A 56767-nucleotide genomic window follows, 5' to 3' on the forward strand; every position below is an offset into this window, starting at 1 on the left:
CGAAGAACGCGATCGTCATGAACGCGATCACCCAGCCGGTGGAGCTCACGTAGTTCGCGCCGACGATGCAGGTCGAGATCAGCAGCCCCGAGATGATCGGCAGCTTGCGCGCGAAGCCTTGCGAGGCGCCGCGCCGCATCAGCCAGTCCGACAGCACGCCCGAGCTGAGTACGCCGACGAACGCGGCGAGGAACGGCAGCGACGCGAGGAAGCCCGACTTGATGAAGTCCATCCCGCGATACTTGACGAGGTAGGTCGGGAACCACGTGAGGAAGAACCACAGCGTCGAGTTCAGCGCGAACTGGCCGAGGTAGATGCCCCACAGCTTGCGCCGGCCGAGCACGACGCCGAGGTCGCGCCACGTCGACGGTGCGCGTTCGGTGCGCGCCGCGATGCGGTCCTCGAGATCGACGAGGCCGCCGCCGTCGCGGATCAGCGCGATTTCGGCCGCATTGACGCCGCGCAATGCACGCGGCTCGCGATACACCGCATACCAGATCGCGGCCCATGCGATGCCGGCGAGGCCGGTCGCGACGAACACCATCTGCCAGCCGAGATGCGCCTGCAGCCACGCGAGCACCGGCGTGAGGAACGCGAGGCCGACGAACTGGCCCGACGTATAGCCGCCGATCGCGCTCGCGCGTTCGCGGGTCGGAAACCACGTCGTCACCACGCGGTTGTTGATCGGGTAGGCCGGCGCTTCCAGCGCGCCGACCGCGAGACGCAGCACGATCAGCCCGACGAACGAACCGGCGAAACCGAGCAGCAGCGTCGCGGCCGACCACAGCGCGAGCGCCCCCGCATACAGCACGCGCGGCGACACCTTGTCGACGAGCCAGCCGCCCGGAATCTGCATCAGCGCATAGGTCCAGCCGAACGCGGAGAACACGAGGCCCGCGCGGACCGGATCGATGTGCAGTTCCTTGAACAGCTCGGGCGCCGCGATCGACAGATTGCTGCGGTCGAGATAGTTGATCACGACCGTGACGAACAGCAGCGCGAGGATCAGCAGCCGTTTGCGGCTCGGCGGCGTGGCCGGAGCTGTGGCCGCGGCTGCAGTCGCGCGGGCGGCGGATAGGGATTCGGACGAGGCGCCGACATGCGCGGATGGCCGCTCCGGCGGGTGGGCATGGGTGCGTGACGTGGATTGGGCCACGGTCGTCTCCTGTGTTCTATGCGCCGGCCGGCGCTCGCGAACGAGGCAGCCGGATCGAATGGCGTTGGGGCGAACGTTAGAGCCGTGGCGCGGCGTGCGTCAACATCTGGACAGGCATCCCTATTAATGGGAAGTTGGGCGTTCAGTATGTGGGAATGAGTGCAGGCGGGCCGGGGGTAGCGTCGTGGCGAAGGACAACGAGCGGACGGCCGGTCAGCCGTGCGTGCTGGCGTCACGATAGCCGTTCTTGCCGACGAAGATCTCCTTCAGCGCGGCGCGCAGCGTGACCGGATCGTATAGACCGGGCGCGAGATGGATCACGTAACGCGTCTGGCCGTCGAGACGCGCGGCGACGCCGGGCTCGATCTCGACGTCGATCGTATCGTCGGTCAGCCGCACCGACAGATCCTTGACGCGTACGTTGAGCTGGTCGCGCACCATCACTTCGATCAGCGTGTCGTCCGGAAAGCGCGACAGCGCGAAGCAATAGTCCTGTTCCGCATCGTGACAGTAGATGTTGGCGAAGCTTTCGTCGTCGTCGAGGTCGGACGTGGCCGCGCCGACGGTAGCGTGAAGTTCCATGAACGTGGTTCCTGCTGAAGGGTTATTTGTGAGCGTGCATCGTCGTTTCGGGTGCAGCCGCGGTGTCGGGTATCGCGTCGGCCAGCACATCGCGCGCCTTCAGCCACAGCCCGAATTCGCGCATCACGTCGACCACCGGCCGCAGCCGGTCGCCGTCGGCGGTGAGATCGTACTCGACGCGCACCGGCACTTCCGGATAGACGGTGCGCCGCACGAGCCCCGCGTCTTCCAGCGCGCGCAGGTCGAGCGTCAGCATGCGCTGCGAGATGCCCGGCATGTCGCGCCGCAGGTCGCTGAAGCGGCGCGGCCCGTCGAGCAGATACGACACCAGCAGCAGCCGCCAGCGGCCGCCGAGCAGGCGCATCGCTTCTTCAACGGAACATCCTGTCGCACTCGTTTTCATCGAGCTGGTTCCTGGTCGGTAAATTTTTTGTGACTACGGCACAAACGACTGCCGTCTTCTCAGCACCGCGCCGATGCGAGATATTAGCGCCCGCGTCGCGGCGAATCGATACCTGGACAACCCACGAAGGACACGCATGAAGCTCTATCACGCTCCCGGCAGCTGTTCGCAGGCGATCTGCATCGTACTGCGCGAAGGCGGATTCGACGCGGAGATCGTCAAGGTCGACGCGCGCAAGCATGTCGTCGATGGCGGCCGCGATTACTACGACGTGACCGAACTCGGCTACGTGCCGCTGCTCGAACTCGACGACGGCACGATGCTGCGCGAAGGGCCGGTGATCGCCCAGTATCTCGCGGACCAGCGCCCGGAAGCCGCGCTTGCGCCCGCTTACGGCACACTCGCGCGCTACCGGCTGATGGAATGGCTGAACTTTCTCGGCACCGAGATCCACAAGGGCTTCATCCCGCTGTTGTATGCGGTGCAGGCGGGGAAGTACGTCGAGCCCGTGCGGCAGAAGCTCGACGGCCGCTTCGCGTGGATCGACCGCCAGCTCGACGGCAGGACGTTCGTCACCGGCGACACGTTCACCGTCGCCGATGCGTACCTGTTCGCGCTGACCGGCTGGGGCAAGGCCGACTGGATGCGCTCGGCGTACAACGCGGAAATCGACCTGAGCCGGCATGCGCATCTGCGTGCGTGGTACGAGCGGGTGCGCGCGCGGCCGGCGGTGCAGGCCGTGCTGGCGGCGGACAACCTGCTGCGATGACGCGCGACGGCCGTGGCGGCCGCGGCGCGGAACGCGCGTCGTTTCGCCGTCGCGACGCAGCGCCATGCCGCAACAGCCCGCGCTATAATCGCCGCCATGAAACTGCTTCGGACCTTCATCCTGCTGCTGCTGTGCGCGGTGCTGCCCATCACTGGGCTGGCAGCCAGCGGCCTGACCGGCGAATGTCCGATGCAGCACACGATGTCGATGGAGGCGGACACCGGCATGAAGATGGCCATGTCCGCCGACATGCGCGGCTGCGATTCGATGCAGCCGTCATCCGCCGATCACGCGAAGGCCAAAGCCAAGGGCACGGCGTGCAAGGTGACGGCCCAATGCCAGTTCGGCAGTCTCTACTACCCGGCAGCCCGCGCCGACGTCAGCCGTCCCGCCGCATTCTCCAGCACGATCGTCTTCCACTACACGCAGTCCGTCCCGGCTCGCGACCCGAACGGGTTGTGGCGCCCGCCACGCTTCAGCTGATCCCGATTTGACCGGTTCACCGCGCACGCGGTGAGGTTCGTCCTGCGCGCAGGACGGGGAATCCCTTTGGGTTCCGATTTGGGGTTACACCATGTCATTCGCTTTCCGCACGCCGCGCATGCCGCGTGCATGTCGGCGCGCGCCCGTACCGTGGGCCGCGCTGCTGATGGCGGGCGCCGTTCACGCGCAGCAGTCGCCGCTGACGCTGGACGCCGCGCTGCAGTCCGCCACCGATCGTTCCGCGTCGATGCAGGCCGCGCAGGCTTCCGTGCTCGCGCGTTCCGAAGCGGCCGTCAAGGCCGGCCAGTTGCCGGACCCGATGCTCAAGGCCGGCATCGACAACCTGCCAATCAACGGCGGGCAGCGCTTCACCGTCGGCCAGGATTTCATGACGATGCGCCGCATCGGCATCGAGCAGGAATGGGTGTCCGGCGACAAGCGGCGGCTGCGTACCGCGCTCGCCGGCGAACAGGTCGGCCGCGAGCGCGCCGGCTATCTCGTGCAACTGGCGGCCGTACGCCGGCAGACCGCGACGGCGTGGCTCGATGCCGTCTATGCGAAGCAGGCGCTCGCGCTTCAGCAGGCGCTGCTCGGTCACATGAACCATGAACTCGACGCGACGCAGGCGTCGTATCGCGGCGCGAAGGCGAGCGCGGGCGACGTCGTCCAGGCGCGGGCCATGCTCGCGCAGACGCAGGATCAACTGCTGAAGGCGCAGCAGGTCTACCAGACCGCGCTCATTGCGTTGTCGCGCTGGACCGCCGTGCCCGTCGACGATGTCGCGGGCACGCCGCCCGCACCGGTGTCGTTCGTGTCGTCGTTGCCGCCCGATGAATTGCGGCTGTCGCAGCCGGCGCTCATCACGGCCGCGGACGATATCGCCGTCGCCGAGGCCGATACGGCCGTCGCGAACAGCGAGCGCAGCCCGAACTGGACGTGGGAAGTCGCGTACCAGCAGCGCGGCGGCGCGTATTCGAACATGGTGTCCATCGGCGTGACGATCCCGCTGCCGCTCAATCGCAAGAATCGCCAGAACCGCGACGTGGCCGAGAAAGCCGAGCTCGCGACGAAGGCGCGCCTGACGTACGAGGACACGCTGCGCCAGGTGCAGGCCGATATCCGCACGCAGTCCGCGACGCTCGCGAGCGGTCGCGCGCGCATCGCGCATCTCGGCGACGCGTTGCTACCGGCCGCCGATCAGCGCGTGCAGCTCGCGGCGGCGGCATACCGCGCCGGCACGGGGTCGCTCGCCGACACGTTCGCCGCGCGGCGTGCGCAACTCGACGCGCAGTTGCAGGTGCTCGATCTCAGGCGCGAGGTCTCGCAGACCTGGGCGCAACTCGAATATCAGGTCGTGCCGTCGGCGACGGCCGCCGCGCAGTGAAGGAGACGCTCATGACAAGGCAATCACTGATGCGTGCGGCGCTGATCGCGTTCGCCGGTGCGGCGCTCGCCGGCGCCGGCTATTTCGCGGGCGTTCGCCATGCGACGCGCGGCGCGGCGACGGCCGCCATGCCCGCCGCCGCGCCGTCGGGCGTGCCGGCTCAGCAGGCCTCGCGCAAGGTGCTGTACTGGCATGACCCGATGGTGCCGAACCAGCACTTCGACAAACCGGGCAAATCGCCGTTCATGGACATGCAGTTGCAGCCCGTCTACGCGGACGAAGGCGGTGCCGCATCCGGCATCCGGATCGATCCGGGCCTGCAGCAGAACCTCGGCATTCGCTATGCGACCGTGCGCCGGCAGCAGACGGCGGCCGGCTTCGACGCGGTGGGCACCACGCAGTTCGACGAAGCGCGCGCGGCGGTCGTGCAGTCGCGCGTGACGGGCTACATCGATCGTCTGTATGCGCGTGCGCCGATGCAGCGCATTGCGAAGGGCGCGCCGGTCGCATTGCTGTTCGTGCCCGACTGGCTCGCGCCGCAGGAGGAGTATCTCGCGCTGAAGCGCGGCGGGATGGACGGCAGCCTGCTCGATGCGGCGCGCGCACGGATGCGGGCGCTGTCGATCCCGGACGCGATGATCGCGGCCCTCGATCGCACCGGCCGCGCGCAGACGCACGTCGTGCTGAGCGCGCCGGAGAGCGGCGTCGTCAGCGAGCTGAACGTGCGCGACGGCGCGATGGTCGCGCCCGGCCAGACACTCGCGAAGATCGCCGGGCTGTCGACGCTGTGGCTGATCGTCGAGGTGCCGGAAGCGCTCGCCTTGAACGTGCAGCCGGGGATGTCGGTCGACGCGACGTTCGCCGTCGATCCGGCCCGGCATTTCAGCGGCCGCATCCGCGAAGTGCTGCCCGGCATCAGCACGGGCAGCCGTACGTTGCAGGCGCGCGTGGAGATCGACAACGCGTCGCTGAAGCTCACGCCCGGCATGCTGATGCGCGTGAAGGTCGCCGCGCAGGAGAAGGCGTCGCGCCTGCTCGTGCCGTCCGAGGCGGTGATCGAGACCGGCCGGCGCACGATCGTCATCGCGAAACTTGGCGACGGCCGGCTTCAGCCGGTCGCGGTGACGGTCGGCAACGACGTCGGCGGCGACACGGAAGTGCTCGGCGGGCTGAACGAAGGCGACACGGTCGTCGCGTCGGGGCAGTTCCTGATCGATTCGGAAGCCAGCCTGAAAAGCGTGCTGCCGCGGCTGGAGGGGGCGGCAGGCACAAGCGCGGCCGCCTCATCCGCGACGGCAACCGCGCCGGTCTACGAAACCACCGGCAAGGTGGAGAACGTCACGGCCGACGACATCACGTTCTCGCATCAACCGGTGCCGGCGCTTGGCTGGGGCGCGATGACGATGGCGTTCGGCAAGCCGTCGGCGCACGCGTTTCCGGACGTGAAGCCGGGCCAGACCGTGCGCTTCGCGTTCACGCAGACCGACGACGGCTATCGGCTGACGAAGGTCGAGCCGCAGGGAGGCGAGCGATGATCGCGCGCATCATTCACTGGTCCGTCCATCACCGGTTTCTGGTGCTGCTGGCCACCGTGCTGCTCGCGGCATGGGGCGTGCATTCGCTGCGGCAGACGCCGCTCGACGCGTTGCCCGACCTGTCGGACACGCAGGTGATCGTGAAGGCGTCGTATCCGGGTAAGGCGCCGCAGGTCGTCGAGGATCAGGTGACCTATCCGCTGACGACGACGCTGCTCGGCGTGCCGGGCGCGAAAACCGTGCGCGCGTACTCGTCGTTCGGCGACGCGTTCGTCTACGTGCTGTTCGACGACCGCACCGATCCGTACTGGGCGCGTTCGCGCGTGCTCGAATACCTGAGCCAGGTGCAGAGCCGCCTGCCGGCGGGCGCGACCGTGTCGCTCGGGCCGGATGCGACCGGCGTCGGCTGGGTATACGAATACGCGCTCGTCGATCGCACCGGCCGTCACGATCCCGGCCAACTGCGCGCACTCAACGACTGGTTCCTGAAGTTCGAGCTGAAGGCCGTGCCGGACGTATCGGAAGTGGCGAGCATCGGCGGCATGGTGCGCCAGTACCAGGTCGTGCTCGATCCGGACAAGCTGCGCGCGTACGGCATCACGCAGGCGGCGGTTGCGGAGGCGCTGGGCAAGGCCAACCAGGCCTCCGGCGGCTCGGTCGTCGAGCTGGCCGAGTCGGAGTACATGGTGCGCTCGTCCGGCTACCTGCGCACGCTCGACGATTTCCGTCACGTCGTGCTGCGCACCGACGACACCGGCACGCCGGTCCTGCTCGGCGACGTCGCGCGCATCCAGGTCGGCCCGGCGACGCGGCGCGGCATCGCGGAGCTGAACGGGCACGGCGAGGTGACGGGCGGTGTCGTCGTGATGCGTTCGGGCAAGAACGCGCTGACGACGATCGACGCGGTGAAGGCGAAGCTCGCCGACCTGAAGCGTTCGCTGCCGCCGGGCGTCGAGATCGTCACGACCTACGACCGTTCGCAACTGATCGCGCGCGCGGTCGACAACCTGACGGACAAGCTGATCGAGGAATTCGTCATCGTCGGCATCGTCTGCGCGGTGTTCCTGTTTCATCTGCGCAGCGCGCTGGTCGCGATCCTGTCGCTGCCGCTCGGCGTGCTGGCCGCGTTCATCGTGATGCGCTACCAGGGCGTGAATGCGAACCTGATGTCGCTCGGCGGGATCGCGATCGCGATCGGCGCGATGATCGACGCGGCGATCGTGATGATCGAGAACGCGCACAAGCATCTGGAAGCATACGACCGCGCGCATCCCGGCGAGCCGATCACCACTGCGCGCCGTTGGGAAATCGTCGCGGCGTCGGCCGCGGAGGTCGGGCCGGCACTGTTCTTCTCGCTGCTGATCATCACGCTGTCGTTCGTTCCGGTGTTTTCGCTGGAAGGGCAGGAGGGCAAGCTGTTCGCGCCGCTCGCGTTCACGAAGACCTATACGATCGCGGCCGCCGCCGGGCTGTCGGTGACACTGGTGCCGGTGCTGATGGGCTATCTGGTGCGCGGTCGCATTCCGCACGAGCACGCGAACCCGCTCAACCGCGTGCTGATCGGTCTGTACCGGCCGCTGCTCGACGCGACGCTGCGGCGCCCGTGGGCCGCGATCGGCGTCGCGGTCGTCGCGCTCGTGCTGACCGCCGTGCCGTTGTCGCGGCTCGGCGGCGAATTCATGCCGCCGCTCGACGAAGGCGATTTGCTGTACATGCCGACCGCGCTGCCGGGCATCTCGGCGGACAAGGCGAGCGAGCTGCTGCAGCAGACCGACCGGCTGATCAAGACCGTGCCCGAGGTCGACACGGTGTTCGGCAAGTCGGGCCGCGCCGATACGGCGACCGACCCGGCGCCGCTCGAGATGTTCGAGACGACGATCCGCTTCAAGCCGCGCAGCGCGTGGCGGCCGGGCATGACGCCGGAGAAGCTCGTCGACGAACTCGACCGGACGGTGAAGGTGCCGGGCTTGTCGAACGTATGGGTGCCGCCGATCCGCAACCGGCTCGACATGCTGTCCACCGGGATCAAGACGCCGGTCGGCGTGAAGATTTCCGGGCCGGACCTGGCGGGGATCGACGCGATCGCGACACAGGTCGAGGCAGCCGTGAAGCGCGTGCCGGGCGTGACGTCCGCGCTCGCGGAACGGCTGAACGGCGGCCGCTACATCGACGTCGACATCGACCGGCTCGCCGCCGCGCGTTACGGGCTGTCGGTGGCCGATATCCAGTCGGTCGTGTCGTCGGCGATCGGCGGCGAGGACGTCGGCGAAGTGATCGCCGGGCGCGAGCGCTTCCCGATCAACATCCGCTATCCGCGCGAGATCCGCGATTCGCTCGAGAACCTGCGGCAACTGCCGATCGTCACCGCGCGCGGCGCGCAGATCCGCCTCGGCGACGTCGCGCACGTCGCGATCGCCGACGGGCCGCCGATGATCCGCAGCGAAAACGCGCGGCTGTCCGGCTACGTGTACGTCGATCTCCGCGGTACCGATCTCAGCACGGCCGTCCGTGCGATGCAGAAGACCGTCGCGCAACAGGTCGCGTTGCCGCCCGGCTATTCGATCGCGTGGTCGGGCCAGTTCGAGTACCTCGAACGCGCGGCGGCGACGCTGCGCACCGTCGTGCCCGTCACGCTCGTCGTGATCTTCGTGTTGTTGTTCGTCACGTTCGATTCGGCGGCCGACGCGCTGCTGCTGATGTCGACGGTCCCGTTCGCGCTGGTCGGCGGGTTCTGGCTCGTGTGGGCGCTCGGCCATGCGGTGTCGGTCGCGACGTCGGTCGGCTTCATCGCACTGGCCGGCGTGGCCGCCGAATTCGGCGTCGTGATGCTGCTGTACCTGAAGGGCGCGCTGCAGCGCCGGCTCGATGCCGGCGAACCGCTGACCGATGCGTTGCTGCTCGACGCGATTCGCGAAGGCGCGGTGTTGCGCGTGCGGCCGAAGGCGATGACGGTCGCCGTCGTGCTCGCCGGGCTCGTGCCGATCATGATCGGCCACGGCGCCGGCTCCGAAGTCATGCAGCGCATCGCCGCGCCGATGGTCGGCGGCATGGTCACGGCGCCGCTCTTGTCGATGTTCGTCATTCCCGCCGCGTGGCTTCTGCTTCAGCGCCGTCGTGCGCGAAGCGCGGGCCGCGCGCGGCATTCCGATGCAGTTCCTTCCGGCACGAACGTGCCATCTATCCCAACCGGAGAATCACGATGAAGATGAATCAATTGATCGCCACGGCCACCGCTGTCGTCGCGCTGAGTGCGTTCGCGGTACCGGCGTTCGCCGCCGGCGAGATGTCGGGCATGGACATGTCCGGCATGAAGATGTCGTCGGACGGTGCGGCGGAATCGAATGCCGCGCTGACGGACGCCGAGGTGAAGAAGGTCGATGCCGCGAGCGGCAAGATCACGCTGAAGCACGGCGCGCTGGAGAACGTCGGGATGCCGCCGATGACGATGGCGTTCAAGGCGAAGGATGCGGCGATGCTCGCGCAAGCGCATGCGGGCGACAAGGTCAGGGTGCGGATCGAGAAGGTCGACGGTACGTTGACGATCGTCAAACTCGTCAAGGGTTCCTGATCGTCCGGATGCGGGCGTTGCCGTCGCCCGCGTCGGGTGCCATGAAACGCGCCGCGCCGACGGGTTCGTCGGCCGGCGCGCCCGACCGGTGCTCAGCGCGTCAGCGTCAGCACCAGATACCCCGCATAACCCGCGCCGTTCGCGAGCAGCGCCCAGATCGCGAGCCCGCGCGTGCGTGCATTGACGCGCAGCCAGGCCGCCGCCGCGAGCGTGACGATCACGCCGGTCAGCACTTCGGGGCGCGGCTCCCACGGCGTCAGCATGATGCCGATCGCCGGCAGCAGCGTGCCCTGGAACACCATCGCGCCGGTGATGTTGCCGAACGCGAGCGTGTCCTTCCCGCGGCGAATCCACAGCACGCTGTTGACCTTCTCCGGCAGTTCCGTCGCGATCGGCACGATGATCAGCGACAGCAGCAACGCCGACACGCCGAGCGCGTGCGACACGCCTTCCACACCGTGAATGAAGCCCTTCGCGCCGCCGACCAGCAGCGCGACGCCGATCAGCAGTTGCAGCAAGATCGTCGACAGGTTGGTCGGCAGGCCGACGCGCGACAGGAACATTGCGTGCGGCGCCTCGGTGCCGTGACCGGCGTCGACGAGCCCGGTCGACGCGCGGAACGTCAGCACGACGTACACCACGTAGAGGCCGACCAGCATCGCGGCGAGCAGCGCGCGCACGGCCCAGTTGTGATGCGGGACGAACATCGCGACGGTCGCCAGCGAGAATGCGGCGAGGAAGGTGTTCATGTCGCGCACGAAGCCCGTGCGTTCGGGCGCGATCGTGCCGCGCAGCCCGCGCGAGCGGATCACGGCGAGCGCCATCAGGAGCGTGGTGAGCGTCGCGAGCATCAGCGGCGCGCCGAGAATCGCGCCGACGCCGATCTCCTCGTTCACGGCCTGGTTCGACGTGCCGCCGGCCAGCGCGAGCAGCGGCACCATCGTTTCGGGCAACGCGGTGCCGACGGCCGCGAACAGCGAGCCGGTCACGCCTTCGGAAATCTTCAGGCGTTCGCCGAGATGTTCGAGCGCATTGGTGAAGACTTCGGCGGCGATGAGGATGACGATCAGCATGAACGCCAGTTCGACGAACATGAAGGTCATGCGGCACCTCCGCGGGCAGCGGTGGCGTGAGGGAGACGAGCGGGAAGGAACATGGGGACTCCGTGGTCGGACGCTGACGAACCATGACACATCCGCCGGCGTCCGACCAGGAACGACGCGATGTGCCGATGGTCTCGCCAAGCCGATCAGGCCGAACGCGCCACGGCCGCGGGCCGAGTGTGTTGACGCGCTCGCTTTCCGGTGACGGAAAGCAGGCTACTCCCCAAAGACGGAAAACAGTCTAGCCGAGCGGTTTTCGTTCGACAAGCCTCCGTCTCGAAAAATATACCCCTCCATCCTATAGGGGAAAGCGTCCGGAGATATACTCCCCTACCCTATACAGGAGCCATCGATGAGTCATACCGTTCGCGAGAAACAGAAGCTGCTGAACCGCGTGCGCCGTATCAAGGGGCAGGTCGAAGCGATCGAGCGCGCGCTGGAGGAAGAGCGCGGCTGCAACGACGTGCTGCAACGGATCACGAGCTGCCGCGGCGCGATGAACGGCTTGCTGGCCGTCGTGCTGGAAGACCACATCCGGTCGCATCTCGTCGATGCGGATACGCCCGACGCACACGAAGGCAGCGCGACCGAGCAGTTGATCGAGGTCGTGCACAGCTATTTCAAGTAAGTCACCGGATCGAAACATGAACGAATTCAACGGCGCGGCGGCGGGCGGCGCGCACAGCCACGCGTTCCTGGGCGCCGCACATGCGCGCAACGAGCGGAAGACGTGGATGGTCATCGGCCTGTGCACGGCGATGATGATCGCCGAGATCGTCGGCGGCACGCTGTTCGGCTCGCTGGCGCTGGTCGCCGACGGGCTGCACATGTCGACGCACGCGGGCGCGATGCTGATCGCGGCGCTGGCCTATACCTATGCGCGCCGGCACGCCGACGATCCGCGCTTCGTGTTCGGCACCGGGAAGCTCGGCGACCTGGCCGGCTTCACGAGCGCGATCGTGCTCGCGATGATCGCGTTGCTGATCGGCTATGAGGCGATCGCGCGCCTGCTGGCGCCGGTGCCGATCCAGTTCGGCGAAGCGATTCCGATTGCGGTGCTGGGGCTTGCGGTGAATCTCGCGAGCGTGTGGCTGCTGAGCGGCGATCATCATCACGCGCATGGTCATGATCATCATCATCCGCACGATCACGATCATGACCACGACGACACACACGGTGATCACGGTTCGCACTCGGCCGCGCATCGCGACCACAACATCCGGTCGGCCTACGTTCACGTGATCGCCGATGCGGCCGTGTCGGTGCTGGCGATCGTCGGCCTGCTGCTCGCGCGCGCGTTCGGATGGGTCTGGATGGACCCGCTCGCGGGCATCGTCGGCGCGCTGGTGATCGCCAACTGGGCGTATGGGCTGATGCGCGATACGGGCGGGATCCTGCTCGACGTCAACGTCGACCGCAGGCTGACGGACAACGTGCGCCGCGCGATCGAGGCGCTCGGCGACAACGTCAACGACCTCCATGTATGGCGCGTGGGCCCCGGGCACATGAGTGCGATCGTGTCGGTCGAATCGGGCGACGCCGCGCGCGACGCGCGTTTCTACCATGCGCTGCTCGCGCGCTTCGACGGCGTGTCGCACGTGACCGTCGAAGTGATGACGCGTGGGAAGGCAGCCTGATCGTGGCCGTGACATCGCCGTGTATCGGGCTGTGCGCGTTCGACGGCCGCACGGGCTTTTGTGTCGGCTGCCTGCGCACGCGCGACGAGGCGCGCGACTGGAAGAAGCTGACCGATCATCGCCGACACCAGATACTGAACGATCGTACGCAGCGGCAGGCGAAGCTGCGGCGCGACGCGGCGCAATAGCAAGCGCGCACGCGCGCCTCGGTCTGCGATCAGGGTTGCGAGCATGCGGTAGCATCACAGGCATTCGGCATCACGATGCCTGAACCGGGAGCGATCCATGCAGACCGACGCACCGACCGGCATTCTTCGGCAGATTCCGCGCAGCGTGTGGGTGCTCGGCTGCGTCAGCCTGCTGATGGACGTGTCGTCCGAAATCATCCACAGCCTGTTGCCGATGTTCCTGATGGCGGGCCTTGGCGCGAGCGCGACGACGATCGGCGTGATCGAAGGGATCGCCGAGGCGACGTCGCCGGTCGTCAAGGTGTTCTCCGGCACGCTGAGCGACTACCTGCGCAATCGCAAATGGCTCGCGGTCGCCGGCTACGCGCTCGGCGCGCTCAGCAAGCCGCTGTTCGCGATCGCGCCGACGATCGGCGTCGTGGTGACCGCGCGGATCGTCGACCGCATCGGCAAGGGGATTCGCGGCGCGCCGCGCGACGCGCTCGTCGCCGACGTCACGCCCGTTCACCTGCGCGGCGCCGCGTACGGGCTGCGCCAGTCGCTCGACACGGTGGGCGCGTTCCTTGGGCCGCTGCTGGCCGTCGTCATCATGCTGGTGTGGCGCGACGATTTCCGCCTCGCGTTCTGGCTGGCCGTGATTCCCGGCGTGCTGGCCGTGGCGCTGCTCGCGTTCGGCATCGACGAGCCGGCGCGTGCGCCGGGCGAGAAGCGCGTGAACCCGATCCGCCGCGCGGTCGTCGCGCAACTCGGCGCCCGCTACTGGTGGGTCGTCGCCGTCGGCGGCGTGTTCGCGCTGGCGCGTTTCAGCGAAGCGTTCCTGGTGCTGCGCGCGATGGGCAGCGGCGTGCCCGTCGCGCTCGTGCCGCTCGTGATGGTCGCGATGAACGTCGTGTATGCATTGTCCGCTTACCCGTTCGGCAAGCTCGCCGATACGACGAGCCACACGAAACTGATGGTGATCGGGCTCGTGCTGCTGATTGCCGCCGACATCGTGCTGGCGCACGGCACGCATTGGCCGGCCGTACTCGTCGGCGTCGCGCTGTGGGGACTCCATATGGGGATGACCCAAGGGCTGCTCGCGACGATGGTCGCGCAGGCCGCGCCGGCCGAATTGAGAGGCACGGCGTTCGGCGTGTTCAACCTGATCAGCGGCATCGTGACGCTCGTCTCGAGCGTCGTCGCGGGCGTGCTGTGGGATCGGGCGGGCGCCGCGGCCACGTTCTACGCGGGGGCTATCTTCAGCGTGGCGACCATCGTGCTGCTCGTGTGCGTTCGTACGTCGTTCGCCGCCGCGCAGGAACGCTAGCGCCGAGCGCGGCGGCGCGTCGTCTAACTATCGGTGTCGCGCGGAAAGTAGAGCGCGAACGTCGTGCGCCCGTCGCGGCTCGCGACTTCCACCTTGCCGCGATGCAGCTCCATGATCGACTTCACGATCGCGAGCCCGAGCCCCGCGTTGCGCGCCGCGCCGTGCCGCGACGAATCGATCCGGTAGAAGCGCTCGAAGATCCGTTCGACCTGTTCGGGCGGAATCGCAACGCCGCGATTCGTGACTTCGACGACCGCGTAACCGCATTGGGTCGACACGGCCAGCTCGATCGTCGATGCGGCTTCCGCGTGTTCGAGCGCATTCGACGCGAGATTGCTCACCGCGCGCCGGAACAGCGTCGCGTCCGCGACGACCGGCGCTTCGCCATGCACGTCGATGCGCACGCCGGCTTCGTCGGCCAGCGCCTGGAAATACGACGCGAGCCGGCGCAATTCGCTGCCCGCGTCGAGTTCGGCGGCCTTCAGGTGCTGCCGCGCGTTGTCGGTGCGGGCAAGAAACAGCATGTTCTCGATCATCCGCTGCAGCCGTTCGCATTCCTCGATGTTCGATTCGATCAGCGCTTCGTATTCGTCGGCCGTGCGGGCACGCGACAGCGTGATCTGCGACGAGCTGATCACGTTCGCAAGCGGCGTGCGCATGTCGTGCGCGAGATCCGACGAGAACTGCGACAGCCGCACGAACGCGCGTTCGAGGCGGTCGAGCATCCGGTTCACCGACGTGGCGAGCTCGCGCAATTCGACCGGGCCGCCGCGTGCGTCGAGGCGTGCGTTCAGGTTGTGCGCCTCGATGCGCGAGGTCTGCCGGCCGAGGCTTTCGACCGGGCGCAGGCCGCGCGACGCGACCGCGTAGCCGAGCGCGCCGACCAGCAGCGCGCCGACGGCCGCCGCGAGCCAGATATCGACGCGATAGCTTTCGAGCAGCGATTGCCGATCGGTCGCCGTGCGTGCGAGTGCGACCTGGATCGTTTCGCCGGACGGCAGCGTTTCGCGGGCATACACGCAGCGCGACGTGCCGATGCCAGGCGGCGCGCAGGTGAACGGGCCGTCGGCGCTCCCTGCCCGATGCGATGCGGCGATCCCCGACGCGAGCGTGTTGCCGGCTTCGTCGGAATGCTCGACGAGCGGACGGTTTTGCGCATCGTAGATGCCGAGGTAGACGCCCGGATGCGACAGCAGCACGTCGTGGAACACGGCCGGATCGGCGCGTAGCGCGGCCGTCGATCCGCTGGCGCGCGCGAGCTGCAGGAACTGGTTGAGCTTGCCGGAGATCTCGATGTCGTCGCGCCGCGTCAGCTCGGCGGACAGCGACCGGTACAGATACGCGCCGGTCAGCGCGAACACGAGCGCCGCGACCGCGGCGAACGCGAGCGTCAGGCGCCGCAGCAGCGAATACGAAGCGGCGTGTGCGGTCACGAACGATCCTCGAGCACGTAGCCCATCCCGCGGATCGTGTGGATCAGCTTCTTCTCGTACGCGTTGTCGATCTTCGCGCGCAGGCGCTTGATCGCCGCGTCGACGACGTTCGTGTCGCTGTCGAAATTCATGTCCCAGATCTGCGACGTGATGAAGGTGCGCGTCAGCACCTCGCCCTCGCGTTCCGCGAGCAGCTGCAGCAGCGCGAATTCCTGCGCGGTGAGGTCGATGCGGGTGTCGGCGCGCCGCACGCGGCGCTTGAGCAGATCGATTTCGAGATCGGCGACGTGCAGGATGTCGCGCACGTTGCGCGGCGCACGCCGCAGCAGCGAGCGGATGCGCGCGAGGAACTCGGCATACGCGAACGGCTTGAGCAGGTAATCGTCGGCGCCGAGCTCGAGCCCGGCGACCTTGTCCTCGATCGCGTCGCGGGCCGTGAGCAGCAGCACGGGCGTCTGCTTCTGCGCGCGCAGCCGCTTGAGCACCTCGAAGCCGTCCAGTTCCGGCAGCATCACGTCGAGCACGACGAGATCGAAATCCTCGTGCAGCGCGAGGAACAGCCCGTCCTGGCCGTTTTCCGCGACATCGACCGTGTAGCTCGCCTCCATCAAGCCCTTCCGGAGGTAGGACGCCATCTTGGGTTCGTCTTCGACTATCAGTATCCGCATGGTGAGGCAGGCCGTCCGTGATTCCAGCCGGTCAGTGTAACGCCAGAGCGTACGGCGCCGCGCGTGCGCGAACGATGATCGGCGGATGACGGAATTGTCATGAAAGGCCGGTCATGTTTCGGCCATGTCGTCGTCACCGCGGCGGCGATAAGCTGCGGCCGTCTTGTCCCCGGAGCGCGCCGTCGTGCGACGCGCCGGCCCTAACGATCATTGCCTGCCTGATTTCGCATCCATGTCGTACTGGCGCACCTTCCTCGTCGTCGTGTTGCTGGCGCTGAGCCTGCCGATCCAGTCGTTCGCGGCTGTGTCGACGCCGTGCGCAGGCGCTGCCGTGCCGCATGAGGACCAAGCGCTGCACACGATGCCGACCGCGCAGGACGGCCATCACGATCACGCGCGGCATGCGTCGTCATGTGCCGCGTGCGTGTCCTGCTGCTTCGGCTCCGCAATGCCGGGCGCGCTCGAGGCGCCGGCCGCGGCGAGCGTCGGCGTCACGACCGTCGCGCCGCCGCGTTCGGCCGGGGACGTGTCGTTCCTGACCGGCGGCATCGACCGGCCGCCTCGCAGGATGCCCGTCTAGTTCCTGTCCGCGGCCGACCCGCCGCGATCCGCTATTTGCTCCGGCCATTGCGTCACGCTACGCCGGACGACTTACGACGAGACATGTTCATGCGATTGATCATTGCGGCGCTATGGGGCGCGGCGGCCCTCGTGTCGTCGCTTGCACCCGCGCAAACCGCGTTTCCCGACCCGGCGGACGCCGCCGCGTCGGTGCCGGACGTCACCGTGACGTCCGCGTTCGATGGCTACCAGCGGTATGAGGACGACGCAGGCCCGGGCTGGAAGCAACTGAACCGGGACGTGGTGGAGCGACCCGCGAAAGGGCGCACGAGCGGCGGCGCGGCCGGCAACGGCGCCGCCCATTCGACGCACGGAGGGGCCACGCGATGACGACGCTCGCGATATCGCCTCGGATCGGCGCGGCCGCGGTCGTGCTGACGCTCCTCGCGGGCTGCACGACGTTTTCGAAGGACGGCGGGTTCGACGCCGTGTCGTCGGTCGCATCGGAACGCATCGGGAAGGACGCGGTAGTGGTGCGGACCGACGCCGACCGCGAAGCGGTCGACCGGCGGACGCAGGAATTGCTGGCGAAACCGCTGTCGATGGACGACGCGGTGCAGGTCGCGCTGCTGAACAACCGCGGGCTGCAGGCGTCGTACGCGGAACTCGGGCTGTCGGAGGCCGACCTCGTGCAGGCCGGCCGGCTGCCGAACCCGCGCTTCGCGTTCAGCCGCACGCGTGCCGGCGACGGCGAGCTGACGCTCGGCCGCACGTTCTCGGCGAACGTGTTCGCGCTGCTGACGATGCCGCTGGCAACGAAGATCGAACGCCGCCGCTTCGAGCAGACCAAGCTCGAAACGGCCGACGCGATGCTGAAGGTCGCGGCCGACGCGCGCCGCGCCTACGTGGAAGCGGTCGCCGCCGAGCAGGCCGCGAACTATGCGCAGCAGGTGCGCGACGCCGCGAGCGCGGCGGCCGAACTCGCGCTGCGCATGCGGCAGGCCGGCAACTTCAGCCGGCTCGACTACGCACGCGAACAGGCGTTTCATGCCGACGCGGTCGCCCAGTACGCGAAGGCGCGCCAGCAGGCCGTCGCCGCACGCGAGAAGCTCACGCGCGCGATGGGGCTGTGGGGCGAACGCACGCGATACGCGCTACCCGAACGCTTGCCGGATTTACCGAAGGCGCGCCCGGATCTGCCCGATCTCGAACGCTTCGCGATGAGCAACCGCCTCGACATCCAGGCGGCGAAGCTGCAGACGCAGGGCGTCGCGTCGTCGCTCGGCCTGAGCAAGGCCACGCGCTTCGTCAACGCGGTCGAACTCGGCTACGTGAACGACTACGAAACCGGCAAGGGCCACGAGCACGGCTACGAGATCAGCGTCGAGATTCCGCTGTTCGACTGGGGCGGCGCGAAGGTCGCGCGCGCCGAGGCGATCTACATGCAGTCCGCGAACCGGCTCGCGAAAACCGCCATCGATGCGCGCTCCGAAGTGCGCGAATCGTACTCGGCTTACGTCACCAGCTACGACGTCGCCACGCACTACCGCGACGAAGTCGTGCCGCTGCGCAAGACGATCTCCGACGAACTGCTGCTGCGCTACAACGGGATGCTCGCGAGCGTGTTCGAGCTGCTGACCGATGCGCGAGAACAGGTCGGCGCGGTCAACGGCTACATCGACGCGCTGAAGGACTACTGGCTCGCGGAAACCGATCTGCAGATGGCGGTCGGCGGCCGGTTGCCGTCGTCGGGTGCTACGCCGCGCGCGACGAACTCCGCCGAATCAGCACCCGAATCCGCTTTGAAGGCCGACGCTGCGCCGCAGCCGGCTTCCCCTCCCGCGGCGCCGCCGGCGCCCGCCACGCAACCGCATCCGGAAGGTCATTGACATGGTGTCCCGTCGACAATTTCTCAGCGGCTCGGGCGCCGCGCTGCTCGGTGCGGCGATGGTCAGCAAGGCCGGCGCCGCGTCGCTGCCCGAAGCGCCCACGATGGCGAAAACCGGCACGCAGCCGCCGCTCGTGCCGCCGAACGGCCGCCCGTACACGCCCGTCGCGACGCTGAACGGCTGGTCGCTGCCGTGGCGGATGAAGAACGGCTGGAAGGAATTCCACCTGACGGCCGAGCCCGTCGTGCGCGAGATGGCGCCCGGCATGAACGCGAACCTGTGGGGCTACAACGGCCAGTCGCCGGGCCCGACGATCGAGGCCGTCGAAGGCGACAAGGTCCGCATCTTCGTGACGAACCGGCTGCCCGAGCACACGACGATCCACTGGCACGGGCTGCGGCTGCCGAACGGGATGGACGGCGTCGGCGGCCTCACGCAGCCGCACATTCCGCCCGGCAAGACCTTCGTCTACGAGTTCCAGCTCGAAGCGCACGGCACGTTCATGTATCACCCGCACGCCGACGAGATGGTGCAGATGGCGATGGGGATGATGGGCATGTTCATCGTGCATCCGAAGGATCGCGGCACGATGCCGGTCGATCGCGATTTCGTGTTCCTGCTCGCCGCGTACGACATCGACCCGGGCAGCTACACGCCGCGCGTGAACGAGATGACCGATTTCAACATGTGGACCTTCAACTCGCGCGTGTTTCCGGGCATCGATCCGCTGCCGGTGCGCGCCGGCGACCGCGTCCGGATTCGTTTCGGCAACCTGACGATGACGAATCACCCGATCCACCTGCACGGCTACAGCTTCGAGGTCGCGGGCACCGACGGCGGCTGGATTCCGCCGGCCGCGCGCTGGCCCGAAGTGACGGCCGATGTCGCGGTCGGCCAGATGCGCGCGATCGAGTTCACCGCCGATCGTCCGGGCGACTGGGCGTTCCATTGCCACAAGTCGCATCACACGATGAATGCGATGGGTCACCAGGTGCCGAACCTGATCGGCGTGCCGCAGAAGGATCTCGCGAAGCGGATCGGCAAGCTCGTGCCCGACTACATGGCGATGGGCAGCACGGGCGGCGCGATGGGCGGCATGGAGATGCCGCTGCCCGACAACACGCTGCCGATGATGACCGGCACGGGCCCGTTCGGGCCGCTGGAGATGGGCGGCATGTTCACGGTGCTCAAGGTGCGGCAGGGGCTCGGCCGCAACGACTATCGCGATCCGGGCTGGTTCCGGCATCCGAAGGGCACGGTCGCGCACGAATACACCGGCGAATTGCCGGACGGCTGAAGCAGCACGCGGCGGCCGCACCGATGCGGCCGTCGATTTCCATTCACTCACACGGGAGTCGACACGATGAAGAAAGGACTGGTTCTGATGGCGACGGGGTGCGCGCTGGCGTTCTCGGCCGCGTCGTACGCGACCGGCGACATGGCCGGCATGGACATGAGCGGCGGCGCGAAGCAGGGCGCCGCGGCGGCGCAGCGCATGTCGCACGGCGAGATTCGCAAGATCGACATGGCCGCCGGCAAGCTGACGATCAAGCACGGTCCGCTGGAGAACCTCGGGATGGATGCGATGACGATGGTGTTCAAGGTCAAGGACCCGGCGATGCTGTCGCAGGTCAAGGTGGGCGATACGATCGACTTCGTCGCCGAGGACGTGAACGGCGCGCTGACCGTCGTCGAACTGAAGAAGCCGTGATGCGGAGCGCGAACATGACCAGCACGATTTCCGGAGGGCTCGCCGCGTTCGCCGCGGCGGCCGCCCTCTTCGCGATGACACCGGCCGCGGCTTCGGCCCACGGCAAGCTCGAAGGCGCGGTGCCAGCGGCCGGCGGCACGGTCGACGCGGCGCCCGACGCGTTGCGGCTCACGTTCAACGAAGATCTCGAACCGGCGTTCAGCTCGGTGAAGGTGTCGGATGCGAGCGGCAACGCCGTCACGCAGGACAAGGCGAAGGTCGATGCGTCGAATCCGCGCGTGATGACCGTCGCGATACCGAAGCTTGCGGCCGGCGCGTACACGGTGCAGTGGGTGGCGATGACGGCCGATGCGCATCGCACGAAGGGCACGTATACGTTCCGGGTGAAGGGATGAACGACGGCATCGTCGGCCTGCTGCGGCTCGTGTCAGTGGCGATCCAGAACGCCGGGTTCGCGGTCGTCGTCGGCGCGTTGCTCGGCCGGCACTGGCTCGCGCGCGGCGCATCCGCGTGGCAGCGCGGCGTCGGGCGTCGGCTCGTCGCGACGCTGCGCAGCGCGTCCGTCGTATCGCTGCTCGCGAGCGTCACCGCGTTCTGGGCGCACTGCGCGCTGATGAGCGAAGTGTCGCTGCTCGACGCGGGGCCGGCGGTTTATTCGATGCTCGCGGGCACCGGGTTCGGCCATGCGTGGCTGGCCGGCACCGCATTCATGCTCGTCGTCGTGCTGCTGTCGTTCGTCTCGCATGCGAACGACACGCGGTTTCCGTTCGCGATGGTGGCCGCGCTCGCCGGTGTCGCGCTCGCTCGCAGCAACGGCGGGCATCCGGTGGACGCCGGGCCGTTCAGTGTCCCCGTGTGGGCCGACTGGCTGCATCTGCTGGCGATCAGCGCGTGGGTCGGGCTCGTGCTCGTGTCGGCGTTCGGCGTGATGCCGCGGCTCGTCCGCATGCCGGCGAGCGAACGCGCGACGGGCGCATCGTTCGTGCAGTCGCTGTCCGATGCGTCCACTTACGCGCTGGTCGTACTGTTCGCGACCGGCGCGTACAACGGCTGGCGCGGTGTCGATACGCCCGCCAACCTGTTCGCGTCGACGTACGGGCAGATCCTGCTGCTGAAGCTCGTGCTCGTGCTGATTGCCGCGATGCTCGGCGGACACAACCGGTTCTTCGGGATGCCGAAGCTGCTCGCCGCGTTGCAGGACCCGGCCGTCGCGATGCCGGCCGGCGCGTTGAAGCGGTTCGGCACGGTGCTGCGCGTCGAGGCGGTCGTGCTCGGCGGCGTGCTGATGGTGGCGGCCGTGCTCGTGTCGAGCGCGTTGCCGGGGACGGTCTAGCGCGGCGTTTTTTCGGCGGAGGATTCGCGGCATGAGCGACGCGCGGCCGTACGACGCATGGCGATCACGGCATGATGACGACAATTACATCGGCCTGTCTTCCGATTACCAAAAACTGTCACCGAGCGCCGCTAAGCTTTCGCCACCCTCACAACCGGGATTCCCGCCATGCGTTCGACAATCCGCCTGTTTGCCCCGCTATTGCTGCTCCCGACGCTCGCCGCGCCGGTATTTGCCGCCACTGCCGCGCCCGTCAGCGCGAACTGCGGCGGCAGCACGACGCCGATCGCCGATATCCAGGGCCCGGGCGCGCCGTCGCCGCTCGCCGGTCAGAACACGTCGATCGAAGCCGTCGTCACTGCCGATTTCGGCGGCACGGACGGCTTCGGCGGCTTCTTCGTCCAGCAGGCCGACGCGCAGCGCCGCAACCAGCCGGGCGTGTCCGAAGGCCTGTTCGTCTATGCGCCGAAGGTGCGTGCGAAGGCCGGCGATCTCGTGCACGTGACGGGCAAGGTCGAGGAGAAATACGGGCAGACGCAGCTCACGCTAGCGGGCGCGATCGCGGTGTGCGCGAACGGCCAGACGGTCACGCCCGCGACGCTCACGCTGCCGGTCGACAGCCCGAACGCGTTCGCCGCGTACGAAGGGATGCGCGTGCGCCTGCCGCAGACGCTGAGCGTCACCGACAACTACGAACTCGGCCGCTACGGCAGCGTGATGCTCAGCAACGGCCGGCTGCGTACGCCGACGAGCGTCGTGCCGCCCGCGCAGGCGCAAACGCAGATCGATGCGAACGCGCGCAACCGTTTGATCCTCGACGACGGCTCGAACAAGCAGAACCCCGCGACCGTGCCGTATCCGGTGCCGGGCCTGTCGGCCGCGAACACGCTGCGCGCGGGCTACACCGTGCGCGACGTCGAAGGCGTGCTCGAAGTGCGTTATGGCGCATGGCGCGTACAGCCGCTGCCCGGCGCGGCCGTGCCGGCGTTCGACAAGCGCGAGAACCCGCGCACGAACGCACCGGCGCGCGATCCGAAATCGAACCTGCGCGTCGCGTCGTTCAACGTGCTCAACTACTTCAACGGCAACGGTCTCGGCGGCGGCTTCGACGATCCGGACAACCGCGGCGCGAAGACGTTCGAGGAATTCCAGCGCCAGGAAGCGAAGATCGTCAGCGCGCTGAAGGCGATCGACGCCGACGTGATCGGCCTGATGGAAATCCAGAACAACGGCTACGGCGAACTGAGCGCGGTGCGCCAGCTCGCGGCGAAGCTCGGTGCCCAATGGCGCGTGGTCGATCCGGGCACGTCGCGGCTCGGCGGCGACGCGATCTCGGTCGCGATGATCTACGACAGCCGCAAGGTCGAACCGGTCGGCCGCGCGGCGACGCTCGCGATCGACGACAAGAACCGCCAGCCGCTCGCGCAGTCGTTCCGGCTGGTCGGCGGCAACAAGCAGGCGCTGACGGTGGCCGTGAACCACCTGAAGTCGAAGAACTGCCCGGATGCCACGAACGACGATCTCGACCAGGGCGACGGTCAGGGCTGCTGGAATCCGACGCGCACGCGCGCGGCGGCGAAGGTCGCCGACTGGCTGGCCGGCAACCCGACGGGCGTCAAGAGCCAGGGCGTGCTGCTGATCGGCGACTTCAACAGCTACACGTACGAAGACCCGATCCGCGCGCTCGAATCGCGCGGCTACCGCAATCTCGTCGCGCGCTGGATCGGCGCGAACGCGTACAGCTACGTGTACAACGGCGAAGCCGGTTATCTCGACCACGCGCTCGCGACGCTGCCGCTCGCGTCGCACGTGAAGGCCGTGCACGAATGGCACATCAACGCGGACGAGCCGCTCGCGCTGCAGTACACGCTCGCGTACAAGTCGGCCGAGCAGCAGAAGACGTTCTACGCGGCCGATGCGTATCGTTCGTCGGATCACGATCCGGTGCTGATCGATATCGCGCTGCCGGGCGGCGGGAAGTAAGCATGGTTTGAGTCTCGACGGCGGGCGGCGTGCGGCAATACCGTACGTCGCCGTCCGTCCGGCAAAGCCGTTTGAATGCCGGGTAAATAATGCCGCGAAGAATTAATCGAACCAGTATTTTATGGATGACGCAGTGCACATCGGTGCCGCGATTGAAGCGTGATTGAAACGAATCGAATCATCGAATGACTTGCGCATGCTGCGGCATTGCCTTAATCGATCGGCGATAATAAAAATGAAAGAATAATCCGGTCGATTTGAAGGCTTTGAATGCGCTTGTCCAATACGCGAGCGGCTTATGCGTTGTGCGGCAAAAGCAAAATATTCGGCACGGCATTGCCGATAAAGACCACGCTGCCCGAATAATCCTGTTTTCTTTCAAATACCAGACACTGTCCGCCCTTCGCATCATTGCGGGATTTTTAATATCCGAATGATCTTTGACAACGCGGCGCAGCACCGCCTATTTTTGTGGTGTCGTAAATTTTAGTCATATAAAAGTTGGCCAAACTGCAGGGGGCGCGTCCGAGCACCATTCTCGCCAGCAGTTTGCTGTGTCTGTATCAAGTTCAGTCTCTGAGAAGTCCAATCCCCCAACCGCCGACTGCCGACCGTGCAACGCGAGTGGCGGGTCGGCCTGCGCGTGTCGCGGGCGTTGGCGGCCTTTGTGAAGCGGTATCCGAAGCCAAAGGAAAGAGATGAAACCAGACAGGAGCAATACCGGCAGCCGCCGCGTTCGTCGCGGCCGGCTGGCCGGGCTAGGTGCATTGACCGCGATGACACTGGCGCTCGCGGCATGCGGCGGCGACGATTCGTCGTCCGTCGGCGCGTCGAGCCTCGCGCAGGCCACCGCGAGCCAGCAGGCCAGCGCGCAGGCGGCCGGCACGCAGGCGCAGGCGGCCAACCAGCCGTACGTCGACCCGGTCGCGTACTCAATGAACGCGACCGACGGCCTCGCGCCGTCGCAGGTGTCCGAGAAAGCGGCCGTCATGCATTACCAGTGGACCGGCGGCGGCAAGACGATCGACTACACGACGACCACCGGCCACCTGACCGCGCAGGACGCGAACGGCAATCCGGAAGCATCGATGTCGTATGTCGCGTACACCGCGCCCAGCACGAACGGCAAGCCGCGCCCGGTCACGTTCGTCTATAACGGCGGGCCCGGCTCGTCGTCGATCTGGCTGCGGCTCGGTTCGTTCGCGCCGACCCGCGTGGCCACGCCCGATCCGCTGTTCGGCAACAACTGGCCGAACTATCCGCTCGTCGACAATTCGGAGAGCCTGATCGACACCACCGACCTCGTGTTCATCGACCCGCCCGGCACCGGGCTGTCGGAAGCCGTGTTGCCGAACACCAACCAGAAGTACTGGGGTTCCGACGTGGACGTGAACATCATGCGCGACTTCATCCAGCGCTACCTGAACGTCAACGGCCGCGGCACGTCGCCGATCTACCTGTACGGCGAATCGTACGGCACGCCGCGGACCGACATGCTCGCGCTCGCGCTCGAATCGGCCGGCGTGCACCTGACGGGGATCGTGCTGCAGTCGGCGATCCTGAACTACTTCGCGGATGCAGTGGAAGCGGTGGCGATCACGCAGTCGACCGAAGGGCTGCTGCTCGATACCGATACGGTGGCCGGCTATCTGCCCGGCTATGCGGCGGTCGCCGCGTACTTCAACCAGGTGTCGCCGGCGCCGGTGAACCAGGATCTGTACGCACTGCAGACGGAACTGTTCACGACGCTGATCTACAGCCAGTTGCAGAAGTACTCGCAGTCGTGGGTATTGAGCCAGCTCGGCATTCCGGATGCGCTCGGCACGCCGGTGTTCCCGAGCGATGCGACGCTGAGGCTGTGGTCGATCCCGTCGAGTCTCACGCAGCAGGCGCTGCGCGACTACTTCAACGCGAATCCGTTCGGCACGAGCCTCGTGCCCGGCACGACGATCGGCCGGTATGACGGGCGCGTGTCGCTGCCGAATTCCGACCCGCGGCTGCAGAACGACGGCGATCCGTCCGACATCCTGATCTCGCAGCCGTTCACGAACGCGCTCGCGACGCAGATGCCGGACTACCTCGGCTATACGGCCCCGAACGCGACGTACCTGCCGCTGAACGACGACATCATCGGCGTCTGGGACTTCTCGCACGACGGCCAGCCGATGCCGGACACGATCCCCGATCTACTCGGTGCGCTGCAGCTCAACCCGAAGCTTCGCGTGCTCGCGGAGAACGGCTACCACGATCTCGCGACGCCGTTCTTCAATACCGAGAAGCAGCTCGCGCGGCTGCAGACGGTGAAGGGCCTGCATCCGAAGCTGCAGGTGAATTTCTTCCAGGGCGGTCACATGATCTATCTGGACGACGTCGCCCGTCCGCTGATGAAGCGGGATTTGCAGACGTTCTACAAGGGCGCGCGGATTCCGACGGCGCTGACGCTGCACATGCTGCCGCCGCCGTGGCCGGATGAAAACCCGCCGAGCGTACCGACCGGCAGCGCGCCGGGTGCGACGACGGCGACCACGCTGGCGGCCGCCCCTTGAGCGACGGAGTCCTTATCAAAGGAACCTTCTATTCATCCATTGAATGCGAGCGATCATGTCCCTAATCCAATTGATGCGGCGTATGTCTCCGTTGATCGTGCTCGGCGCCGTGATGAGCACTGCCTACGCGTTGCCGCCGCAGGCGGTGGCGCCGGTGAAGCTGCCGCACGGCGGGCGCGGTGTCGACGGTCCGTTCTTTCCGGCCACGCGGGCGGCGCCGGTGTTGCCGTCGACCGGCGCGACGTTGCAGCAGCAGGCGCAGCAGCGCGTCGACGCGCGGCTCGGCGGCAACACCGTGCTGAGCAACGGCGCGGCCGTGACGAAGGCGCAGGCGCAGAGCAGCGGGCTCGGTTTCGTGTCGAAGCACTTCGACGAGATCGACGCGAAGCACACCGGCCGCGTGACGATGAGCGATGTGCGGCAGTTCATCCGGCAGCGGCAGGTGCAGGCGCAGCAGGAACAGCAGGACGAGTGATGTAGCAGGCAGGGTGGCGGCCGGCGCGGCTTTCCGTCGCGCGGGCCGGCTTCGTGCCTGAACGCAGGGGGGCGGGTGTAGTGGCGGGCGGTTTACGCCGTGCGTCGTTCGGACAGCCGATTCCACAGCATGCCGGAGCGGCTGCCGCTGCGGCAATACGCGAGCACCGGCTTCGGCAGCGTGTCGACCAGCGCGCCGAACGCGTCGACTTCCGCGTCGCCGATGCGGTCGCGTTCGACCGGCAGGTAGCGCGCGTCCATGCCCAGTTCGCGCGCGGCAGCGGCGATCTCCTCGAACGCCGGCTGATCCGCGCCTTCGCCGTCCGGCCGGTTGCAGATCACCGCACGGAAACCGGCATTGCGGATCGCCTTCAGGTCGGCCGGCGTGATCTGCCGCGACGCGGTGAAGCCGGTCGCCGCCGCCGCCCGACATTGCTCGATCGCCCGCGCGAAACAGGCGACCGCGAAGTCGACGTCCTGTTCCGTCGTGAAACGCCCGAAACTGATGCGCACGGTGCGGCCGGCCGTTTCCGCATCGAGACCGATCGCGGTCAGCACGTGGGACGGCGCGCCGCTGGTCGAATTGCAGGCGGAGGTGGACGACACGGCAAGCGCTTCGCCGAGCATGAACGGGAAAAAGCCCGGCGCATGTACCGTCAGGCTCAGCGTGTGCGGGATGCGGCGGGCCGCGGCTGCGTTCTGCGTGACGTCGCCGAGCGCGAACAGCGCGTCGGTGAGCCGCGCGCCGAGCGCCGCGATCCGGGCGGCTTCGCCGTCGAGTTTGTCGGCGGCGAGTTCGCATGCGACGCCCATGCCGACGATCTGATGCGTGGCGAGCGTGCCCGAACGCAACCCGCGCTCGTGGCCGCCGCCGTGGATTTGCGGGGCGATCCGGCTCGCGATCTCGCGGCGGACGAACAGTGCGCCGATCCCCTTCGGGCCGTACACCTTGTGGGCGGACATCGACATCATGTCGATGCCGAGTGCGCGTACGTCGATCTGCGTCTTGCCGAGCGCCTGCGCGGCGTCGACGTGGAGCAGCGCGCCGGCGGCGTGCACGATGCGGGCGATCGCGCCGATGTCGGTCAGCGTGCCGATCTCGTTGTTCACGAGCATCAACGACACGAGGCCGGTGTCGGGGCCGATCGCGGCCGCCACGGCGTCGGCGGTGATTTCGCCGTTCGCGTCGGGCGTCAGGAAAGTGACCTGCATGCCGTGCTTCGACAGGTTCGCCATCGTGTCGAGAATGGCCTTGTGCTCGAGGCGGCTCGTGATCAGATGGCGCTTGCCGGTCGCGTTTTCCGCATAGCCCTTCAGCGCGAGGTTGTTCGATTCGGTGGCGCCCGACGTCCAGACGATCTCGTCGGCGTCCGCGCCGATGAGGGCGGCGACTTGCACGCGGGCGTGCTCGACCTTGTCTTTCGCGAGCCGGCCGGCGGCGTGCGAGCTGGATGCGGGGTTGCCGAAGATGCCGTCGAAGCCGAGACAGGCCGTCATCGCTTCGATCACGCGGGGATCGGCGGGGGTCGTGGCTGCGTAGTCGAGGTAGTGCAGCGGGGGGGTGTCGCTCATGTCCGTCTCTTGCTGATTGCGTAGTGACGGAAATGATACGGGGGACAGAAGGGAAAAAGGATCCAAAGTTGGCTGAGGATTCAGCTCTGAGTGGAATTACGTTTTATCTGTTATGGGATTGGAGGAATTAATTTCTCCGCGGCTTCGCTGGCCGGAATCGTCGCGATTACGTCGCCGCATCGGGGCCGGGGTCGGTCGATAACCGGTGCGCATCCCGTACCCATGCCAGCAGCGCCTGCTCGTACTTCGACGGAATCGTGACCGTGAGCGTCGTGAGGCGGGCGGCGTTGCATGGCAGATCGAGATAGCGTCGCCAGGCTTTTCGCACAAGTTGCGACATCGCGGAGTGCGTCATGCCGAGTTCGGCGGCCAGCGCCCGTTGTGATCGGCCCTTCACGAAAATCTCGTGCAAGGCCCACTGGTTCAGCGGCTTGATCCGCGTGTCCTGCATCCGCAGCAGCCGGAACTGTTCGTCGGTCATGCGTCGGGGCGTCGGCATTCAGACCCGCCCCGAATGTTGAAGCGACGAGATCAATTCCGCGCCGCACGAAGTCTTGTGGCCGTCGAACGCGGCGGCTCCGCCTTCGATGTCGAAGGCCGGGTCGCCTTCGGCAATCGTGCAGGCGCCATGAATCGGACACGAGCACGCGTCGCCGATACGAGCGACCGCGCGCCCCATCACCGTGCTTTTTCGGGCGCCGGATTCGACCCGGCCGCCGTGGGTGTGCGTATCTTCTACCCGGATAATTCCCCGCATGGGATTCCGTCCTCCAAATGGTTTGAGGTCTGACGCGGCGATCACGTTCGGACGAAGCGATTTGCCGCGCCGGTGTGCGTCACCATGAATAGCCCTGCATGCCGTAATTTGTGTCGTGTCGGCGGCCCCACCACGGCAGGTAGGCATTGTTGCCGCCGCGTGCGCGGAACCAGTCCTTGTCGGGATCGATCGGCGTGAGCTTCGACGGTGGCCGGACAACGACCGCGACGGGATGCTCGGGATCGGTCGTGCCGGCGACGAGTGCGTTGCCGCCGAAGTGGTTGATCCGGCCGATGGCGAGCGCGACATCTGTCAGTGCGCTGCCGGTTCCCATGTCGCCAAGTAGGGCGGCCGTGTTGAATGTCTGTTTGCGGTGGTCGTATTCGGGGAGGGTTTCGGTCAACGTCTGCGCGAGGGTGGCAAGGCGCGCCGACGATGCGTCGCTGCCTTTACCTGCGTCGTGAACGATGTAGTCGAGGCCAGGGACCGTGATGCCAGCATTGCGTGCCGCTTGGTCGATCGTCGCCTTCCACGCCTGCACGGCGCGGGTCGTACCGGCCTTCCTCGGAAAATCGACCGTGTTGCCGGTTGCGGCCTTGCCGATCCACGCGAGCGGTTCGCGCTCGGTGTTGAAGGTCGGACCGGCGAGGAAGAGCGTGACAAGGTTCTCGTTGATCTGTGCATCCGTGGGCGGGAAGTTAGGTGCGTCCCAGTTCACTACCCAGACGCTCTTGTCGGGATTCGCCTGCAAATAGTCCAACGCGTTGCTCAATGAAGTGAATCCGGCGTTCGCGTCGCCTTGCGTGATTTGTACGTCGGGGAGCGTGTTGCGGCTCCACATCGTTGGAAAATACCGATTCCCGATCGAAAACGTCCTTCGAATCGAGTCCTGCAAGTAGCTTTGCGATTCGGCCGCGTCGAGTCGTTCCGGAATCGCAAGCTCGACACGGATGCCAGCCAACTCACGCCAGTTCTTTTTATCGTCAGGTTTGACCGTGTAGAAGTATTTCGCGTTGCTCGCGTAGCGCGAGTGAAGCAGCAGCGGGAACTTGGTCATGTACTTGCGATAAAAACCTCTGAATGTTTCTGCGCCTTCGTTACCATATACCAGCGCGCCAATCGATTGAAGCGTTGTAAAGGACTTCGGATCGGTTCGCACCATGTCGTCGTTCTTGTTCGGAGACGCGAGTCCTTGCGTCCACAGCAGTTGCCATTCGGTCGGGTAGTCCATGCGTTGCAACGGATTCAACCAAATGAGTCCGACGACCTGGGCAAAGAATGGCTTCGCCGGCTCTTCGACGGAGGGAGCTGCGTTCGCTATTGGTTCAGCGGCAGGTGCGGAATGCGCCGAGCGCATCATGGCCGTCGAGAACAGAAACGCCACAAGTGCCACCAAACTAGGGACAACTACAAATCGTTTCACCCCACCTCCTGCTGCTCTATACAACATCTACGTTCACATTTAACGCGCTGCCGTACCGGTGTGCATCACCATGAATAGCCTTGCATGCCGTAATTCGTATCGTGTCGGCGGCCCCACCACGGCAGGTAGGCATTGTTGCCGCCGCGTGCGCGGAACCAGTCCTTGTCGGGATCGATCGGCGTGAGCTTCGACGGTGGCCGGACAACGACCGCGACGGGATGCTCGGGATCGGTCGTGCCGGCGACGAGTGCGTTGCCGCCGAAGTGGTTGATCCGGCCGATGGCGAGCGCGACATCTGTCAGTGCGCTGCCGGTTCCCATGTCGCCAAGTAGGGCGGCCGTGTTGAATGTCTGTTTGCGGTGGTCGTATTCGGGGAGGGTTTCGGTCAACGTCTGCGCGAGGGTGGCAAGGCGCGCCGACGATGCGTCGCTGCCTTTACCTGCGTCGTGAACGATGTAGTTGACGCCGGTTGCCGCGATGCCGGCATTGCGCGCCGCTTGCTCGAGGGTCGCCTTCCACGCCTGCACGGCGCGTGTTGTGCCGACCTTCTGCGGAAAATCATGCGTGTTGCCGGTTGCGGCTTTGCCGATCCAGGCGAGCGGTTCGCGCTCGGTATTGAAGGTCGGACCGGCGAGGAAGAGCGTGACAAGGTTCTCGTTGATCTGTGCATCCGTGGGCGGGAAGTTAGGTGCGTCCCAGTTCACTACCCAGACGCTCTTGTCGGGGTTCGCCTGCAAATAGTCCAACGCGTTGTTCAGGGATGTGAATCCGGCGTTCGCGCCGCCTCGCGTGATTTGTACGTCGGGAGGCGTGTCGCGGCTCCACAAAGTCTTGGGTGACGGCGGGCCGATTTCGAAGTATTCGACAATCTCCTTGGTCAGGATAGCTTTGGCATAACCCGGTTCGAGCCTGACGGGTATGGCGAGTTCGACGTGAACTCCGGCGAGTTCGCGCCAGTCTTTTGAATTGTCAGGATTAACTGTGTAGAAGTACTTTGCGTTTGTCGCGTAACGCGTATGCATCAATCCAAGCGCCTCATTGATGTACTTGTGATAAAAACCTTTAAACGTCTCTTCCCCTTCATTGCCATATGCAACACCTGCTACTGATTGCAGCGTTGTGAACGACTTCGGATCGGTTCGTACCATGTCATCGTTCTTGTTCGGTGCGGCGAGTCCTTGGGTCCACAATAATTGCCATTGAGTCGGGTAGTCTTTACGCTCCAATGGATTTAACCAGATTAGCCCAACGACCTGTGCGACGAACGGCTTCACTGCTTCTTCCGCAGAGGATCCCGCATGCGTTACGGGTTCCGTTGCCGGTGCCGCGTGCGCCGGCCGTACCGTGGCCGTGGTGAACAGGAGCACCATGAGTGCCGCCAGGCTGGGCACGACGAAGAATCGTTTCATCCAATCCCCTATTTCCAGTTGTATCGGGTCCGGTTGTTCTACCTGCGCCATCAACGACGCCATGAGTACGGCCGCGATCATCCATGCCGCGACCGCAACGGCGGCACGTCTAGGCCATGTAGCGATCAGTGCCTTCATCAGTTGCTCCGAGAAACCCCGTCCTTCAGGACGGGGAGGAAAGGCGTGCTGTTAACAGGCAGCTTTTCCCACGGGTTAGGATCACCGGCATGATTCTTGTCTACCGCTACCGGGTGAAATCGCTCAACGGACTGCTTAACAAGCAGAGCCGTGCGGTGAACTACGTCTGGAACTTCTGCAACGACACGCAGAAGCACGCGCTCAAGTGGAACAAGAAGTGGCCGACCGGTTTCGACTTGAATGTGCTCACGACCGGCAGCAGCAAGGCGCTCGGCATCCACTCCGGCACGATCAACGCGACGTGCGAGCAATACGCGAAGTCGCGCAGTCAGCACCGTCGCCCGTACCTGCGTTATCGCGGCAGGAAGTCGCTGGGCTGGGTGCCGCTGAAGGGCCGCGACCTGAAGCGCGAGGGCGACGCGTTTCGCTTTGCCGGCAACACGTTTCGCGTGTTCAACAGCTGGCCGCTTCCCGAAGGCAAGATCAAGGACGGGACGAACTTTGCGCAGGATGCACGCGGTAATTGGTTCTTGAACATCGTGATCGAGATGCCCGATGTGCAGGCTCGTCCGATCCGTTCCGGTGTCGGCATCGATCTCGGCCTGAAAGACTTCGCCACACTTTCGACCGGCGAGAAGCTGCCAAATGACCGGTTCGGCAGGCGCGCGGTGGATAAGCTGGGGAAAGCTCAGCGGGCGCGAAAGCACAAACGACATATCGCGAAGCTGCACGCCAAGGTGGCGAACGCCCGTGCCGATTTCCAGCACAAGCTCGCGCTCGATCTGGTGCGGCGCTTCGATTACATCGCGGTCGGCAACGTGTCGGCCGCAAAACTCGCCAGAACCAGGATGGCGAAGAGCGTCTACGACGCGTCCTGGTCGTCCTTCCGGAACAAGCTCCGCTATAAAGCGATCGCGCACGGGGCCACGTTCGAGGAAGTCGACGAAAGCGGTTCGACCCAGTCCTGTTCGTCGTGCGAGCCGAAAGACAGCACGACGCGGCCGAAAGGTATCGCGGGACTGAGAATAAGAGAGTGGACCTGCAGTGACTGTGGTGCCGAGCATGATCGAGATACCAACGCTGCGTTGAACATTCTCCGATGCGGACGTGCATCGCCAGGTGTGGGAATCCTCTCCCTTTAGGGAGTGGAGGACGTCAAATCGCTCCCCCGACCTTCAGATAGAACTGACCTTCTCGTTCATCCACGATCGTACCGGGCATGTTTCCTTCGCTGTTTTCAGCGTGGACCCATTCATACAACGGCAATCTATCAAGCTCTCCTATTGTGAAATAGATTGCATATTTCCCGTTTGGATTGTCTTCTGGGATACCCGTGCCCATCCGCCAATCCGCCTCAATCCGTAGCGCTTTCATTTGCTTGGGCGTCAGATAGCAAACCCCGATCGCCACATCGTACGCAAGCGCCTTTTCGGCATGCTCCGGATTGGTCATCGTCGTGGAGTGATTTGTCGGGCTGTTGGTCGAGCCACGATCTAGCCAATCGACAATCTGCTGATCGCGCCATTCCTTGTAGCCTTCCGGCATTTCGCTCTTGCCGTCCTCGCCGATCACGTGGCCATCACCATCGAGCCATTCCGTATTCAGCGTTCGCCGCGCCTCCATCCGCATCAGCGCGCGATCCTCATAACGCTGTCCGGCTTCGCTCTCTGCCGTACCTTGCGCGACGCTGTCATTGTTCTTCGCCTTGTACTGATCGTAGGGATCATCAGCGCGCTTGTCGGCGTCTGTCTTGCTTGCGTCGCGCCATGCGGCCGGCGGATCGTTGCCTTCGTTGAAGTCGCTTGTCGCATTGCCGTCCTTCGTTTCGATGGGCTTGCCGAACCGCAACGCCTTCGGCGGGAACGGTTCGTCGAGTGCCGGAGCGTCCGCCACCACGCTCCAGCCCTTCGGCGGATTGGCGTTCACGCGGAACATATTCAATGCCGAGCTGATCTGGGTCACGAAAAACATGATCGGCGCGGATGCAAGCGTGGCCGCCACCCCGAACACGGACTCGTTTCCCTTGAGTGCACCGATGAGATTGAACTTGGCCGGCGGCGAAGGCGGATACCAGAATCCCGACGTCGTTCCCTCTTTGCCATGCCGCCAGTCATCCTCCCGATACCGATAGCGTTTCTGTACGCCAACCTTGAAGCCGGAGGCAAAGACGCGCTGCGTCAGCACGCCGGGGACACTGATATCGTTCAGCTCGTTCTCGTCGATGCCGCGCCAGCCGATGCCTTGAACCGTGACCGCCGAAATCACCTGATCGTGCGGACAGCAATACGCGGTGACGCGACCATACGTCGATCCGTTCAGGCCGTGGCGAATCCGATCCTCTTGCGCCGAATAAGACCGCTTGCTGGTCGGCGATACCCGTTCGTTGGCCATGTCTTCATCGATCTTGTCGGTGGAAAGTTCGTATGCCTTACGAGTGCCGATGATCGACAGAAACTTGCCGAATGTTTTCGTGCGCGCGGCGTAGGTCTGCCGTCCGCGACGACCGCTGCCGTCCCTGGTCGCGCGTTGCGACCAGGTATCCATGAACGTATCGGATGGATTTGGGCCATCTGCGCGCGCAAGACTGTACGGCGCATTAGCCAGTACGTAGGCATCCGCCACGCAATGCCCGCTACGTCCCCACGGATCTTCGACATCGGGCAGTGCATCGCCGAAGAACGCCGCCGTCAGGCCCACGATGTTGCCCTGGCTATGGCATACGACGGTAATCGGCACGTCGGCCTGCATGCGGCGAATCGACTCGATCAGCCTCGCGAGGCGCAACGCCGCGAGCACGCCATATGCGCGGGGCGGCGCGCGATACAGCGGCCGGTTGGTCGGGTTGATCCCCTGGACGGTCAACCACCCGGCCGCGCGGTCGTCGAGGCCGCCGTGCCAGAGATCGGGCAGACTCGCGCAACCGTTCGTGAACGGGCCGCCGCCCCAATAGTCCTTCTCGTTCAGGAAAATCTTGTCGCCGTACTCTTTCAGCTCTGCGGCGGTTGCCCGATAGCCCCATCGGAAATGAATGACGGGAGAGAAGGACGGGTCAGATTTGATGTAATTGCCGGACCAAAGCTTCGGATTCAGAAACCCGTCCGGCGTCACGCTTTCCGTGTACTTCGCCGGCACCAATTGCCCGGCGTCGATGCCGTGATACATCAATTGATCGTCCAGCCGGCCGAGCCGGCGATTCAGGCCCTCGCACAGCCCCTGCTCGGCGGCTTCGAACCATTCGCCTTCGGAGTTCACGCCATGGACGAAGATGACGATACCAGGCAACGGCATTTGCTTGATACAGATCAGCCGGGTGTCTTTCGTCCACATCGAGACGCCGTCGCTCCGACCGACGACGATCTGAGGTGGCTCCGGGCGCGGCGCAGCCGTATCGGCCACATCGGTCTTCGCGGCGTGCTCGTTGGTGCGGGCGCTCGCGGTCGGTCGAGAATCGAGAGATGAGTCATTCATCCGGACTCCTATGCTTTCGTTAAACATTCTTCTTGGCGAACTGCACCGCCAGCCTCTCGAACCGGTCGGTATCGACCGCCGGCAGTTCCCCGGCCGTGTCGGTCGTCAAACTCGACAGCGTTCCCGATGCCTTTCGAATCTGTCCTTCGAACCCCGGCACCGCGTTACCGTCCGTTGGCCGAATCAGCTTCGGGACGCGGCCGAGCGGACTTTGATCGAATGTCGGCAGGTCGACGCTCATGCTGGCGGGGCCGTCCCACGCATGACCATCGGATTTCACGGTGAACTTGCCGGGGCATCCCAATTCGATATCGCCACCATGCAGCTTGAGATACGCGCCGCCCGCCGTGACGAATACGACTTCGTCGCTCGCCGTGCCGGCCAGCCTGCCGTCGGCCGCGGTCAACTGGATGTTTTTGCCGGACTCGATTTGCGTGTCGTCGTGCTGCGATTGAAGGGTCACTTTCCCCTGATGCGCGATCGCCGATACGCCGTCGCCGTGCGCGAACATCGCGACGCCATGCCCGGCATGCAGATTGATTCGCTCGCCGCTCGTGATCTGCATGTGTTGCTGCGCGATCTGATCGATGTTCTCGCCCGCATACGTGACATGCGTTTTCGGCGTGACGTTCAGCGACCCCGCTTGCGCACCGAACGCCATGAACGCGGATGCGTCGCCGGTAGCGCCAGATTCCGACCCGCCGGGTTTCCAGTGACGGAAAGCGTTGGCGATGTTGTCCTGGCCGGCCGTGTCGGCGGATTGCCCGCCATGCTGGCCGGCGTAATCGCCGAGCGACTTGAACAACGCCGTGCATTGATCGAGCAAGTGAATCAGTTCGTCGCGATCGAGCTGACCGCCGGTCGCGTGCGAACGCGCATAGGTCGTCAGCAGCATGCCTTGGGCGGCGCGCAAGGCCGCAGCGGCGTCGGTGCGCAGCTCCGCGCCTTCGCCTCGATCGTCCCCGTGTCCGTCCACGCGCGGCTGCGTCAGGTAGCCGAGATTCAACTGGGTATGCGCATGTTCGCTTGCCAACTGCGCGGAGATTTGCGACGGCGTATCGTCCAGGCGAAGCTGGTTGTGCCGGCGGCCCTTGATTTCCCGCGTCTTGATCCCGGACACGTAGCGATTGCCCGGCAGCCCGCCGGTATGGCTGAAAGTCGCGGGCGGGTTCGCGCCGTTGCTCAACACGCCGATGATCACGAGACGGTCCGGATCGCCCGACAGGCTCCCCAGCAGGACTTCCATCCCGACACGCGGCAGGAACAGCGCGCCGAAATACTCGCCCGCGAGACTCGCCGCGACGCGAATCGGCGCGCTGTCGCCGGCCAGGCCGTTCGTGCCGGCGCCTTGCGCGTGCGCATGGTCCGCCGGATCCAGCCCGTGAATCTGCACCCGCACGCGGCCGGCCTTGTCGCAGAATACTTCCTCGCCCTGCGTGCCGACGATCGTGCCGGTCAGCAGGTGAACCGGCGGCACGTCGATCGCCGGATCGTAGGCGGGCTTCAGCGGCACACCGCGCTGCACGCACGTGAAACTGTTCTCGTAGCGCGTGTCCGTTGATCCCGATGCATCGGGCGGCGGGGCGGTCGGCGTCAGGTTGCGGCTTGCCGCGAATAGTCCGCTTGTGCGGCCCGACAGGTCTTTCGGCAGGTTGTTCCAGATGACGTGTCGAATCGACGTGACGACGAACCGACGACGATCGATCGACTTCATATCAAGTTCGGGGTCGCCCGTCAGCGTGAACCCGTGTCCCACCAGCATGTCGCGAACTGTGCCGATGCCGTCGAAGCGCGCGGCTTCGAACTGATGGGCCAGCATCCGGTCGTGCGCGATGCGCGCGTGATCGTTCCACGAGTCGCCGACGTGCGGGATGTCGATCGCGACGTCGGTCAGCAGGCGCGCAAGATCGTTCCCCGACTCGCCCTGGTCGAGGCCGGCGACGGCCTCGAAGTCGTCCATGCGAGCGGTCTTGTAATCCCACGACGGGCGGCGGACCTTGCCGGGCGACAGGCTCTGGTCGTACGCAAAGAGGGTGACGGTGTCACGTTGCTCGACGCCGGCGTCGCGCGGGTGAAGGCGGACGGTGCCCGCCGGTGCGTCCGGCAGACGATGCGGATCGTCGCAGAAGACGAGCGTGTGAATCGGGCGCTCATCGGCCACGCCGCGTCTTCCGTCGACCGGCGCGGCCTTTGCAAAGACCGTGATGCCTTCGCGGCGCAGCAGACGCCGGATGAAGCGTGCGTCGGATTCGTTGACCTGCCGCGTCAGCTCGCGTGCCGGATACCGATCGGCCCGCAATGCCGACAGGTCGAAATCGAACGCTCGCGCGAGTGCGGGGCTACGCTGTTTCCACTCGTTCATCAGCGTCGCGAGAATGTCCGGCACGCTGCGCGAGCGGAACAGGCGAGCGTTCGTGCGACGGTCCATCAGTGAAAGGGCGTCGCACACATGCAGCTGATAGACGGTCAGTTCGCCGTCGGATTGACCGGCTCGCACTTCGCGCACGATCGCGTTGATCGCCTGGATGTTGCCCCGATCGGTCGTCAGCCGTACCGATACGGGCAAACCGAGAAACAGCGCAGGCGGCAGATGATCGTAGGTCGACACGCAGGTCAGTTGCCCTTCGATGCCCGACATCAGTCCCTCGCGGATATCGGCGTGATGGAGCGCCAGCAGATGGCCGACTGCGCGTTGCGCCTGCCCGAAATGCAGGGAGACTGGACGCTTGTTCAGGTCGACCAGACCCGACGCAAAGTTTCTAAAAGTTGCTGCGATCGACATAACGACAATCTCGTTATTTTTTGTTCCGGATTCGGATGGGTTCGAATCCGCCTCTCAGGGTGGCAATGCAACGGCACTTGGGATTTCGGTGCGAAGAATAGCAAGCTATTTATAGCTTTAATTAATATTTTTATTTTGAGATGGGAAATATTTTCTTTTGAAACAATGGTTAATATTTGGTTGGTTTGAGTGATATTTTTGTTTGGATGAGAATGTGTCGAGTAGATTGTTCTGGATTGGTATTTGTCGTGCCTCGTTTTCCCATATCGTCGAAATGGGGGCTTTTTTGTCAGGACACGATTGAATTGGAGGTTGAAGATTCGGAATTGTCCTGAATCAAAATGAGCAACGACACGTCACGCTATTGAAATCGGTGCGAGCGGGGCTTGTGCACCGGCGCGCGGTGTGTAAGCCCGCCGATCGGATGCCGGAAAAGGCATCTTTCAACATACAAATTCGCCGCCGGATGGTTCGGTGGCGCACGTGAATGGCGGGCTGGATTCGGACGGAATCCGCGAGTCAGGCGATGGCGCGGGACGCGTTTGCGGATGGCCGATGGGCACCGCTGCTCGCTTTCCGTCGGTTGTTGTCGCCAAGGCAACACGGTAGTGTTGTGTTGGCCGTTGACGTGCCGCCGGGCCGACAAGGAGCCTATGGCGAGGCGTGCCGGCATCGGCGAATTTCAAGCGGCGGGTGCGTTGCCGATCGTTCCGCCCTATAGTGCTCGTCGTTTATCGATCCGCAAGCAATCGGGAGTTCGTCGTGTTTCACCGGAAATTCAAATTGGGTTGTTCGCGCTTCGCGTGCATCGTCGCCGTGACGACGATGCTGGCGCCCGTCGCGGCGCGTGCGGAGGGGGAGGCCGTCGGCGGCGCGACGCACGTCGCGTCGGCTGTCGATCACGACACGTCCCCGGCACGACCGATTGTCGGCGACGATCCGGTTGCCATCCGGGAGGCGCTGCAGAAGGTGCACGCCAGCACGCTCGCGCCTTCGTTGCGTGACCGGGTTCGCGGCGCCGTCGCCGGTGCCGCCGGCCGGCACGGCGCGAATCCCGACCTGGCGGCCGTCGGTCTGGACCGTGACGTGACCTTCGTGGTGCCGGTGCGGTACGGGCTGAGATACCGGTCGCGGCGGCAGTTGCTGACGCTGGATGTCGACCTGTTCGATGCGGAGCGCGACGGCCGGGACGGCATCCTGCTCAGCAAGGTGACGAAGGGGCCGCGCGGGCGCGGGCTCGTGATTGCTCCGGAAGCGAAGGCGAAAGGGTACGTCCAGCACGTCGACATCATCGAGCTCGACGCCGGACAAGGCAAAAAGACCACGGTTCGGAGCCGCATGCACCTTTCGCCCGCCGAGTACGCGCAAACGCATGGCGACTTCGCACTGGTTTTTTCCGGACGTCTGGTTCGGCCTTACTTGAGCGAACAAACCGAACATGCCGACCCGAGTATCGAGGAGCCGACGGACATTTCGACGCGGATCTCCACGGTGCACATGGATCTTCGTGACGTCTGGCTGGTGAGTCCGTCGAGTGGCGTCGTGGTGTCGAAGAAGCTGCGGTTGTCGAAGTAGGGGGTTTGGGCGGGCGGGTCGTGCAGGCGCGCGGAGAGGCCTTGGACGATATTTTTCCTGGTAAGTGAGCGGTAAGTCGACTGGTCCTACAGTAGCCCCGGTTTCGACCCTCGACACCAGGAAACGATTGTGAAAATTGCCGCTTGCCGCGCCCGCCCGTTATGGCTGATTGCCGCTTCATTCGCACTTTCATCTGCTTCCGCGTGGGCGGACGACGGCATGAGCCCGCCCGATCCCGATAACTCAGGGCTGACCATCCTCAACAACGCGACGAACGTCACGCATTGGGGATTGGGCGCGGGCGTCGGCATCGAGCCGTCGGCCTACAGGGGCGACGGCACCCGCGTATTGCCTTTTCCTCTGGTCTACTTCGACAACAAATGGGTGCAGGCCATCGGCACCACGGTCGATCTGAAAATCGGCAACTGGAGCGGCGTCAATGTCGCGCTGCGTGGCCAGTTCTCGCTGTTCGATGGATACAGCGGCTCGGATGCCCCGATCCTGAACGGCATGGAAAAGCGCAAGGGCGCGTTGTGGTATGGGCCCGCACTGTCATGGAGCACCGGCTTCGGCACGTTGTCGGGTAGCTTCCTGCTCGGCGGAAACAAGGGCGAGCGCGCGAAAATCGGCTTCGAGAAGGCGTTCGCGTCAGGCGCATTCTCGATCACGCCGCATGTCGGCGCGGAATGGCTGAGCAACAAATACGTCGACTACTATTACGGCGTGCAACCATCGGAAGCGCGTGCGTGGCGCGCCGCCTACAGCGCGGGTTCGGCCGTGAACGTGTCGGCCGGCACCCGTTTCGACTATCGGTTGACGAAGCAGCAGACGATGTTTGTGGACGTCGGCGTGTCGCGTCTCGGCGACGGCATCACCGACAGTCCGCTCGTCGGCAGGCGGTTCGTTCCCGAGGCCCGGATCGGCTACATGTATCGGTTCAAGTGAGTGCGAGCATGCCAAGAGTGGCGATAGTCGAGGATCACGAACGCCTGGCCGGCCTGTTGTCTCAGGCCTTGGCCGCGGCGGGCATCGAATCCGACCGGTTCGGCAATACCCGGGAAGCCGCTTACGGTATCGACCGGGCCGATTACGCGCTGCTGATCGTCGACCGCGGATTGCCCGACGGAGACGGCCTGACGTTTCTGCGCACACTGCGCGCGGCAGGCCGCATGATGCCTTGCCTGATGCTGACGGCACGCGACGCGTTGCATGACCGCATCGACGGACTCGAAAGCGGCGCCGACGACTATGTGACCAAGCCGTTCGAAATGACCGAACTCGTCGCCCGCGTACGCACGCTGATGCGGCGTCCGGCGCTGCTCACGACCCTCGTCGCATCGTTCGCGGATGTGACCGTGGACCCGCCGCAGCGCGCGATGCGCTGCGGCGACCGGACGGTGCTGCTGGCGCCGGCCGAGCTGCAGGTCATGCTCTGCCTGATCGAAGCCGCGGGCCGGACCGTCCGGCATGCGGTACTCGAGCATGCCGCGTGGGGGCTCGCGGAGGCGGTCACGCCGAACGCGCTCGAGGTGACCGTGCACCGCTTGCGCAAGAAACTGACGGCGATCGGCACAACGACGCGGCTCACCAATATCCGCGGCGCCGGCTTCGCGCTGCGGGACGCGTGACGATGCTTCGCCGCGTGTCACCCGTTGCTGCTCCCTGGTAAAAAAACGCCATGTTCCGTCATTGGATCCTGCGCCTGTCGACGCGTCTGTGGGTGACCAACGTCGCCGCGTTCGCCATCAGCCTGGCGCTGCTGTCCGTGCTTTCCATCTATTTTCTGGATCGATATCCGGAGTTCTTGGGAAGGCGCCAGCAGATGGAGAGCATCCGTCATATCGTGGACGGAATGCATTTCGATGCGGCCGGGCGCCCGGCATCCGTGCGATTGGGCGAGCATCCGGCGGTGATGTTCCGGCTCTTGCCGGCCGACGTGAAGTATCGCGTGCTCGATGCGACGGGGAAGGTGTTGCTGGCGTCGGTGCCTTCGAGCGACGATCGACCGTGGCTGACGGAGAACCTCGCGACGGTGGCAGGCAAGGTGCTGCCCGCCACGATCGACGGCAAGGCGTACGCGGTCGCGACGCAGCGCGCGTTGAACGGGAGCGTCGTCTATTACGTGCAGGTGGCGCACAGCAGGCAACTCGTCGATGCGCTCGTCAGGACGCGGATCGATCCGATACCGAGGACCGTCGCGTATGTGCTCGTCATCGCGACCGTCATTTTCGGACTGACGCTGCCGTTGACGATCGGTCACGTGCTGAAGCCGTTGCGGGAGGTATCGCGTGCCGCGCGGGAAATCGAGCCGCGCAACCTGAAGACGCGGCTGTCGTCGGCCGGGATTCCCAGCGAGATCAAGCCGCTGATCGATGCGTTCAACGACGCGCTGACCCGGCTCGAGAATGGCTTCGCGGTGCAGCAGCAGTTTCTGGCCGACGCCGCGCACGAGTTGCAGACGCCGCTCACGCTGGTCAGAGGGCAGATCGAGCTGCAGCCGGACATTAGCCAGAAGGCGCTTTTGCTTCGCGAGATCGATTTGATGGCCCGGCAGGTCAAGCAACTGCTGCATCTGGCTGAAGTCAGCGAAGCGCAGAACTTCAGTTTCGGTGATGTGAGCGGCGTCGACGTCGCGCGGGACGTCGTGAGCCTGCTGGCCGGCAAGGCCGATGCGAAGCAAGTGACGCTTCATATCGAAGCGCGCGATTCCGCGGCGCCGATACGCGCGGACGGCGGGGCGCTTTTCGTCCTGCTCAAGAACCTTATCGAGAATGCGATCAATGCGTCGCCGTCGGGCGGTGTCGTCGTGCTGACCGTTCTCGAGACGGCGATTCATATTGAAGATGAGGGGCCGGGTATTCGGCGGGAACATCTGCCGCTGCTTTTCGACCGATACTGGCGGGCGCCGGATTCGCGATATGACGGTGCGGGGCTCGGGCTGGCAATCTGCAGGGAGATTGCCGAGGCCCATCGATGGAAACTGACGGTCGATGTGCTGATGACGGGGACGCGGTTCAGTGTGTGGTTTTAGTCGGGGCGGTTGTCTTGGCTGGCAGCGCAAGCGCGACAGGGGCGCATGCGTGCGGGTATTTCGATCAGGCGCATCTCATTCGCGATTTTCATCGACTGCTAGGAAAGGCACCGGCCGCCTATCGTCGGGATGGCCGGCAGCGTCAAGGTCGGCCGCAGGCGCACGTGAACTGATTCCGGCCCTCGTGTAAGATGCGCACAACTTCGCCCGGTCTTGAGAGGGACCGGATTCTCGCGCCGCAGCGGCAATTTGCCGAACAACAACAAGGAAGCCACGAGAGATGCCGGGGATTTCCACTGAAGCCTTTTCTGTCTGGCACGCGATTCTGTCCGTTGCCCGGCATGCACCGTCGCCGCACAACGTTCAACCATGGCGCGTGCAACTGATTTCGGACGAATGCGCCGAACTGTTCGTCGATGGCACGCGTACGTTACCGAAGGAAGACACGACCGGGTCATTCCTGTTGTCCGCGATGGGCATGTTCATCGAAGCGATCGATCTGCTCGCGGCACCACACGGTTTGCGTGTCGAATGGCAGTTGCATCGCCCGGTACGGGAACTGGCGGCCGTCATGTCCCAGCCGACCCTGCCGGAATTGATTCCGTTCGCTGCGTTGCGGCTCGTCGCCAACCCCGGGGCGCCGAGCGAGGACCTGTCGGCGCTGATGATGGCGCGCCGCACGTCGCGCATTTCGATGGACCCGACACCGGTACCGGACGCGGCCGTCACGCAACTGGCAGCGCTGGCCGACGAATGGGGGCATCGCTATACCCATGTATCGGGGGCCGAACGGGTCGAGCCGATCATCGCCGCGAACATCGATGCCGTGTTCCACGACATGAACGTCGCGGATTACCACGATGAAATCACCGGGTGGTTTCGCTTCACCGAACGCTCGACGGCGCTGCATCGCGACGGTCTCGACTGGCGCTGCATGAACCTGTCGCGCGCGGAGTTCTGGCTTTCCGCGCATCTGTCGAAAATCCTGACGTTCAAGCCGACGCGTTTTTACTTCAGGCACCGGTATCGCGCGCAACTGGGCCACGTACCCGCGATCGGCGTGCTGAGCGGCGATTTCTTCAACCCGGAGAATGCGATCGAGTCGGGCCGTTTCCTGCTGCGCTTCTGGCTTGCCCTGACGAGCCTCGGGCTGTACCTGCATCCGTACGGCAACCTGGTCACGAACCCCGGCGCCGCCGCATGGTTCAGTGCGCACACCGGTGTCGACGGGGCATGGCTCGTCTTCAAGGTCGGCTACTCGCGTACACCGCCGCAAAGCCAGCGCAGGGCGCTCGCCGACATCCTTGTCGACGCGACGGTTTCGTCCCATTCTCCGAGATCCGCATGAATACGCTCCACCGTCTGTTTCTCGAAACCATTCTTTGGACGCTGTGGTTTCTTCGCCGGGTGATCAGTGTCGATGGACGTCTTTACGTGTTCCTCAACGCACCGGTGTTTCAACCTTATCTGGCCTATGTCGGCCGCTTGCGCGCTCGCGTAGCCTTCCTCAAAGCGAGCACGACGTGCCCGGCCTACGTCGAGTTCCTGAAGGCCGAGGGTTACAAGGCTGGCGGAAGATGGCGGCTATCGGACCTGCCCGCGATGACCAAGGAGAACTACATCAAGCGCTACTCGATCGAACAGCGCTGCTATGGCGGGGCCATTCCGAAGTCGGGCGTCGTCATCGACGAATCGTCGGGGTCCACCGGCCAGCCGAACAACTGGGTGCGCAGCGCGGCCGAACGCAGCGACGTCAAGCGCATCCTGCAACTGAACTATCAGTTGGTGTTTCGCGATTCCGGCAAGATGCTGCTGAACTGTTTTGCGCTCGGGCCGTGGGCAACGGGCATGAACGTGTCGATGTCGCTCGTCGACGTCGGGATCATGAAGTCGATCGGACCGGACAAGGCCAAGCTGATCAACACGCTGAAGCTGTTCGGGCCGAAATATCAGTACCTGATATTCGGCTATCCGCCGTTTATCCGCTCGGTAGTCGACGAATGCGATCTCGACCTGTCGCCTTATCACATCGATTTCATCGTCGGCGGCGAGGGCTTGTCGGAAGCGTTGCGCGATCATTTGCTGCGCAAGGCGAGCACGGTCATTTCGTCGTATGGCGCGTCGGATCTCGAGATCAACATCGGCGTCGAGACTCCGACGACGATCGGTTTGCGGCGCACGTTGCTGAGCCGCCCCGAATTGTGTCGTGAACTGTTCGGTCGCGATACGCCGCCGATGCTCTTCCAGTACAACGCGCTCGACTACGTGATCGAAACGAATACCGACGGTGAACTGCTGGTGACCATCGGCCGTCAGTCCGGTGCGGCGCCGAAGATCCGCTACAACATTCGCGATTCGGGCGGGACGTATCGATTCCGCGAACTGAACAGGCGCCTGTCGGCACATGGCATACGCCTGACGGACTTCGCATCGCGGACCAGCCACTTCCCGTTCCTGTTTGTCTACGGCCGCAACGATTCGAGCGTACCGTTCTACGGTGCGAAGGTTTTCCCGTCCGATATCGAGCAGGTTCTGTCCGCTTCCCCGACGCTGCACGATGCAATCAGCACGTTCCAGCTCGCCACCACCGAGGATGCGAACCTGACGAGCTTCCTGCACATTCATATCGAGCGTGCGTCGACCAGTGCGCCGATGCCGCTTGACGACGCAGTACTGCATGCCGAGATGTTCGAGGGTATGAAGCGCGTGAACCAGGATTTTCGTGAGGTATCGAGGCTGTTCGATCCGACGCAAGTGATCGTGCATGTGCACGATCACGATACGGGGCCGTTTCAGGGGCGCGATATTCGGATCAAGAACAAGTACATCGCGTGAGGGCGGGAGGGGGATGCGTTTGGGCAGCGTCGCTTCACGCCGGGTCATCCGGCGTATTCCCTTATCGCTCATCCCGGTCCGGCGGCCTCTACTGATTGTCCTCGGACTTGGACGTCGCCGGACTCCCCCTCTCGTATGAGGGCCGGATCGGTGGAGCCTTCCCACTGAAATGTGGCTTTCACCGGACAGCTTGTCAGCGGCCGGATTTTCGATATAATGAATCAACGTTCGGAATGTCGAACGTGAAAATTCAAGCATCCAGAGTCGGGTTTTCCGACGCCAACCTGCCCTCCCGGGCAAGGTGGACGCCCTTGAGGCGATGCGGCCGATCGACGGCAACGAAACGGGAGCAGCATGGCTGGCACCGGTTCGATAACCATTCATCCGGAGCAACCATGAGCCAAGTTTCCTCCGCTTCCCGCCCGACCGTCTGTGAAGACTGGTCGCATTTTCTTCCCGGTTTTACGTTGACGCACACGGTTCATCTCGTTTCGAGACGGAATCCGGGTATTGTCTCGACCGCGGCTGCTGTGCTCGAAGGTGAAACGGCGACCGTCGATCGGTGGGCCATCACCCGCTGTGGCGACGTTCTCGAACAAAAAATCGTGCTCGGTGAAATGACGGAAGGGCAAGCGGTTCGGCTGCGAGAGCGGCTGGCTGCGCTGGATGGTGTGCTCCGGACCAGGGTCGAGCATCATTTCGTTCGGGGTGGTTCGGCGGCGGCCGGACATGCGTCGGAGTCTTATAGCCGAGCGACGGATTTATCTTGTACTATCGACCAAACAGAATACAAACTATGACCAAATTCCACAGTGCTGATGCGACTTAGCGTGGCACCGCTGGAGCTCGTGGAGCAGAAGAAAAATGGGCTGGGGCTTTCGAAAAAGCATCAAGGTCGCACCGGGCATCCGCATTAATTTCAGCAAGAGCGGCGTCAGCACATCAATCGGCGGAAAAGGCTTCACTTACAACACACGGGGCCGTATCACTACAAGCATCCCTGGTACGGGGATTCGCCATACGCATTCGCTGAAGAGCGCCAAGCGAACGTCGAAACCGGTCAGTTCTGTTGTTGCTGGAAGCCGAAATTTTGGCACCAATGGCTTTGAACGCCTATCAAAGCGGGAGCAAGCGACGCGGGACTTCGTCGTGATGGTCAAAACACGCACGACTACTGCCTTGGTCGATTACTTCTTCTCGCACGGCGTGTACGTCGACACTGAAGACTTGAGCGAGGCGGTGACTCTGGAAGACCACCAGGGCTTCCTCGAATCAATTTCCCCCGAGTTCGAAACAACGACGAACGCAATCCGACTTGCAGTTGACATCGGCTCAATCTCGCTTGCAGAGAAAGAGAAGGCGATGCGTGCGGTGTACGAGATTGAAAAGAAGTGCGCCGAGCATCACGGGAACCTGAAAGATCTAAGTGACGCTGCATCTGCGTTGCTGGCGGCAGTGCGAAGCTATCCGGCAACGCCGTCGTTGACCGGATCGCTCATTGCCGGTCTGTTCGGCGCTTTCCTCATCCCAGTCGTGAACATCGTTGCAGGCTTTGTTGTTATCGCAATTGCGCTTCTCTATGGTAGTGGCAAGGCCTTGAGTTACTTTCGAGAGCGGGATGCTGCCCTGGCGCTTATCGAAGAACGAGACCAACACTTCGAATCGCTATTGGTAGCTGAAATCACTCCGCGCCCGGCGCTGCGGTCAACTCGCGATACCGTAAAGCCGAAAGTCATTGGATTCGGTATCACTGTACTTGTCGCTATGATCGCCGCTTTGGCAATGCACCTGTTGAAGCCGGAGGCAGCTGGGACGAACACCACGGCATCTTCGGCTCAAGCTACTAGCGACGGCGCCGTTTCTCAAGCGTCGATGGCCAGCGGAAGTCCGGCAGCTAGCAAATTCGCCTGGATGATCGGAAAGCCGTCGTATGAAGTTGTGAACGATCACCGCTTCAAGGCTGCGTTCGGAAGCGTATCTCGTGCAAGCTGGAAAAAAATATCAGACCGTCTTATGGTGGGAAGTCAATCTGGAATTGAACTGAAAGACGGGTTCCTCGTTGGAGAGGGGTGCAAAGCTCATCAGTGCAGCTCTGAGAAAGCCGTGTTTGCCATCAACGAGAGCACCGGTAAAGGCGTGCTTATGATGATGGAAACGTCGGACAATACTCCCGTTTTCACGACGTACGGAGCCGCGAATGTGTCTATCGAGGGGACGCCGTTGGCCGGTTGGAAGCAACAGCAGATTGATGAATACCCGTTTTCGGCAAGCTCGGGGTCGGGGCAAGGCGCTCAAACGACCGCAGCTCTGTCCGCGACCTATCCGACAAGCTTCGACTGCTCGAAGTCTCGTTCGGACGCCGAGCATCTGATTTGCAATGACGCTGCGCTGGCTGCTGCTGATGTCGAGTTGGCTGACATCTACACGAAAGCCAAAGCTGCTGTAACAGACCAAGCTGCTTTTCGCGAAAGAACGCGCGGGCAATGGAACTATCGGGAGAGGAAATGCCATGACAGAGAATGTCTCGTACGATGGTACGCTGACCAAAAGAATGCGTTAGGCGAAATCGCGGCAACAGGTGTTGTCGGTCCGTAATTTGTCTATGGCTGGACTAGAGCAAACAGATAGCGTCAGATCGTCTGACTCAGTTTGGCCACAAAGAGCCATTCACCACCGCGTAGTTCGGTCATTCAGTTTCCAGTTCCGCTTTGCAATCGACCATTCGATCGATAAAGTCGAACGCTACCTCACAATCAAAGCGATCGCAGCCGATTCCCGAGCCTCGTTCCTTTTCTGGTGGGGATTGGGGCGTCACTCAATCGGTGGTGACGGCAGTCTGCCTCTATTTCCGACACGGCCCTCAAGTTTCGATCTTTATTGTCGTTAACGATATGCCATCGAGGCAAGGCATATGGATAACAGGATAACAAATTGAAATCGCGCTACCCACTTATTGCATCGGCACTGACCTCGGCGCTTGCCGGATGCGCCATTGCCGTCGCTCCACAGTATGCGGAGCCAACAGGCGGCGATACCGCCTTACTAACCTTCGCGAAAAACGATTATTTTTTGGTTTTGCCTAGCATATTCGGAAATGCATCCAATTGCACGGACCGAAATCGCCTACCGGCGATACCTAACAATGGCGATGTAACTCGAACAGTTGTCGCGGGACAACCACTGTCGATCTCACTCTTGCGCGCTCGGGATTACTTCTCGGAAGCATGCACTCGCATTCTGACCTTTACGCCGGAGAGCGGTCATCACTATACCGCCATGATAAAAGGATACCGAAACGAGTGCCGCATCGAACTTTCGGATGCGGGAGCCTTGAGTGAAGAATCGACGAGCACCCAACCCGTCCAGTATGTCGATCGAAAAGTACTCCGACCATTCCTCGAAAATGGTGCGTTCTGCACCGAGTGATGCGACGGGAGTCGGTTGATCTTCACAACGTTAAAAAGTCATCGCAGTCTGGCCGGGCAACTCCCGGCCATTTCCCCTCTAACGCGTGCGATGCGCGCTCTGCTGCGATGTAACGCTCCGCCGACCTGATCTGACACTAGCCGAAACTGAATCGAGGCTTTGTAATCGAAATTAATGCACCTGAGCACACAATAAGAGCGCGAAGCCCCCCTCACTCCACCGTCACCGACTTAGCCAGATTCCTCGGCTTATCAATATCCGTCCCCCTTGCCAGCGCAGCGTGATACGCGAGCAGTTGCATCGGCACCGTATGCAGGATCGGCGACAACGGCCCGTAGTACTCGTTGAGCCGAATCACCTCGATCCCTTCACTCGGCACCAACCCACAGTCCACATCCGCGAACACGAACAGCCGCCCATTCCGCGCACTGACCTCATGCATGTTCGACCTGAGCTTTTCAAGCAGCATGTCATTCGGCGCAACCGCGATCACCGGCATTTCATTGCTGACGAGCGCCAGCGGCCCATGCTTGAGCTCCCCCGCCGGATAAGCCTCCGCATGAATATAGGAAATCTCCTTCATCTTCAGCGCGCCTTCCAACGCGATCGGATAATGCATCCCGCGCCCGAGAAACAGCATGTTGTCGCGTCGCGCGAGCAACTCCGACCACGCCATGATCTGCGGTTCCAGCGCGAGCACTTTCGACATCGCATCGGGCAGATGCCGCAGCGCCCGCAGGTGTTTCTTCTCCTCGTCGTCACTCAACCGCCCGCGCACCTGCGCCAGCGACAGCGTCAACAGGAACAGCGCAACGAGCTGCGTCGTAAACGCCTTCGTCGAAGCCACGCCGATCTCGACCCCCGCACGCGTCACGAACTGCAGCGCACATTCGCGCATCAGCGCACTCGTCGCGACGTTGCAGATCGCGAGCGTGTGCATCATCCCGCTGCGTTTCGCGACGTGCACGGCCCCAAGCACATCAGCGGTTTCACCGCTCTGCGACACCGCAACCACCAGCGTGCGCGGATTCGGCACACTATCGCGATAACGAAACTCGCTGGCGATCTCCACGCTGGCCGGCAACTTCGCAATGCTCTCGATCCAGTACTTCGCGGTCAGCGCCGCGTGATAGCTGCCGCCGCACGCGAGCAGCAGCACCGAATCGACGTCGTTGAACACACGCCACGCGCCGTCGCCGAACAGCTCGGGCATGATCGACGAAACGTCGAGCAGCGTATCGGCCACGGCCTGCGGCTGTTCGAAGATCTCCTTCTGCATGTAGTAGCGATACGACCCGAGATCGGCCGCGCCGCTATGCGCGGCGACGCGTTGCACCGCGCGCTCGACGCGCTGGCCGTTCGCATCGACGATCCAGTAGCGATGCAGCTGGATATCGGCGACGTCGCCGTTCTCCAGATAGGCAATGCGATCGGTGATGCCCGACAGCGCAATCGCGTCGGACGCCAGAAAATTCTCGCCTTCGCCGACCCCGACGACGAGCGGCATCCCGTCGCGCGCGCCGACGATCCGGTGCGGCTCGTCGCGGCACATCACCGCGATCGCATAGCTGCCGCGCAGTCGCGCCACCGCACGCCGTACCGCATCGAACAGATCGCCGTCGTACAGGTGGTCGATCAGGTGCGCGATTGCCTCGCTGTCGGTCTGACTCGCGAATACATAGCCGTGCGCCTGCAGTTCCGCGCGCAGTTGATCGCAATTCTCGATGATCCCGTTGTGCGACAGCGCGATGCGCGCATTCGCGTCGCTCGGCGAGAAGTGCGGATGCGCGTTGAGCGTGACGGGCGCGCCATGGGTGGCCCAGCGCGTATGCGCGATTCCCGTGTAACCGGACAACGCCAACTCGGCGATCTCGCGCTGCAGGTTGGCGACACGATCGACGCTGCGGGCGCGCGCCAGCGCGCGGTCGCGGTAGACCACGACGCCGCACGAGTCGTAGCCGCGGTATTCGAGCCGTTTCAGGCCGTCGACCAGGTTCGGCAGGATGTCCCGCTGGGCAACCGCCCCGACGATTCCACACATATCGCGCTCCGTAAATGTCCTGTCTGGATCAGTGAGAGCGATGGTAGAGCCAGTGAAATGGAATTAAATTTCAAAAAACTGCAAAACATGAAATTGACGGATGATCGTTTATCATGTTGAAATTAAATTTCACTTTCTGACCGGAAGGAGTGCGCGATGGCCGGCATCACCCTCGACGACCTCGACCTGCGCATCCTCGCGATCCTGCAGGACGACGCGTCGGTATCGAACCTGCAACTCGCCGAGCGCGCGCTGTCGTCGCCGCCCACCTGCATGCGTCGCGTGCGCCGGCTGACGGAGGCTGGCGTGATCCGTCGGCAGGTCGCGGTGCTCGATCCGGTCGCGATCGGCACGGGCGTCACCGCACTGATCGAGATCAGCCTCGACCGGCAGACGGCCGAAGACTACGACGCGTTCGAAGCGTACGTGTGCGCAGAGCCGGCCGTCACGCAGTGCTATCGCGTGTCGCCGGGGCCCGATTTCGTCGTGATCGCCGATCTCGCCGACGTCGCCGAATACGACGAATTCGCGCGGCGGCTGTTCACCGGCGCGTCGAACGTCCGCAACGTGCGAACGTTTTTCTCGACGCATCGCGCGAAATTCGAAGCGAACGCGCGGGTCGCGCATGCGATGCGCAAGCGCGCGTAGCGTGAGGTAACCGCGTCGTTCGTCCCGCATCACGCAGTCGGGGCCGCTTCCGCCAGTTGCAGCGGCTTGCCGTATCCGAAGCAATGCGCGGGCTCCGGAAACACGCGCTGCCGCACGTCGTGCGCGTACTGACGGATCGCGTCGCGCATCACCGCGTTCGCATCCGCGTAGCGCTTCACGAAGCGCGGCGTGTACGCATCGAACGCGCCGATCATGTCCTCGGTCACGAGCACCTGCCCGTCGCACGCGGGCGATGCGCCGATGCCGATCGTCGGGATCGTCAGCGTTTCGGTCAGGTGGCGCGCGAGCGCTTCGGCGGTGCCTTCGATGACGACACTGAATGCGCCGGCCCGCTCGGCCGCGCACGCGGCGTCGAACACCTGCGCGGCCGAACGCGGGTCCATGCCCTGCGCGCGGAAGCCGCCCGTCGCGTTGGCCTGCTGCGGCATGAGGCCGACATGCGCCATCACCGGAATGCCGCGATCGGTCAGGAAGCGGATCGTGTCGGTCATCTCGCAGCCGCCTTCGAGCTTCACGGCCTGCGCGCCGGTTTCGGCGAGGAGCCGCGCGGCGGAGCGATAGGCTTGCGCGGGCGATTCCTGGAACGTGGAGAACGGCAGGTCGACGACGACGCACGCCTGCGCGGCGCCGCGCACGACGGCCGCCCCGTGTGCAATCATCATGTCGAGCGTGACGCGCAGCGTATCGGGCATCCCGTACAGCACCATGCCGACGGAGTCGCCGACGATGATCACGTCGGCCACGTCGTCGACGAGTTTCGCCATCGGCGCGGAATACGCGGTCAGCGACACGAGGCTGCCGATGCCTTTGGTCGAGCGGATCGCGGTGACGGTCTTGCGGGTGATGCGGGTATGAGCGCTCATGGGCGGAAGCCGTGTGAAAAGGGGAGCCGCCACGGTAGCATCGCGCTCGTTCGTGCAATGACCTTCGGAGGACGTCTTATGTTGCTGGCGGGACAACCCGGCGACCCTTACGCAGTGCCGCCGATGGCGCGCCTGCCGAGGCCGCTGTACGTGCGTGCGTTCGGGATTCCTCGCAACGTGAGCGTCGACGCGCACAGTCATCCGTGGGCGCAACTGATGTATGCGACGAGCGGCGTGCTCGAGGTGACGACACCGTCGAGCCGGCAACTGCTGCCGCCGCACTATGCGATGTGGATTCCGCCACACGTGCCGCACGCGGTGTCGACACGCGATTGCGTCGCGTTCCACAGCCTGTATCTCGACGCAGCCATCGCGCGCGGCGACGTGAACGACGATTGCACGATCCTCTGCATGACGCCGCTGCTGCGCGAACTGGTGCTCGCGACCGGCGAGTTGCCGGTGAACTACGACGAGACGGGGCCCGACGGTGCGCTCGTGTGCCTGATCGCGGACCGGATCGCGCGCATGCAGCCGGCGCCGCTCACGGTGCCGCTCCCGCGCGATCCGCGCCTGCTGAAAATCGCGCGTGCGCTGCACGCGGCGCCGGGCGATACGCGCAGTCTCGACGAATGGGGCCACCAGGTCGGCGCGACGCGGCGCACGCTGTCGCGGCTGTTCCGGCAGGACACGGGGCTGTCGTTCACCGAATGGCGGCAGGCCGTGCGGCTGCTCGCGTCGCTGCCGCTGCTCGATGCGGGGGCACCGATCGGCACGGTGGCCGCGCAACTGGGTTACGACTCGACGTCGTCCTTCATCGCGCTGTTCCAGGCGAAATTCCGCGTGACGCCCGGCGCGTATGCGAAGCGTGAAGCGCGTCGGCCGGTGTTGAGCGTGTGATGCGTTCCGTCGATCAGAACGCGAGCGCTTGCTGCACCGGGTGCCGGGCATCGCGCGAAAACCCCGCGCCTTCGAGCGACAACAGCGCACGCTTGCGGTCGATGCCGCCCGCATAACCGGTCAGGCTGCCTGACGCGCCGACCACGCGATGGCACGGCACGATGATCGACACCGGATTGCGGCCGACCGCGCCGCCCACCGCGCGCGCGCCGCTCATCGGCAATCCGACGCGCTCGGTGATGTCGCCGTACGACACGAGTTCGCCGAACGGAATCGCAAGCAGTTCCTTCCATACGCGTTGTTGAAACGCGGTGCCGCGCAGGTGGATCGGCACCGAGAACGTGTCGCGCGCGCCGGTGAAGTACTCGGCGATTTCTTCCGCGACCCGGCGTGCGACCGGCGACGCTTTGCTTGCGTCTGCATTCGCATCCGGCGCGATCACCAGCGACGGGTAGTATTTCTGCCCGACGAAAAACAGACCCGTCAGCGCATCGTCTTCGATACGGATGGCGATGTCGCCCAGCGGGCTCGGAATTAGGTGAGCGGGAGTCATCGCGAGGTTTCTCCATGAAGGCGCTACATCAGGCCCTAGAACAAGAGCAGGCCAAAGCTTGTTGTTGCGAAAAGGATAAGGGCTAGGCCAACAAACGCCTTTCGCGGTGCGACCGTATGAATTAATCTTGCCGCGGCAACCGGAAGCAAGACAAATGCGGCAGAAAGAAATGCAGCCGGCGCAGCAAGCAACCACGTGAGTATGTAGTAAATCAGAAAGAATGTCGTGAAAATGAGAGAAAGACATCCTCCAATTGCAATGGGATTGGTTAGGTGCGGAACATGCAAGCCGAGAGGAATGGAAATTTTGTAGAGAGGTTGGGTAAGGGCTGTCAAAAATGGGGTTTCGAAGAATGTATCGAATATTCCTAGAATAACCGGGCCAAATATCATCAACCCCACCTGAGGCCGTATGCCAGTGAGCGCATTCTTGTGATCGATACACCATTTTATCGAGAACCAGCCGAACATGCTTACCATGCCGATGCTTGACAGATAGCCAGCTAGTAATCGGTTTGGTCCGACAATTTTTGGGAGAATAAAGAAACAGGCTATCGATATTATCGAGATATATCGATAGAATTTTCTCAATGCATTCAAGCCCTCTCTTACTTTGATATCTTTCAGGCGGGCATTGAAGCTTCCATAGCCATCTTCAAGGTGAGCAACGAAATCATTGATCTTCTGATTCTGGCGTGCCATGTCGCCCGCTAAATAGAAGCAGGAGAGAACCTGAACGCAGGTTATCAAGAATTTGAGCATGGTGGAAATATTATGTTGTTGTGATGTTCAGGGCTGAGGTCGCAGATGAGTATACTTGATTGGTTGATGTTTTTGTGTCGATTGATATGGGAAAGAATAATAATTGATCGACAAGGAGAATCAATAAATTGCGCTCCGGCCCGACATGCCGAGCATGCGGCATTTGCGTGTCAGACCGGCCTTCGCGTTTTACGAATCGCAATTGTCCAGGAGTTGTGTGCCCGAGCCGCAGGTTGCCGCCAGTCGCAGTCCGTGTCCCGGAAAACGATTGATTCCCCGTACGAAACAGTCGTCTCTTTTGCCGCGACCAATTTGAGATGACTCATCGAAATCCCCGACTGACACGGTACCGGCACGCGGCCTATCCTTTGAAAAACGTTTTCCAGATTGGTTGGTGAAAAGGGCCCGTGCGTCAGCGCGTGGGCCGTTCGCCCCGGCGCCGGTCGCCGGTCAACGAACTTCGTGCGGCGCGACGGGCGCGACCGCGCATCGGAGACATTCATGCCTTCTGCCGTCGTCGGCGCGGTGCGCGCGGCCGCCAGCCGCTACCGCTGGACCGTTTGTGCGCTGCTGTTTTTCGCGACCGTCATCAACTACATGGATCGGCAGATCCTCGGCCTGCTCGCGCCGATGCTGCAGCACGACATCGGCTGGAGCCAGGTGCAGTACGGCCGCATCGTGATGGCGTTTTCGGCGTTCTATGCGCTGGGTCTGCTCGGCTTCGGGCGCATCGTCGACTGGCTCGGCACGCGCGTGTCGTACGCGGTTGCGATGCTGGTATGGAGCATCGCCGCGATGCTACACGCGGCGGTCGGCTCGGTGACGGGCTTCGCGGCCGTGCGCGCGCTGCTCGGGATCGGCGAGGGCGGCAACTTCCCGGCCGCGATCAAGACGACGGCCGAATGGTTTCCGCGCCGCGAACGCGCGCTCGCGACCGGCATCTTCAACTCGGGCGCGAACATCGGCGCGGTGTTCGCGCCGGCGATCATCCCGGCGATCGCGGTGGCCTACGGCTGGCGCGCGGCGTTCGTGATCATCGGCGCGATCGGCATCGTGTGGCTCGCGGTGTGGCTGGTGATGTATCGCACGGCCGACACGCGCGCGCTCGCCGCGGAATACGACGAGCCGCGCGACGAAGCCGAGGCGCTCGACGCGGCGAACGCGAACGCCGGCGCGCCACGCTGGGGCGAACTGATCCGCAAGCGCGAGACGTGGGCCTTCCTGGTCGGCAAGTTCCTGACCGATCCGGTGTGGTGGTTCTACCTGTTCTGGCTGCCGAAGTGGCTGAACGAGTCGCGCGGGATGGACATGCAGCACATCGGTTTGCCGCTCGTCTGCATCTATGCGCTGACGACGGTCGGCAGCATCGGCGGCGGCTGGCTGTCGTCGATGCTGCTGCGCGCGGGCTGGAGCGTGAACCGGGCGCGCAAGACGGCGATGCTGATCTGCGCATGCTGCGTGCTGCCGATCGCGTTCGTGTCGCAGGTGCAGAGCCTGTGGATCGCGGTGCTGATCGTCGGTCTCGCCGCGGCCGCGCACCAGGGCTGGTCGGCGAACCTGTTCACGACCGCGTCCGACCTGTTCCCGCGCCGTGCGGTCGCGTCGGTGGTCGGCATCGGCGGGATGGCCGGCTCGATCGGCGGCGTGCTGTTCTCGGAAGTGATCGGCCAGGTGCTGCAGCGCACCGGCCACTACTGGGTGCTGTTCGCGATCGGCGCGTCGGCCTACCTGATCGCGCTGGCCGTGATGCACGTGCTCACGCCGAAGATGAAGCCCGCGAAACTCGATGCGTGATGGCGTATCGGCCAAGCGACAACGCCGCCTTCGGGGCGGCGTTTTCAGTTCGGGGACGTGA

Annotated in this window: 51 protein-coding genes and 2 riboswitches (1 of these 53 running past the window's edge); of the genes, 34 read left to right on the top strand and 17 right to left on the bottom strand. The window is 64.4% G+C overall.

Annotated features, from left to right (window positions below; translation table 11 throughout):
* The 3 genes from J8I33_RS03125 to J8I33_RS03135 all read right to left on the bottom strand — a co-directional run.
* A protein-coding gene (locus tag J8I33_RS03125) for an MFS transporter (RefSeq protein ID WP_209933041.1) crosses the window boundary here: on the bottom strand, positions 1–1156 show its 5' portion. Its footprint begins 248 nt before the window's first position; 1156 of the gene's 1404 nt are visible here — the first part of the coding sequence; the start codon lies at positions 1154–1156; its stop codon lies beyond the left edge, outside the window.
* Positions 1157–1369: 213 nt separating this feature from the next.
* On the bottom strand, positions 1370–1738 hold the full coding sequence (locus J8I33_RS03130; RefSeq protein WP_209933047.1) for a hypothetical protein: 369 nt from the start codon (positions 1736–1738) through the stop codon (positions 1370–1372).
* Between the two features lie 22 nt (positions 1739–1760).
* Positions 1761–2141, bottom strand: a complete 381-nt coding sequence (locus J8I33_RS03135; RefSeq protein ID WP_050017663.1) for a helix-turn-helix domain-containing protein — start codon at positions 2139–2141, stop codon at positions 1761–1763.
* 136 nt (positions 2142–2277) lie between these two features.
* Between J8I33_RS03135 and gstA the strand changes: the two genes are divergently transcribed.
* The 6 genes from gstA (at position 2278) to J8I33_RS03165 (ending at position 9880) form a co-directional block, all read left to right on the top strand.
* Positions 2278–2910, top strand: coding sequence for a glutathione transferase GstA (gene gstA, locus J8I33_RS03140; protein ID WP_209933054.1), 633 nt, complete (start codon positions 2278–2280; stop codon positions 2908–2910).
* Between the two features lie 96 nt (positions 2911–3006).
* A complete protein-coding gene (locus tag J8I33_RS03145) occupies positions 3007–3393 on the top strand; it encodes a hypothetical protein (protein WP_209924529.1) in 387 nt (128 codons plus the stop codon).
* Positions 3394–3484: 91 nt separating this feature from the next.
* The gene (locus J8I33_RS03150) at positions 3485–4777 is read left to right on the top strand and encodes a TolC family protein (protein ID WP_209924530.1); all 1293 of its coding nucleotides are present in this window, start codon (positions 3485–3487) and stop codon (positions 4775–4777) included.
* Positions 4778–4788: 11 nt separating this feature from the next.
* Entirely contained in the window at positions 4789–6312 is a 1524-nt protein-coding gene (locus J8I33_RS03155) for an efflux RND transporter periplasmic adaptor subunit (protein WP_209933060.1), read from the top strand.
* Complete coding sequence (locus J8I33_RS03160; protein ID WP_209933062.1) at positions 6309–9515, top strand: efflux RND transporter permease subunit; 3207 nt, start codon at positions 6309–6311, stop codon at positions 9513–9515. Before J8I33_RS03155 ends, J8I33_RS03160 begins: the two co-directional genes overlap by 4 nt.
* Positions 9512–9880, top strand: coding sequence for a copper-binding protein (locus J8I33_RS03165; RefSeq protein ID WP_124631804.1), 369 nt, complete (start codon positions 9512–9514; stop codon positions 9878–9880). Before J8I33_RS03160 ends, J8I33_RS03165 begins: the two co-directional genes overlap by 4 nt.
* Positions 9881–9972: 92 nt before the next feature.
* Here J8I33_RS03165 and J8I33_RS03170 read toward each other — a convergent pair whose 3' ends face one another.
* The gene (locus tag J8I33_RS03170) at positions 9973–10983 is read right to left on the bottom strand and encodes a sodium:calcium antiporter (protein WP_050017672.1); all 1011 of its coding nucleotides are present in this window, start codon (positions 10981–10983) and stop codon (positions 9973–9975) included.
* Positions 10984–11052: 69 nt separating this feature from the next.
* Positions 11053–11220: riboswitch (yybP-ykoY riboswitch) on the bottom strand.
* A gap of 115 nt (positions 11221–11335) precedes the next feature.
* Between J8I33_RS03170 and J8I33_RS03175 the strand changes: the two genes are divergently transcribed.
* From J8I33_RS03175 to J8I33_RS03190, 4 genes are all read left to right on the top strand, one after another.
* Positions 11336–11611: a metal/formaldehyde-sensitive transcriptional repressor gene (locus J8I33_RS03175; RefSeq protein ID WP_124554331.1), complete on the top strand. Its 276-nt coding sequence runs from the start codon at positions 11336–11338 to the stop codon at positions 11609–11611.
* Between the two features lie 16 nt (positions 11612–11627).
* The gene (dmeF, locus tag J8I33_RS03180) at positions 11628–12620 is read left to right on the top strand and encodes a CDF family Co(II)/Ni(II) efflux transporter DmeF (protein WP_209933069.1); all 993 of its coding nucleotides are present in this window, start codon (positions 11628–11630) and stop codon (positions 12618–12620) included.
* Between the two features lie 2 nt (positions 12621–12622).
* Complete coding sequence (locus tag J8I33_RS03185) at positions 12623–12808, top strand: DUF1289 domain-containing protein (RefSeq protein WP_209924534.1); 186 nt, start codon at positions 12623–12625, stop codon at positions 12806–12808.
* A 97-nt stretch (positions 12809–12905) separates the two neighbouring features.
* Entirely contained in the window at positions 12906–14114 is a 1209-nt protein-coding gene (locus J8I33_RS03190) for an MFS transporter (RefSeq protein ID WP_209933071.1), read from the top strand.
* A gap of 23 nt (positions 14115–14137) precedes the next feature.
* Here J8I33_RS03190 and J8I33_RS03195 read toward each other — a convergent pair whose 3' ends face one another.
* Together J8I33_RS03195 and J8I33_RS03200 are read right to left on the bottom strand one after the other, a co-directional pair.
* A complete protein-coding gene (locus J8I33_RS03195) occupies positions 14138–15547 on the bottom strand; it encodes a heavy metal sensor histidine kinase (RefSeq protein ID WP_209924535.1) in 1410 nt (469 codons plus the stop codon).
* Positions 15544–16215, bottom strand: a complete 672-nt coding sequence (locus tag J8I33_RS03200) for a heavy metal response regulator transcription factor (protein ID WP_050017679.1) — start codon at positions 16213–16215, stop codon at positions 15544–15546. Before J8I33_RS03200 ends, J8I33_RS03195 begins: the two co-directional genes overlap by 4 nt.
* A 232-nt stretch (positions 16216–16447) precedes the next feature.
* Between J8I33_RS03200 and J8I33_RS03205 the strand changes: the two genes are divergently transcribed.
* From J8I33_RS03205 to J8I33_RS03250, 10 genes are all read left to right on the top strand, one after another.
* On the top strand, positions 16448–16795 hold the full coding sequence (locus tag J8I33_RS03205) for a hypothetical protein (RefSeq protein WP_185722700.1): 348 nt from the start codon (positions 16448–16450) through the stop codon (positions 16793–16795).
* A gap of 89 nt (positions 16796–16884) precedes the next feature.
* On the top strand, positions 16885–17166 hold the full coding sequence (locus J8I33_RS03210) for a hypothetical protein (RefSeq protein ID WP_185641185.1): 282 nt from the start codon (positions 16885–16887) through the stop codon (positions 17164–17166).
* Positions 17163–18665 (top strand): TolC family protein, encoded by a 1503-nt coding sequence (locus tag J8I33_RS03215; RefSeq protein ID WP_209933077.1) that lies wholly within the window; start codon positions 17163–17165, stop codon positions 18663–18665. Before J8I33_RS03210 ends, J8I33_RS03215 begins: the two co-directional genes overlap by 4 nt.
* 1 nt (position 18666) lies before the next feature.
* A complete protein-coding gene (locus J8I33_RS03220; protein ID WP_089488975.1) occupies positions 18667–19962 on the top strand; it encodes a copper oxidase in 1296 nt (431 codons plus the stop codon).
* Between the two features lie 66 nt (positions 19963–20028).
* The gene (locus tag J8I33_RS03225) at positions 20029–20376 is read left to right on the top strand and encodes a copper-binding protein (protein ID WP_209924537.1); all 348 of its coding nucleotides are present in this window, start codon (positions 20029–20031) and stop codon (positions 20374–20376) included.
* A 14-nt stretch (positions 20377–20390) separates the two neighbouring features.
* Positions 20391–20771 carry a copper homeostasis periplasmic binding protein CopC gene (gene copC / locus J8I33_RS03230; protein ID WP_050017697.1) on the top strand — a complete coding sequence of 127 codons (381 nt, stop codon included), beginning with the start codon at positions 20391–20393 and terminating at the stop codon, positions 20769–20771.
* On the top strand, positions 20768–21709 hold the full coding sequence (locus J8I33_RS03235; RefSeq protein ID WP_209933083.1) for a CopD family protein: 942 nt from the start codon (positions 20768–20770) through the stop codon (positions 21707–21709). The genes copC and J8I33_RS03235 overlap by 4 nt, the downstream gene beginning before the upstream one ends.
* Positions 21710–21877: 168 nt before the next feature.
* The gene (locus tag J8I33_RS03240) at positions 21878–23692 is read left to right on the top strand and encodes an ExeM/NucH family extracellular endonuclease (protein WP_209933086.1); all 1815 of its coding nucleotides are present in this window, start codon (positions 21878–21880) and stop codon (positions 23690–23692) included.
* Between the two features lie 698 nt (positions 23693–24390).
* Positions 24391–26238: a peptidase S10 gene (locus J8I33_RS03245; RefSeq protein ID WP_209933092.1), complete on the top strand. Its 1848-nt coding sequence runs from the start codon at positions 24391–24393 to the stop codon at positions 26236–26238.
* A gap of 82 nt (positions 26239–26320) precedes the next feature.
* A complete protein-coding gene (locus J8I33_RS03250; RefSeq protein WP_235356310.1) occupies positions 26321–26713 on the top strand; it encodes a 2-oxoglutarate dehydrogenase in 393 nt (130 codons plus the stop codon).
* Between the two features lie 92 nt (positions 26714–26805).
* On the opposite strand, the gene J8I33_RS03255 is transcribed toward J8I33_RS03250, so the two are convergent.
* The 5 genes from J8I33_RS03255 to J8I33_RS03275 all read right to left on the bottom strand — a co-directional run bounded on the left by J8I33_RS03255 (position 26806) and on the right by J8I33_RS03275 (position 32011).
* Positions 26806–28284 carry an aminotransferase class V-fold PLP-dependent enzyme gene (locus J8I33_RS03255; protein ID WP_209933093.1) on the bottom strand — a complete coding sequence of 493 codons (1479 nt, stop codon included), beginning with the start codon at positions 28282–28284 and terminating at the stop codon, positions 26806–26808.
* 166 nt (positions 28285–28450) lie between these two features.
* Positions 28451–28765: a TrfB-related DNA-binding protein gene (locus J8I33_RS03260; RefSeq protein ID WP_124595409.1), complete on the bottom strand. Its 315-nt coding sequence runs from the start codon at positions 28763–28765 to the stop codon at positions 28451–28453.
* Positions 28766–28783: 18 nt separating this feature from the next.
* Positions 28784–29041: a PAAR domain-containing protein gene (locus J8I33_RS03265; protein WP_050017691.1), complete on the bottom strand. Its 258-nt coding sequence runs from the start codon at positions 29039–29041 to the stop codon at positions 28784–28786.
* 79 nt (positions 29042–29120) lie between these two features.
* Positions 29121–30464 (bottom strand): virulence factor, encoded by a 1344-nt coding sequence (locus J8I33_RS03270; RefSeq protein WP_209933099.1) that lies wholly within the window; start codon positions 30462–30464, stop codon positions 29121–29123.
* A gap of 65 nt (positions 30465–30529) precedes the next feature.
* Entirely contained in the window at positions 30530–32011 is a 1482-nt protein-coding gene (locus tag J8I33_RS03275; protein WP_209933107.1) for a virulence factor, read from the bottom strand.
* An 89-nt stretch (positions 32012–32100) separates the two neighbouring features.
* Here J8I33_RS03275 and J8I33_RS03280 point away from each other — a divergent pair, with 89 nt between their 5' ends.
* Complete coding sequence (locus tag J8I33_RS03280; RefSeq protein WP_089488983.1) at positions 32101–33153, top strand: RNA-guided endonuclease TnpB family protein; 1053 nt, start codon at positions 32101–32103, stop codon at positions 33151–33153.
* A gap of 13 nt (positions 33154–33166) precedes the next feature.
* Here J8I33_RS03280 and J8I33_RS03285 read toward each other — a convergent pair whose 3' ends face one another.
* Together J8I33_RS03285 and J8I33_RS03290 are read right to left on the bottom strand one after the other, a co-directional pair.
* Positions 33167–35479 carry a hypothetical protein gene (locus J8I33_RS03285; RefSeq protein ID WP_209933108.1) on the bottom strand — a complete coding sequence of 771 codons (2313 nt, stop codon included), beginning with the start codon at positions 35477–35479 and terminating at the stop codon, positions 33167–33169.
* Positions 35480–35498: 19 nt separating this feature from the next.
* Complete coding sequence (locus J8I33_RS03290) at positions 35499–38261, bottom strand: type VI secretion system Vgr family protein (protein WP_209933113.1); 2763 nt, start codon at positions 38259–38261, stop codon at positions 35499–35501.
* Here J8I33_RS03290 and J8I33_RS03295 point away from each other — a divergent pair.
* The 10 genes from J8I33_RS03295 (at position 38142) to J8I33_RS03340 (ending at position 49128) form a co-directional block, all read left to right on the top strand.
* Positions 38142–38450 carry a hypothetical protein gene (locus tag J8I33_RS03295; RefSeq protein ID WP_209933725.1) on the top strand — a complete coding sequence of 103 codons (309 nt, stop codon included), beginning with the start codon at positions 38142–38144 and terminating at the stop codon, positions 38448–38450. The two genes, J8I33_RS03290 and J8I33_RS03295, sit on opposite strands and share 120 nt — an antisense overlap.
* Before the next feature lie 573 nt (positions 38451–39023).
* Entirely contained in the window at positions 39024–39836 is an 813-nt protein-coding gene (locus tag J8I33_RS03300) for a hypothetical protein (protein WP_209933119.1), read from the top strand.
* Between the two features lie 219 nt (positions 39837–40055).
* Entirely contained in the window at positions 40056–40781 is a 726-nt protein-coding gene (locus tag J8I33_RS03305) for a MipA/OmpV family protein (RefSeq protein ID WP_245171389.1), read from the top strand.
* A gap of 8 nt (positions 40782–40789) precedes the next feature.
* Positions 40790–41464 carry a response regulator transcription factor gene (locus J8I33_RS03310; RefSeq protein ID WP_050018086.1) on the top strand — a complete coding sequence of 225 codons (675 nt, stop codon included), beginning with the start codon at positions 40790–40792 and terminating at the stop codon, positions 41462–41464.
* A gap of 50 nt (positions 41465–41514) precedes the next feature.
* Positions 41515–42867, top strand: a complete 1353-nt coding sequence (locus J8I33_RS03315) for an ATP-binding protein (RefSeq protein ID WP_209933126.1) — start codon at positions 41515–41517, stop codon at positions 42865–42867.
* A 376-nt stretch (positions 42868–43243) separates the two neighbouring features.
* Positions 43244–44215 carry a hypothetical protein gene (locus tag J8I33_RS03320; protein ID WP_124630893.1) on the top strand — a complete coding sequence of 324 codons (972 nt, stop codon included), beginning with the start codon at positions 43244–43246 and terminating at the stop codon, positions 44213–44215.
* The gene (locus J8I33_RS34385; protein WP_245171421.1) at positions 44212–45702 is read left to right on the top strand and encodes a hypothetical protein; all 1491 of its coding nucleotides are present in this window, start codon (positions 44212–44214) and stop codon (positions 45700–45702) included. The genes J8I33_RS03320 and J8I33_RS34385 overlap by 4 nt, the downstream gene beginning before the upstream one ends.
* Positions 45703–45951: 249 nt before the next feature.
* Positions 45952–46055: riboswitch (SAM-I-IV-variant riboswitch) on the top strand.
* Between the two features lie 42 nt (positions 46056–46097).
* Entirely contained in the window at positions 46098–46502 is a 405-nt protein-coding gene (locus tag J8I33_RS03330) for a hypothetical protein (RefSeq protein ID WP_185731868.1), read from the top strand.
* Between the two features lie 64 nt (positions 46503–46566).
* Positions 46567–48297, top strand: coding sequence for a DUF4236 domain-containing protein (locus J8I33_RS03335; RefSeq protein ID WP_124630892.1), 1731 nt, complete (start codon positions 46567–46569; stop codon positions 48295–48297).
* A 336-nt stretch (positions 48298–48633) separates the two neighbouring features.
* Complete coding sequence (locus tag J8I33_RS03340) at positions 48634–49128, top strand: hypothetical protein (protein ID WP_209933134.1); 495 nt, start codon at positions 48634–48636, stop codon at positions 49126–49128.
* Positions 49129–49339: 211 nt separating this feature from the next.
* Here the strand turns inward: J8I33_RS03340 and glmS are convergent, their stop codons facing one another.
* Positions 49340–51169 (bottom strand): glutamine--fructose-6-phosphate transaminase (isomerizing), encoded by a 1830-nt coding sequence (gene glmS, locus J8I33_RS03345; RefSeq protein ID WP_209933140.1) that lies wholly within the window; start codon positions 51167–51169, stop codon positions 49340–49342.
* A 156-nt stretch (positions 51170–51325) separates the two neighbouring features.
* Between glmS and J8I33_RS03350 the strand changes: the two genes are divergently transcribed.
* Positions 51326–51817, top strand: coding sequence for an Lrp/AsnC family transcriptional regulator (locus tag J8I33_RS03350; protein ID WP_124554351.1), 492 nt, complete (start codon positions 51326–51328; stop codon positions 51815–51817).
* Between the two features lie 29 nt (positions 51818–51846).
* Here J8I33_RS03350 and panB read toward each other — a convergent pair whose 3' ends face one another.
* Entirely contained in the window at positions 51847–52701 is an 855-nt protein-coding gene (gene panB, locus J8I33_RS03355; RefSeq protein ID WP_124594220.1) for a 3-methyl-2-oxobutanoate hydroxymethyltransferase, read from the bottom strand.
* 78 nt (positions 52702–52779) lie between these two features.
* Here panB and J8I33_RS03360 point away from each other — a divergent pair, with 78 nt between their 5' ends.
* Positions 52780–53598 (top strand): helix-turn-helix transcriptional regulator, encoded by an 819-nt coding sequence (locus J8I33_RS03360; RefSeq protein WP_089488992.1) that lies wholly within the window; start codon positions 52780–52782, stop codon positions 53596–53598.
* Positions 53599–53611: 13 nt separating this feature from the next.
* On the opposite strand, the gene J8I33_RS03365 is transcribed toward J8I33_RS03360, so the two are convergent.
* Both J8I33_RS03365 and J8I33_RS03370 read right to left on the bottom strand, forming a co-directional pair.
* Positions 53612–54151 (bottom strand): methylated-DNA--[protein]-cysteine S-methyltransferase, encoded by a 540-nt coding sequence (locus J8I33_RS03365; RefSeq protein ID WP_209933147.1) that lies wholly within the window; start codon positions 54149–54151, stop codon positions 53612–53614.
* 35 nt (positions 54152–54186) lie between these two features.
* A complete protein-coding gene (locus J8I33_RS03370; protein ID WP_209933154.1) occupies positions 54187–54912 on the bottom strand; it encodes a hypothetical protein in 726 nt (241 codons plus the stop codon).
* A gap of 501 nt (positions 54913–55413) precedes the next feature.
* Here J8I33_RS03370 and J8I33_RS03375 point away from each other — a divergent pair.
* Complete coding sequence (locus J8I33_RS03375) at positions 55414–56706, top strand: MFS transporter (protein WP_050018104.1); 1293 nt, start codon at positions 55414–55416, stop codon at positions 56704–56706.
* Positions 56707–56767: the final 61 nt, after the last annotated feature.

The sequence above is a fragment of the Burkholderia sp. AcTa6-5 genome (genome assembly GCF_017815075.1).
GTDB lineage: Bacteria > Pseudomonadota > Gammaproteobacteria > Burkholderiales > Burkholderiaceae > Burkholderia > Burkholderia sola.

What these genes read in the sequence shown, in the direction of transcription:
- J8I33_RS03305 (WP_245171389.1), top strand. Translation starts at nt 40,056, where the DNA reads ATGAGCCCGCCCGATCCCGATAACTCAGGGCTGACCATCCTCAACAAC.
- J8I33_RS03240 (WP_209933086.1), top strand. Translation starts at nt 21,878, where the DNA reads ATGCGTTCGACAATCCGCCTGTTTGCCCCGCTATTGCTGCTCCCGACG.
- J8I33_RS03370 (WP_209933154.1), bottom strand. Translation starts at nt 54,912, where the DNA reads ATGCTCAAATTCTTGATAACCTGCGTTCAGGTTCTCTCCTGCTTCTAT.
- copC (WP_050017697.1), top strand. Translation starts at nt 20,391, where the DNA reads ATGACCAGCACGATTTCCGGAGGGCTCGCCGCGTTCGCCGCGGCGGCC.
- J8I33_RS03150 (WP_209924530.1), top strand. Translation starts at nt 3,485, where the DNA reads ATGTCATTCGCTTTCCGCACGCCGCGCATGCCGCGTGCATGTCGGCGC.
- J8I33_RS03245 (WP_209933092.1), top strand. Translation starts at nt 24,391, where the DNA reads ATGAAACCAGACAGGAGCAATACCGGCAGCCGCCGCGTTCGTCGCGGC.
- J8I33_RS03235 (WP_209933083.1), top strand. Translation starts at nt 20,768, where the DNA reads ATGAACGACGGCATCGTCGGCCTGCTGCGGCTCGTGTCAGTGGCGATC.
- J8I33_RS03275 (WP_209933107.1), bottom strand. Translation starts at nt 32,011, where the DNA reads ATGAAGGCACTGATCGCTACATGGCCTAGACGTGCCGCCGTTGCGGTC.
- J8I33_RS03210 (WP_185641185.1), top strand. Translation starts at nt 16,885, where the DNA reads ATGCGATTGATCATTGCGGCGCTATGGGGCGCGGCGGCCCTCGTGTCG.
- J8I33_RS03285 (WP_209933108.1), bottom strand. Translation starts at nt 35,479, where the DNA reads ATGAATGACTCATCTCTCGATTCTCGACCGACCGCGAGCGCCCGCACC.
- J8I33_RS03350 (WP_124554351.1), top strand. Translation starts at nt 51,326, where the DNA reads ATGGCCGGCATCACCCTCGACGACCTCGACCTGCGCATCCTCGCGATC.
- panB (WP_124594220.1), bottom strand. Translation starts at nt 52,701, where the DNA reads ATGAGCGCTCATACCCGCATCACCCGCAAGACCGTCACCGCGATCCGC.
- J8I33_RS03165 (WP_124631804.1), top strand. Translation starts at nt 9,512, where the DNA reads ATGAAGATGAATCAATTGATCGCCACGGCCACCGCTGTCGTCGCGCTG.
- J8I33_RS03215 (WP_209933077.1), top strand. Translation starts at nt 17,163, where the DNA reads ATGACGACGCTCGCGATATCGCCTCGGATCGGCGCGGCCGCGGTCGTG.
- gstA (WP_209933054.1), top strand. Translation starts at nt 2,278, where the DNA reads ATGAAGCTCTATCACGCTCCCGGCAGCTGTTCGCAGGCGATCTGCATC.
- J8I33_RS03330 (WP_185731868.1), top strand. Translation starts at nt 46,098, where the DNA reads ATGAGCCAAGTTTCCTCCGCTTCCCGCCCGACCGTCTGTGAAGACTGG.
- J8I33_RS03365 (WP_209933147.1), bottom strand. Translation starts at nt 54,151, where the DNA reads ATGACTCCCGCTCACCTAATTCCGAGCCCGCTGGGCGACATCGCCATC.
- J8I33_RS03295 (WP_209933725.1), top strand. Translation starts at nt 38,142, where the DNA reads ATGGAGCGCCAGCAGATGGCCGACTGCGCGTTGCGCCTGCCCGAAATG.
- dmeF (WP_209933069.1), top strand. Translation starts at nt 11,628, where the DNA reads ATGAACGAATTCAACGGCGCGGCGGCGGGCGGCGCGCACAGCCACGCG.
- J8I33_RS03335 (WP_124630892.1), top strand. Translation starts at nt 46,567, where the DNA reads ATGGGCTGGGGCTTTCGAAAAAGCATCAAGGTCGCACCGGGCATCCGC.
- J8I33_RS03220 (WP_089488975.1), top strand. Translation starts at nt 18,667, where the DNA reads ATGGTGTCCCGTCGACAATTTCTCAGCGGCTCGGGCGCCGCGCTGCTC.
- J8I33_RS03190 (WP_209933071.1), top strand. Translation starts at nt 12,906, where the DNA reads ATGCAGACCGACGCACCGACCGGCATTCTTCGGCAGATTCCGCGCAGC.
- J8I33_RS03250 (WP_235356310.1), top strand. Translation starts at nt 26,321, where the DNA reads ATGTCTCCGTTGATCGTGCTCGGCGCCGTGATGAGCACTGCCTACGCG.
- J8I33_RS03155 (WP_209933060.1), top strand. Translation starts at nt 4,789, where the DNA reads ATGACAAGGCAATCACTGATGCGTGCGGCGCTGATCGCGTTCGCCGGT.
- J8I33_RS03135 (WP_050017663.1), bottom strand. Translation starts at nt 2,141, where the DNA reads ATGAAAACGAGTGCGACAGGATGTTCCGTTGAAGAAGCGATGCGCCTG.
- J8I33_RS03290 (WP_209933113.1), bottom strand. Translation starts at nt 38,261, where the DNA reads ATGTCGATCGCAGCAACTTTTAGAAACTTTGCGTCGGGTCTGGTCGAC.
- J8I33_RS03130 (WP_209933047.1), bottom strand. Translation starts at nt 1,738, where the DNA reads ATGGAACTTCACGCTACCGTCGGCGCGGCCACGTCCGACCTCGACGAC.
- J8I33_RS03315 (WP_209933126.1), top strand. Translation starts at nt 41,515, where the DNA reads ATGTTCCGTCATTGGATCCTGCGCCTGTCGACGCGTCTGTGGGTGACC.
- J8I33_RS03160 (WP_209933062.1), top strand. Translation starts at nt 6,309, where the DNA reads ATGATCGCGCGCATCATTCACTGGTCCGTCCATCACCGGTTTCTGGTG.
- J8I33_RS03280 (WP_089488983.1), top strand. Translation starts at nt 32,101, where the DNA reads ATGATTCTTGTCTACCGCTACCGGGTGAAATCGCTCAACGGACTGCTT.
- J8I33_RS03170 (WP_050017672.1), bottom strand. Translation starts at nt 10,983, where the DNA reads ATGACCTTCATGTTCGTCGAACTGGCGTTCATGCTGATCGTCATCCTC.
- J8I33_RS03145 (WP_209924529.1), top strand. Translation starts at nt 3,007, where the DNA reads ATGAAACTGCTTCGGACCTTCATCCTGCTGCTGCTGTGCGCGGTGCTG.
- J8I33_RS03205 (WP_185722700.1), top strand. Translation starts at nt 16,448, where the DNA reads ATGTCGTACTGGCGCACCTTCCTCGTCGTCGTGTTGCTGGCGCTGAGC.
- J8I33_RS03265 (WP_050017691.1), bottom strand. Translation starts at nt 29,041, where the DNA reads ATGCGGGGAATTATCCGGGTAGAAGATACGCACACCCACGGCGGCCGG.
- glmS (WP_209933140.1), bottom strand. Translation starts at nt 51,169, where the DNA reads ATGTGTGGAATCGTCGGGGCGGTTGCCCAGCGGGACATCCTGCCGAAC.
- J8I33_RS03175 (WP_124554331.1), top strand. Translation starts at nt 11,336, where the DNA reads ATGAGTCATACCGTTCGCGAGAAACAGAAGCTGCTGAACCGCGTGCGC.
- J8I33_RS34385 (WP_245171421.1), top strand. Translation starts at nt 44,212, where the DNA reads ATGAATACGCTCCACCGTCTGTTTCTCGAAACCATTCTTTGGACGCTG.
- J8I33_RS03225 (WP_209924537.1), top strand. Translation starts at nt 20,029, where the DNA reads ATGAAGAAAGGACTGGTTCTGATGGCGACGGGGTGCGCGCTGGCGTTC.
- J8I33_RS03200 (WP_050017679.1), bottom strand. Translation starts at nt 16,215, where the DNA reads ATGCGGATACTGATAGTCGAAGACGAACCCAAGATGGCGTCCTACCTC.
- J8I33_RS03310 (WP_050018086.1), top strand. Translation starts at nt 40,790, where the DNA reads ATGCCAAGAGTGGCGATAGTCGAGGATCACGAACGCCTGGCCGGCCTG.
- J8I33_RS03360 (WP_089488992.1), top strand. Translation starts at nt 52,780, where the DNA reads ATGTTGCTGGCGGGACAACCCGGCGACCCTTACGCAGTGCCGCCGATG.
- J8I33_RS03255 (WP_209933093.1), bottom strand. Translation starts at nt 28,284, where the DNA reads ATGAGCGACACCCCCCCGCTGCACTACCTCGACTACGCAGCCACGACC.
- J8I33_RS03375 (WP_050018104.1), top strand. Translation starts at nt 55,414, where the DNA reads ATGCCTTCTGCCGTCGTCGGCGCGGTGCGCGCGGCCGCCAGCCGCTAC.
- J8I33_RS03260 (WP_124595409.1), bottom strand. Translation starts at nt 28,765, where the DNA reads ATGACCGACGAACAGTTCCGGCTGCTGCGGATGCAGGACACGCGGATC.